Here is a 57,671-nt window from a genome sequence, read left to right as displayed (position 1 = left end):
GGCTTCTTCTTGCCTCGCACGAGATTGTAGGAACCCAGAACGTTGAGACCGGTCGTCCGCACCTTACCCGATCGTTTCCACGCGATCGCGGGCGCAGCGGCGGCACCAACAGCTCCACCGACTCCCCCGGAGCCACTGATACTTTCGATCTCCGCCCATCGGATCTTCACAGTCCGCAACAACAAGCGGGCGACCACACCATCCGAATCAGCGGAAACTCCGAGCATGAAAGACCGCACGAAGCCGGCCCAGAGCAGAATAGAACAGGGCAGGAATATTGCCATGTTAAGCGTATTGTACGACTTACCCACACGATCAAAAGCCGTGGCGGTCCCTAACGACGCGATAACTAGCAGCAACACAGCGAGGATGACATTCCAGAGCCATGACCGCCACGTCATCCTGCTGCTAACCTCCGTCTTTCATTAAGCCTGCTGGATGGCTCGGTGCGGCGGGTGAGGACGGCACCGGAGGCCGGCGGCCAGTCCCCGGCAGGTTTGTGGTCGATGAGCGCCTCAGCCACCCAGCGGCCTTTCGCCACTAGCGTCGGGTCCACCGCGGGCACCTTGAACATCTGGGTGGCGACATACCACATGTCCACCTTGCGACCGTGCTGCTCGCCGACGTAGGCGAGCAGACCCTCGCCGAGGTCGTCATCGGAGAGCTCGGTGAGCAGCACGAGCCGCTCACCGTCGGCGCGATCGTGCCAGGCCGCCCGTGCGGCCAGCAGGGTCGGGCACGGCACGATCCGCACGGCAGTACCGCCGATCGTCAGCACCGATTCGCCTGTCCAGGCTGGTGCAGCGCGCAGCGCGATGGCCGGCGCCTGGTAGCGGCGCAAGCACCGCAATTACTCGCCGCGGCTGTGCTCCGATGCGCGGCAATGCCCGACACGCACTCGTAGACCCCAGCGACGGCGGCCCAGCGGGTACATGAGGCCGCCGGACGGAGTCGGCCAGCGAACGTAGACCATCGTGCCACCCGGCGGCCTCACGATCTGATCACCGTCGTGATCAGCGGCAGCAGAGAACGCAATAGCCCTGCCACGATCCGTATCACCAAACTACGTTATTTCTTTACCGGTACTAAAGAAACGTCCCACATACGCGTTCGAGCCTAAGTCGCTTTTGCGGATCAGCGAAAATACCTCCGCCCCATTTCCTGGAGGCTCATCGAGCCGATAAGCCTGAGCAAGGTCAACGTAGGTACAGCCGACATCGTCGGCATACTCGGCCGCTTCCTTCTCGGCCAACGCAATAGCAGAAGTGAAGGATTCGGTCTCCCAAACAGTAATTCGCTCTTCGTAAGCCTCATTTGTCTTATAATGAAATATGCATCGCACGCCGAACCATTCCATGCTTATCTCCTGAAGAGTCGGGATGCCGTCAACTTGGGTCATAGGACTACGGCTCCGTCGCCCACACGCCGCCGCCGATGAGAAGCGTAGCGATGCCAGCCCCGCATACACCCGCAGTTGCGACCGTGCAGACGATCGCAACGCCCCCAACGATAAAAGCGGCCGCCCCAATGGCGATCTTGTCCTCATTGCTGAGGCCATCGAAGCTGGCGCCGTAGTGACTCTGCCTCTTCTGCCGGTTCCGGGTTCCAGCGAACTTCTCCGCCGTCTTCTGCTTGCGGAGCGCTGCCTTGACAACTTTCTCGTCATACGGTTGGCCATTGGCCTTTTTCTCGAGCTCCTCTTCCTCCCGCTTACTCAACTTCGGCCCATCGTTCAACATTACGCGATTGCCGAACGGGTCGGAGTCCAGGCTGGCACCGCCAGTGACACTGTTATTAATCGGGTAGTTGGAGCAAATATTCAAGGCCACGCACGTCGGAATGAAGACTCCGCTGTTGCCGGAAGTGGACGACTTGATGGAGCCGCCGCCTGCCGACTTCCCGCAGATGGGGCCGCGCACATAGGAGCAGCCCGGCTTCTTCCCCCCGCCGCCAACCTTGCCGCTGCCATTGCCACCGGAGCCGCCACCTTCGCCGGGTTGGACGTTCTTGCCCGTGCCGAGGATGGGGGTGCCGAACTGGTTGTCGAGGTCTGGGTCCTGGACGCGTAGGCCGCTGGGATCAGAGCTGGTGACGGGGTCGCTGTTGGCGTAGGCGTAGCCGTTCCATTGTTGCGGGTCGGCCAAGTCCTGGATGGGATCGACGGAGATGAACCGGCCCAGCAGCAGGTCGTACTGGCGGGCGCCGATGTTGACCAGTGCGGTGGGGTCGTTGTCGCCGCCGACGAAGCCTTTCTCGTTGACCCACGCCGTGTTGCTGCCGCGAGTGGCGCCGTAGGGGGTTTGCCGGCGGATGGTGACGTTTTGGGTGCTGGCGTTGATGGCGATCTGCTGGGTGCCTTGGTGGTCGGTGAACAGCCAGGTCAGGGCCGTGTCCGCCGAGGAGCCGGTCCGGGAGGCGCAGAGGGTGCCGGCGAGGGTGTAGTAGCGGGTACCGGTGATCGCCGTGCCCTGCTTACGGATCTCCTGGTTCGGTAGGTACAGGGTGGTGCCGGTCGCATCGCGGCGGATGATGCGGGTGCCGTCCGCGTCGTACACGTTCATCTCCAGCGCGGTGCTCCCGGCGGTGACCGTGGCCAGTTTGCCTTCGGCGTCCCAGCCCAAACTCTGGTTGTTGCTGGTGGTGTCGCAGTCGTTGCTGGTGCTGCCGGCGGTCGGACGGCAGAGCATGTTGCCGCTGCCGTCGTAGCGGTACTCGGTGTTCGCCGCGGCCTGGCCCGGCGTGGTGGTGGTCATCGAGGTGACCGTGTGACCAGCGGCTGGAACCTCGTAGCTGCGCAGGATGTCCCCGGCCGTGGTGTGGCTGGTCTCGGTCTTGCGGTTGCCGATGGCGTCGAACGTCCAGTCCTGCCAGTACGGTGCCGGACCGGCCAGTCCGGCCACGCTGGGGTCGGTCGTGCAGGCCACCCCGGCGTTCGGGGTCCACGCCGTGGTGAGCCGGCCGAGCAGGTCGGTGCGGAAGCATTGCTTGTCAGCACTGCCGACCGCGGGTTTGTCCTCGACGGAGGTGATGTTGCCGGCCTGGTCGTAGGTGTAGTTGCGGTCGGAGATGGTGCCGGCGGCGGTTTCGCGGTCGACGGTAGTGCGGGTGATCCGCCGGGTGCCTTCGTCGCGGTAGACCGCATCCTGGACGTAGGCACCGCCCTCGGGTTTGTAGACCGAACCGGATCGCTCCCCGTACGCGGTGTACGAGGTTGTTGCAATGGTGGGTTCCTGGGTCGAATCGGTCAGGCTGGTGTTGAGCTGTACCGGCATACCGGTAGCCGTGTCGTAGCCGGTAGTCAGCTGCTCGTTGACCAGGCCGCCACCGGCCGGGTACGAGATCGACGTCTGCTCTCCGGTGGCGGCGGCGTAGCCGTACCCGTAGCTGTAGCTGGCGTCCAGGCCGGTCTCCACCGGCGGGACCACATAGATGACGCCGACCGGTTGGTAGCGGTCGCTGAAGCTGCGGACCTGCCGTTTATACGCGTTGGCCGACCCGGCCGGTTCGTACCGGATGGATTGGGTCAGCTGGCCACGGAAACCGGTCTGACCAGTGAAGAGGCTGTCGTAACGCCACTCCGCCCGCACCGGGCCGGTCTCCGCGTCGTCGCGCACGGTGCGTTTACGGCCGATCGTGTCGTAGGTGTACCAGAGCACCTCGTTGCGGGCGTCGGTGGTGCTCTGCACGTCGTTGAAGTCGTTGTAGCTGGTCGACGAGGTACCGGTGTCGGGGTCGGTTTTCTGGATCACCCGGCCTTTGGCGTCGTAGACGGTGGTCCATGGGTTGTCGGCGGTGTCGGTGACTTTGACCTGCTGGTCTTTGCGGTTGAACGAGTAGGTCGTCTCGATATATGGGCCGTTGACCCCGGCGCTTGTGGTGTGTTCGCGCAGTGCCACGACGCGGCCTTGGGCGTCGGTCACCGTGGTTTTGGGTGTGCCGCCCTGCGGTGGGGTGACCTTGGTGAGGTCTCCCTCGTAGGCGGTGACGGTGCGCCAGTTCTCGACCAGGTTGTCTTTGTTGTTGCCGCTGAGGAAGATCGCGTCGGTGACCCGGCCGGCCCGGTCGTAGACGTTCCTGCTGATCGACGCCACTGACCAGTCCGGCTCGTCCCACAGGATCCCGGACGGCATGCCGTCCTCGGCGTGGGCGCCGTAGGTGGTGGCGACCCGGCCGAACGCGTCGTAGATCGTGTCGGTGACGACCCGGTGGGCGTCACCGCCGAGCGAGAGCGTCTGGGTCTGCCGCGGCCGCAGCAGGGCGTCCATGATCTGGTACGACGTGACATAGCCGGCGTCCGCGTTCAGCTTGCTCGACGTGACATACGGGTAAGCGTCCCGGTTCGAGGCGAACGTGTACTGGTACTGCGCCATCGGTTTGGTCGCGTTGACGGCCCGGGTCCAGCCCACATCCCACACGCGCAAAACCCGGCCGAGCGCGTCGTAGTCGACGTCCGCGGTGACCCTGGTGTTCGCGTCGATCGTCTTGGTGACCGACCCCCAGTACGGGCTGTGGTTGTCCGTGGTGGTCCAGCCAAGCGTGTTCTTCGTGCTCACCGCGGTGACTGGCCCGCCCACCGCCGGGGTGTACGTGGTCACGGTGACGTTGTTTCTGATGTCGGTGGTGGTCTTCTCCCGGCCGGTGGAGTCGTAGGTGGCCTGCGACACCGTCTGCCACACCGTGCCGGTCGCCGGCGTCCAGTCCTTGAGTTGCTCGGTCATGGTGACCGAGCCGAAGGTCGGCGGGGTGCTCAGGCTGGTCGCACCGTCGTAGTAGGTACGCACGTCACCGATCACGTCATCGACCGTCGACGGCGACGTGCCGCAGGTCAGCGCGGTGGTCAACACCCGGCTGGTCGTTGCCGTCAGGTTCTTGTCGGTGTTGCGGTTGTACGTGTAGGTCACGCACTGCTCATCACCGGTCTTGGCGACGTCACCGTCGTCCTGCGACCAGTTGACCGTCCCGTACGTCTGGTCAAAGCTCGTCCGTTGGCTGGTGGTGCGCCAGCCGCGGCTGCCGTCCACACCGAGGGCGGTTTGGGCGTAAGTCGTCTGGGTGTCCACGTACCGTGATTCGACCAGGTCACCGTTGATGGTCCGGCTGGCCGTGGCGGTCGACCGCCACGGCACGGTGATCGTCCGGGAGACCAGTTTGGTGTCGACACCGTTGAAAACCGCCTGCTGGCGGACCATCCCGGCGAACTGGTCCTCGTCATACACCGTCTCGGAACCGTACGAGGCGGGCGAGGTGACGGTGCGAGTGCCGCCGCCCGGTGCGGCCCGATCGCCGTGCATACCGCGCAGGAACGTGGTGACCGTCAGCGTACGGGTGTCCGCCTCGTCGCCGACCTGCGTGCGGATCTCGCGGTAACCGCGCCACTGATCCCAGGTCTTGCGGTCCGGCTTGCTCAACCCGTCGTCGTCGGCGTAATGCCACGCAGGCGCATCCACATACGTGTAGCGGGTATGTTTGGTCGGTGCCGGGTGCAGCATGTTGGTCTGCAGGTCGTCCTCGGCCACGTGCACGACGACATACTTGTGCCACCACTGGGTGACCAGCACGTCCCCGGCCGGGTTACTGGAGTCCGGCACCCTCACCGGGTAACACAGGTGAGTGTTGGATTCCGGGGCCAGGGTAGCGACCATCGCCGCGGTGCAGTCGGGTTCGGAGTAGTCGACCTTGATACGGGCGCCGGTCTCGGTGACGATGCTGGAGATTCGTAGCCAGTCGCTCGCGGTGCCGTTCTGGGTCAGCACCCGGTTCGGCTTCGATTCCGCTTCGAACGTCACCGGCGGCAGACTGATCTCCAGGCCGGCCAGGCCGGAATGGTCGATGCGCTCCAGCCACAGGCCGGTATGGGTCGAGTCCGCCGTCGCGGAGAACGTGTGGGTCAGCGTCCACGACTCGACGGGCTGCCAGCCGGGCGTGGTGGCGGCGGCGTTCCACACCCGGGTGGTGATCGTCTTGAGCCGTTTGGTGGTCCAGAACGTCGGCGTGTACTGGCCGGGGCAAGAGGTGGCCGACGCCTTGCACTCCTGATCCCAGGGGGTGTCCTTCCAGTTCGCGGTGGTCGGGGCGGCCTCGGTGCCGCAGTTGGTGAAGCACCGCATGTCCGGATCGAACACCACCTGCGCATACGGCTCGGTGCTGCGCTCGGCGACCTGGTGCGTGGCCACGGTCCGGTCGTAGGTGCCGTAGTCGATGCGGGTCAGATAGCTCGCCCGGTCGTAGCTGACGTCGTCGGTGTCGGTGGCGTTGCGGGCGTACTTGTTGGTCTCTTTGCCGTACCAGTACGAGGTGGTGTTGCCGCGCACGTCGACGACGTAGTCGAGGTTCCACCGCCAGGCCTGTACACAGTCCGAGGAGGTGAACGCGGTGGCGTGGCAGGGTTCGCCGGCGTGGTTGCCGAAGACCGGCACGGTCAGCGTCGAGTTCGTGGCGGACGTCTCGCCGGGCAGGTCATCCATCCCGAAGTAGTACTGGGTGCCGTCGGTCGTGGTGACTCGCCAGTACTCACCGACGCCGTCGATGGCCGCGTCACCGGAGTCACCATTGGTGGCACCGGTCAACTTCTCGATCTTCGAACCGTCCTCGGCGCGCAGGTGCCAGCCCTTACCTGCTTGGTAGATCAGTTCCCCGCTGTGGCCGCCGAAGTTCATCGTCGCGTTGTCCGACCGCCAGCACAGGTCGCCGCTGGAGGTGGTGCTGTTCGCGCCATTCTTGGAGTCCCCGGCGCAGGGCACGTAGCGGCGCTCGATGAACCCCGGTGTGTAGTCGAAGCCCTCACCGATCCAGGACGTCTGGTTGTTGGTCACCTCGGACCGGCCGTCGACCGCCGACGACGAGTAGGACAAGGCGACGTCCGGGGACGGGCCGGTCGCCGGTGGCACCCGGATCGGATAGTTCCACGTGAACGCACCCGAGTTGGCGCCGGCCGACCAGGTCGCGCTCGGCGACAGGCTGGTCGCACTGAAGTCGCCGTTCTTACCGGAAGCTGCGGCGGCCAAAGCCACGAGCGTGCCCGTACCGGCTTGCACCGCCGCCGCAGAGTCGACATTCACCGTCGCGGAGACGGTGCCGGCGGCCGGGTCGGAGCTCGTGGGTAGAGCCGTCGATCGGCAGGCCGGCGCGTCGGGGGTGGTGAGCGCGCATGGCGGCATCCGCCACAGCTTCAGCCGCGACGCCCAGTCGGCGCCGTACGCCTGCCGGAAGCCGCGGTAGTCCACCGACAGCCGGGCAACGCCGACGTTGGCACCCACCGGGGCGCTGACCCGCATCACCAGGCCGTCGCGCCACGCCGCCGGGACGGTAGCGTGGTCGAGGACCTGCACGTCCAGGCTCGACGGCCGGGCTGCGGTGGTGCCGGGCGCGTCGCCCACCCAGATCGGCAGGTCACCTACCTTCATCCGCCGTGCGGCGGGCCCGGCGGCCGTGCCGGTAGCGGCCGCGGGCAGGTCGACCCGCGCGGTCGTCGGTTTCGGCCAGACTGGCTGGGTCACCGGGGTGTCGCGGACCTTCTGCTGAGTCCAGGCCCGGCCGGTGACCGGGCCGCCGTCGTGATCGATTTTCTCAGTCGGTGCCGGTGCCGGCACCCGCGGCGCGGCCACGGCTGACCGGGCCGGGACCGCGACGCTCAGCGACACCAGCACGGTGGCCAGCACCGACCCCAACACCAGATTCCGATGCCGTGCGCGCATTGCCGGTCCCCTTCGAGTCGACACGCCAGTCACCGACGCCAGAGGATCTGGCCGGTCGGGTCGAGCAGAACAAGATCACCGTCGTCGTAGAGCACCAGCCGGTCAGCGGTCGTGCCCCACGTGTTCGTCGACCAGATCGGGGTGCCGTCGAGGCGGTAGATCACCAGGTTGCCGTCGGCCTGCATGACCACCGACGAGCCCGGGTTACCGACTGTGTTCGTCGCCCAGATCGCCGCATAATGGTCGGTCAGCACGAGGTTGCCGTCGTCCTGCATCCACAGCTGGAACCGCGCGTCGCTGGAACGCAGCGACTGCCCCTGATACAAGGTCTGGTTGTTGCCGAGCACGTTCGCGCCGGACACGTCCGCGGCCTGCACGTTGTACCTCGTCTCCACCGCGGCTGAACTCATCGCACCCTGGTAGGCCGCGACGTCGTCGATGCCGCCGAACCACTGGTCCATCAGCCCGTTGTGCCACAAGGTGTGCCCGACCAGCAGCGGCCCGATCGCGTTGAACGGGGCGAACGACAGCACCCGCGTGCCCTCAAGCTCTCCGTTGACATACAGCCGGAGTTCCTTGCGGGCCGCGTCGTAGACGCCGGTCAGCTGCGTCCACACACCTTCCTGCGCCGTCGAGGTCGAAGACACCCACGCGGACGGGGAGGCAGGATCGTCCTGCTGGTCGATCAGCATTTCCCACTTGACGGTGGTCGGGTTGTACTTGAGCCAGAACGCGCTCTCGTGCGCGCCACGCTGCGCCACAACGGTGCGGCCGCCGTCACCCTCAAGCCCCGGCTCGAGCATCACCCACGCCGAGACGGTGAACGACTGATCGGTGCGCAACACCGGCTGGTCCTGCCAGACGTTGAGTTCGTTGCCATCCGGATCCGTGGTGTAACCGGTCCTGTTCGCGCTGCGGCCGTACTCCTCGGAAGCCTCGGTGAAGCCCTCCTCCGGGAAGTACGTGTTGTCCAGCCACAGACCGGCCTGGCCGGCCATGTGCCCGGCGCCAATTGCGGAACCCCGCGTCAAAGCCAGCGACCGCCCCCACTTGGTGCGACTGTCAAGCGCCTCGCAAGAATCCCGGAAGTCGGTGGTCCAGCAGCCGGACGCCTGCACGTAATCCCAGTCACCGACCGGGATCGGGCTGGTGATACCCGGCTCATCGAACCCGCTGGACGCCGGCTCGGAGGCCAACTGTCCGGTGAAGTCCTGCGCCTGGAGTACCCGGTCGAAGACCTGCACGTCCGCGATCGACCCGTTGAAGAAACCACTGCCGGCACCCGAGCTGAACCCGCGGCCGACCGCGAACCTCCCGCCGGCCTGCCACGGAACCGCCGTGCGGTCGACCTGGGCGACCAGCACCCCGTCGACATACAGTCGCAGCTTCTTCTCGGCGGCGTCGAATGTCCCGGCCACCTGCGTCCAGCGGCCCACGTCAGCGGCGGTCGGCGACACCGCCGCGACGGTCACGCTCGACTGTTCTTTCGCGTTCTTCATCAGCACCGACCAGTACGGCGTGAGAGGGCTGCCGCTGCGACGCAGGCCGAGCTCGAACCCGGCCGCATCCGTGCCGTCCTGGGCGGCGAACGTCATGTCCGTGGCCGGCGACACTCCGAGCCGCACCCGCGCGGAAACACTGAACGAGCCGGTCGTGTCCACCACCGACGAGGTCGTGGTGGCTACCGACGAGGTGCCGTTGAACGTGGCGGTCTTGCCACCGACCAGGTGCACGTCGCTGTCGAAGGTCACGTTGGACGCGGTCAGCGGCGTATCGGCCGGGGCCGCCACCCGGTCGGCCAGCGCCGCCGTCTCGTCGATCCCGGGATAGGCCTCCAGACCCCACCGGGCGATCGCCGGCGACGGCCGGCCGACGTGGAACGGCACGGAGCCGTTGCCCTCGTTCAGGGTGGCGTCGATCGCCTTCACCAGCAGCACGTTCAACCCGAACTTTGGTGCGGTGATGTCCACCTCGGCGTACCTCGGGTTGGTGCCCGTAGCGGTGACCACCGTCGTCGCGGCGTCCCAGCCGTACTGAAACTTGATCACGTCGGTGTCGGTCGACTCGATCCGGATCCGGCCCTTCTGCCCCGGCCCCGGCGGCAACGTGACCACCGACGCGGTCACCGCCGGCACCGCGGTATCCACCGTGAACTGGCACCACGGCGACCAGGCACTTGATATCGAGTACGGCACCTTGTCCGTGCCCTTCGCCCGGAACGCGTACGTCTTGTTCCGTTCTGCCGTCACCGCAGCACTGATTGCCTGCGCCCCCGGAGTGATCGACGTCTTGTTCGGCGGAGCACCCTTCCTCGGCGACGCGTCCGTCACCGACCCGATCCCCGCCGCCGGCACCTCGAGCCACTCGAACGCCCCGGTCAGCGAGTCACCCCCGTCCACATCCGGGAAGAACGCGGAGAAGGTCGGGGTGAGCGTACCGACTGTCACGACACCGGAACCACAGACCACACCAGCCGCCTGCAGGTTCGTCGGCGTGCCAGGCGGGGTGTCGTAGTCGACGAACAGCTTCGCGTCGTTCGGATAGAACTTCTTCCACCGGCCCTGCGTCGACTCACCGGAGCCGTCCGCGGCCCGCGCGGTGAAACCGACCGTCAACGCGCTCCAGCCACCGTCGGCCGCGTCCTGCAGGAACTGGGTGACAGCGGCGCCGTCGAAGTTCATGTACATGTCGCCCTGATAGTTCCCGCACCCACCCGCCTCGTTCGCGTGACCGGTGTCGGTGTCCAGGAACCGCAACAGCTTCATCGCCGACCAACTGGCCTTCATCGTCGCGTTGATCGCCGACGACCAGTACATCGAGGTGACCGTGCTGTCACAGGCCCAGGAGTGATCGAGGTTCATCTCCACCCGCGCCGACTCAACATGCCTTTTACTCAGCGACACCCCGTTCGCCGTGGTGGAGAACTGGAAGAACGACCGGTAAAGGTCACCGGTGTCGGGGTTGAGGCCAACCCGGGCCCGGGAGTAGTCGGTGTTGTTCGAGTTGTCGTCTGTCGCGTATGCCCATTTGCCTTTGTAGACCGACCAGATCGGGTCGACATAGAGCGGATAGGTCGCCTCTTTCAGCAGCTTCGCGTCCGGGTGCAGCACCAGGTCCCCGCCCGCGAGCGCCACCGACACCGGCGCGATCCGGGCAGCGTCACCGGCGCCCTCCGGTGTCGACGCCACCGCCGCCTGCGGCGCGGCCGACGCCGCCTTCGACGCTGCCGCCGGCGTGGTCAACGAGTCCCACATCACCGCGGGCTCCGTCGACGCAAGGACCGAGCCAGGTCCCAATGCGGTCAGCACACCGCCACTGGAGGAAATCCGGGCGGTGCCACCGAGCCGGAACCGAACCTCCGCGACACCAGGCTGGGCCGCGGCCGCAGCCGACTTGATAACCAGCGTGTGAGTGAAACCGGTGCTGGTCGCCCGCACCACCAGATCGACGCCCGACAACACCTCAGCGTAGGTGGCTGCGCTATCGGTAACGGTCGGAACGGGCAGCGTCCCCGGCCACGACACGGTCACCGTCCGGCCACCACGGGTCAACGTGGCCAACGGCCCGGACCCCCCACCGGAGAACGCGACATCAGCAACCGAAACCGCCGGACGCAACAGCCCGTCCGCGCCACGACCCAAACTCAGATCGATGTCAGCCCACCCCGCGCCCTGGCGGGCCCGTTGCGGCATCACCGACCCCTCGAACCGCAAATGCCCGTCCGGCTGCGCCACCACCTGCGAAAACTCGGTCCGCGACGAATCCACCGTCACCGCCCGGTCGCAACTGACCGCCAGCGCAACGGCAGCCGACTCGCTACCGGCCACGTCCCCGCACGCCGCGGCGGAAACACCGGCCAGAACCGGCACGGTCAACTCGCCGATCACCAGGCCAGCCACCAGGAAGGCAGGAAGAAACCTGCGCCACATAACGCCCCCGTACGATGTAGCGACATGATCACAATAGGTCAGCGATCGATGTAAAGCGATACCGAACGCGAACCAAACTCGTGAACTTCAGCGGACACCGGACAGCATCCGCCCAGGGGTGGGGCGTGACCTGCGGGGTCAGGTCGGGCACGCCGCCGGCGGGTGACCCGCCGGGACGAGATGCCCGACCTCGGGCGCGACAGCGGCGGTCACGCGACATGCCCATCATGGCGTTAGCGGAGCAACGCCATGATGGGCACGTACCTCCCGGCGGGACGGCGATGCGGTGGGATCCGGGAAACGAGATTTGCGGCCGGAGGAAATCGCTCGGGTGGTCACCTCACGTCGTGAGCCGTCCAGCCGTCGGCGCCTTGGTATGCCTCGTCCGCGAAGGTCATCACGTCAGCGTCGGTAAGCGAGGTGTCGATGCCATGGGTGCGGCTACCAACAGTGATGGCTACATACTGCGATGATCCAGACGCCGCACGAACCGTAAGCCGTGCTCAAGGCGACTCCGCAGCCTTGAGGTTCACGCCTTCGCGCACTGCCAACTATGTGGGGCGGACGGGACTCGAACCCGTGACCGATCGATTATGAGTCGACTGCTCTAACCCGCTGAGCTACCGCCCCTTACCGGGCGCGATCCTAACCCGCCGCTCAACCTGCAATCCACCGATCTACGCCGGTACCCGCGCCCCCAGCCAAGCCAGCACCGCTCCCGCGGTTCGCCAGCCGCCGGCGAGGGCGCCCTGGATGGATGGGCTGTCGCGGTGATCTCCCGCTACGAACACGCCGTCGCCCAGGTTTACCGGCTTGCGGAGGTTGGCCTGCGGGCCGCGGGCGGACGGCAGCGCGTGCGGAATGCTCACCACGTCGAGCAGTTCCCACGGCTCCGCCGAGACGCCGTACATCCGTGACAATTCCACCCGGATCACGGTCTCGGAGGCGGCCGACGGCGCGGACACGCCGACCACCGAGGCGGCGATCAGCGACTTGCCGCTCGGGGCGTACTCCGGGGCGGCGTTGCTCACCACGACCGTATTCGCGATGATTTCCCGCCGGTCGCCGTCCAGCACCAGGGTCGGCTCGTCGAGCGGGGCGCGGTCGGCGCCGAAGTAGAACGTGGTCAGCCCGTGCATGTCCGGCTGCGGCAGCTGCGGGAGGAGCTCCGACGCGGTGAGCGGGTCGGTGGCGACCACGACGGCCTTGCAGTGGATCTCGCCGCCCTCGGTGACGACGATGCCGGGGCCGAGCGACAGCGTCCGGGCGCCGATCAGCAGCTGCGGGTAGGGCAGCGGCCCGGCGATCGCCGCCGGCAGTGCCGCCATTCCGGCCGCCGGCACGCCGATCCGCCCGCGGGTGAACGACCGCAGCACCATGGAGAAGACGTGGCTCGACGTGTCCAGCGACCGGTCCGCGAAGATCCCGGACAGGAACGGCCGCAGGACCTCCTCGATCATCCGGTGCGACAGGCCGGCCTTGCGCAGCATCTCCTGCGTCGTCGTCTCGCGAGCTTCCAGCAGCCGCTGCGGCGACAGGGTCGCGCATTTCGTGGCGAGCGCCGCGAACTTCAGCCGGTCACTCAACGTGCCCACGCCGGAGGTCAGGCTGGCCGGCGCGGCGAGCGGCTCGGCCAGCGGATTGACCAGCCGGTGCAGGTCAGCCCCGCGGCGAACCAGCACGCCGGAGGTGAAGAACCGCAGATCAAGTGCATCAATATCAATAAGGGCCGGAATTCGCGGGTACGCCGTATTGAGCACCTGAAAACCCCGGTCCAGATGCCACCCGTCGACGATGTCAGTGGTGACCCGCCCACCGATCCGGTCGGAGCCCTCGACGAGCAGCCACTCCACGCCGGCCCGGTCCAGCCGCCGCGCAGCAGCCAGACCGGCAAGTCCGCCGCCGACAACGACGACGTCCACCTCTAAGCGCTGCGACACGGGCACCTCACAAGGGGACGAAACAGGCAAGCCTCAGACTAACGGCGCCGCCCCCCAAACACAGGCGATTCGATCACCCCCAAGACCCGAGCAAGGCAAGGCAGGCGAAGGCCGTACGTGCGGGGTGTGGGTGTAGCGATGCAAAGCAAGCCGTGCAGAAGCAATGCGAAGCGAGCCGTACGGGCGACGAGCGCAACCAGGCACTTTCCAGCGCGACCACTAGATCGCGGGGTTTCCGGGGGCTCGGCCCCCGGAGCAGAAATGCGAGATCCCCCCGGTCCGCGCAGTCTGCGGACAGGAGGGACCTAGGGAACTCGCTCCCCGAATAGGACTCGAACCTATAACCTGCCGGTTAACAGCCGGCTGCTCTGCCAATTGAGCTATCGGGGATCGTGCCGCACCGACCGTCGTGCTCGGTGCCGGAGAACAGAGTACATGACCGGAGGGGTGGGGCGCGAAGGGGTTACCCGGGCGGGTCGTCCGGGCGAAACTCGAGGTGCAGGAGTACAGAACCGGCAGGATGGGTATGCACTCGGCAGCGACGCAATCGCGTCACAACGGAAGGAGCCGCCACCATGCGCGGAAAGCTGTTGTTCCTCACCGGTCTTGCGGCGGGCTTCGTCCTCGGCAGCCGGGCCGGCCGGGAGAAGTACGAGGAGATCCGGGAAAGCGCCAAGAAGGTGTGGGAGAGCCCGTCGGTGCAGGAGGCCGCCGGTGTCGCCCAGGCGCAGGCCACGAAGCTCTACAGCGAGGGCAAGGACAAGCTGCAGTCCTCGAAGCTCGGCGAGAAGCTCCACGTCGCCGGCGACGACGCGGACTCGTTGACCTCCTCGAACAGCAAGGCCACCGGAACCGTCTGATCGACACGTTCCGTCGACGGCCGCTCCCGCTGGGGGTGGCCGTCGTGTCATTCCGGGATGTTCGCGGCCCGGAACGCGTCGTGCACGTGCCGGGGCAGCCGTCCCCGCGGGCCGACCAGGTGCCCGTTGGCCCGGGCCCACGCCCGGACGGTCGCGGCGGTGACCGCTTTGCCGGCCGGGCCGGTCGGCTGGACGTGGGCGGCGAGCTTCTCGAACGTCTTGGGCGTGACGATCCGGGTGCCGGCTCGCTGAGCCGCCAGCCCTTTGGCCGACCGGGGCCGGGCGTGCCCGCTGACCAGCACCGCGGTCTGCCCGGTGACGCGGTTGACGACGCGCAGCCCGGCGAGCCGGGCGGCCAGTTCGAGCCGGGAGCGGCGGTACGGCTCACCGCCGGTGAACGCGACCGGTTGGCCGGCGCGCAGCGGTTCGCCGTACGCCCAATCGTGCGGGAGTGGCCGGAAGCCGCAGCTGAACGCGGAGATCAGCTCCCCGCCTGCCTCGGCCAGAATGGCCTGTGCTCCGCCGGACGGCACGCCCAGCGCCTCGGCGGCCGCGATGAACTCGTGGCGTACCGCGTCGGTGACGGCGCCGCCGGCGACCGCGGCCCGGGCGAGGGCCGGCACGAGCCCGCGGTGCAGGTCGTCGAGATCGTCCCGCCCGAGCCCGACCGCCCGCCCGTGCTCCGCCAGCGCATGCACTGCCAGCCCGTGGGCTGCCAGCCCCTCCACTGCCAGCCCGTCCGCTGCCAGCCCGTCCGCTGCCAGCCCGTCCGCTGCCAGCCCGTGCGCTGCCGGCCCGGCGGTGGCGAGGCTGCCGCTCTCGAGCACGTGCGCGACCAGTTCGAGGTAGTTGCCGGCGGCTTCCGGCGCACCGGCCGGCAGGGTGTCCTCGAGCGGCAGGTCGTCGAGCAGTGCCGCCAGAACCCCGGATGCCGCTGGTCCCGCCGCCATCCGCGGCCGCGCCGCCGCGTCGCCGCCGTCCGGTGCCGCCCCACCGGCCAGCGCTCCAGCGGCCCACGCTCCTCCGGTTGACGCTCCACCGGCTGTAGCCGAGTCCGCCGCCGCTTCCGCTGCCAGGAACGCTCGTAGGAGCCTTGCGGTGGCTCGGGCGTCGCCCAGGGCGCCGGCCGATTCGGTGTATTCGACTCCTGCCGCCGCGCAGCAGTCCCGTAATCGCCGCCGGGCGAGTTCCGGCAGGTGGATGCGGCTGGCTTCGCTGGTGCAGAGGACCGGCATCTCCGCATATTCGCCGCCGAATTCCGCCACCACGAACCGAAGCCCCAGAGCGGCCTGATGGCCGGCGAACGTGCGCCCCCTCAACTGCCCGGCGATGTCGCCGAAATGCGGGCCGGCCGCTGCCCATTCGCGTTCGACCCGGCCGTTTCGGTCGGTGCCGACGACCGCTATCTCGGTTATCCGGTCGTTCTGAACGGACAGCCCGGTCGTTCTGATCCCCAGCACCGCGAATCCGAGTTCCACACCCAGCCCTCCTGCGACAGGAGGCTGATCGTGGCGGAGTGGCGGGCATCCGGGCATCGCCCACTCATCCGGTAGAGATCGCCGCAAGGGGGTGGTGGGGTTGGCCGTTCGTCCCGTTCCACCGATGGCGTCCCGATCGGACCGGTCGGCGAAAGGGGCCCGGCCGAGTCGGTGAACGGCAGTTTCCCGATACCGGGGACTCCCCCGAACAGGCAGGAAATATCGCAGAAATACCCGACCCGGTGGTGTGCGATTCTGTCGCGAAATTCGCCGCGGCCGGGGGTGCGATGGTGAGGGACGTGGTGCTTGTCTGCGGGCCGGATCCGCACGATCCGGCCGGCCTCTATCACCTCGGGCGTGAGCTCGAGAGCGACGGGCGGGCGCGGTTCTTCGAGGGCCGTGCGCCCGACGGTCTGCGGGTCGCGTTGCGGGTCGGGCTGCCCGGCAACGGCCGGGCAACGCGGGAGTTCCGCGGCCCACCGCCGTGGCCGCCGGGCCGGGAACCCGCCGGGCGCCTGGTGCAGGTGCAGGTCTTCGAGTGGGCCGACGAGCTTGCCCGCGTCGTGCACGGCACGGACGCGGGCATCGAGGGGGTCCGCCGGCCGGCGGCGGCGTTGCGGGCGTCGCCTCCGGCCGCGGACCCCGAACTCGACCCGGCCTTCCACGAGACGACAACCGCAGCCGCAGCCGCCGCCACCCGCCCGCCGGCCCTGCGCGACTCAGCCCTATCGCGCCGACCTTGCGCGACTCAGCCCTGACAACGCCGACCCTGCACGACTCGATCCTGGCCGCGTCAGCCCTGACCGACTCGGCCCTGACCGACTCGGCCCTGACAACGCAGGCCCTGCGCGACTCGGCCTAACCGGGTCAGCCCTGACCGACTCGGCCCTGACCGACTCGGCTGCGCAACTCGGCCCTGACCGGGTCAGCCCTGACCGACTCGATCCTGACCGGGTCAGCCCTGATCGGCTCGACGCTGATCGACTCGGCCCGGGTCGGCACGGTCCGGCCGGCCCTGGCGACGCAGGTCATCGATTAGGCGGTCGTGCCGCTGACGGTCCCCTGCTGCTGGGTGGTGCCGGTGCCGCCCTGGGTCGTCCCGGTTCCGTTCTGGGTGGTGCCGGTGCCATCCTGGGTTGTCCCGGTGCCGCCCTGGGTGGTGCCGGTGCCATCCTGGGTTGTCCCGGTGCCGCCCTGGGTGGTGCCGTTCTGGGTGGTGCCCTGCTGGCCGCCGAAACCGCCGCCACCCATCTGGCCGCCTGGGCCGCCGCCGTTGCCGCCGCCCGGGAACTGCCCCTGCTGGGTGCCGGAACTGCCGCCGGATTCGACGGCCATGCCGATGCCGAAGCCGGCGCCGCCGGCCAGCGCCGCAGTCAGGGCCACGGCCGTCGCGACCTTCTTCCCGGTCCACCGGCCGGCGCTGGTCTGCGCCGGACCGGTGGTGGCCGGGACGGAGGCCCATCCCTCGGTGGGTGGCACCCATTCCTGGTTGCTGGTCTCGGGTGTCACCTGGTCAGTGCTCATCGTTCGTGGTCCCTTCGACGGAAGAGCGGAAGATCGGGCTCATGTGTCGAAGGTGCGTGACCTCCCTGTCGACCGGCTGTGACCGGCGTACGGGTTTGCTCGGGGGCCCGGACCCCGGGACCCGAGCCTCAGGACCCGGGCCTCAGCGCCCTGGGTCTCAGCTCCCGGACCTAAGGACCCGAACCCCGGGACCCGGACCTCAGCGCCCGGACCTCAGCGCCCGGACCCCGGGACCCCGGGCCTCAAGACCCGGAGCCCCGGGACCTACTCGGCTCGGACGTTGTCGATTGCGACGTTGCCGCCGGTGTTGAGGTAGACCCACACGGCGCGGATGTCGGCCTTGTCGAGGGTGGTTCCGGAGGGGCAGCTGATCTCGTCGAACGAGCGACTGATCGTGCGGCTGTCCCCCGGGTTGAGCCAGGTCCACTGCCCGCCCTGGCACCAGGTGAACGCGTCGCCGACCTGGACCGCGATCTCGCCGACGCTGCCGGCCGTCTCGACCCGCATGTCGAACTTCAGGCCGGACGTGCCGGTCAGGTCGAGCGGCGCGTCGAGGGCGCGGCCGAACCAGTTGCCGTTGACCGGGGTGTGCACGAGCAGGCCGGCCGCCCCGTCGGTGTGGAAGGCGGTGGTCGGTTCGACGCTGCCGCCGCCGTCGGCGTTGGCGATGCCGAAGCCGTCGGTGCCGGCCTCGAACGAGAACAGGGTGCGTTCCACCGGCTGCACCGGTCCGGCTTCGCCGCAGGTCAGGACGGGCGCGGCCCAATCGGCATTGCCCGTGCCGGTGGTGCTGAGCAGCAGCCAGGCGGCCCCGGTCAGGTCGGCGGTCAGGCTCTGCGGGGCGGCGCCGGCGGTCACGCTCGCGGTCGCCACCGCCACGCCGTCGGCGTAGATCGCGAAGTCGGCGGCGCCGTCCGGCGAGGTGTCGTCGACGCCCACGTCGGTGGTCAGCGTGCTGCACTCCCCGCCCAGGTAGTAGCGGATCGACGACGGCGCGCTGGCGCCCAGCCCGCGGGTGTAGACGTGGCCGCCGATGGTGATCAGGTTGCCGTCGCCCGGCGCCGCGCCGCCGTTGCTCTGGTCGAGCTCGATCGGCCCGGAAGCGTTGGTGAAGTCCGCGGCCCGCACGGTGCTCAGATAGCGGGTGCCGCCGGGCGGCGGCGTCACCACCGACGCCATGAGAGTGCTTGCGGTGCTGCTCCGGCGGCGGCCGCTCCAGGTGTACGACGTGGAGAGCGTCAACGGATAACTTCCGGCGGTGACCGTCGCGGGCGCGGTGACCGTCCACGTGGTGACCAGCGATTTGTCGGTCGCCAGGGAGCGGGCGCGGGCGCTGGTGGCAGCGGTGACGATCCAGCCGGCCGGCGCGCCGACACTGACGCTGACGTCGCCGAGCGGGCCCACTCCCCGGTTCGTGACGGTGGTGGTCAGGGGGATCCCGGCGGCCGGCGTGACGGTGCCGATCGCGCCGCCGACGGTCACCGAGGGGGCGATCGGCCCCGGGTCCCGGATCGGGCGGACCTTGTAGACGACGGTTCCGTGGGCGGGCACCGCCGCCTCGACATGCGACCGGGCCTGGGTGACCGCCCCGGTCCAGACGTCCTGGAGCCGCCAGGGGTGGGTGCCGCCCAGCGTGGTGCCGACGGTGGCGAGAGCGTCGGTCGAGTTGTACAGCGCGATCGCGTGCTCCCCGCTCGCCAGCGGCTTGTCCAGGACCATCAGGCCGTTCGCGTCGGACACCACTTTGCCTGCCTGGCCAAGGCGGTCCTGGTCGATCTCGATGACCGACCGGTTGGTGAGGATGGCGAGCGTCTCGGGCGACGCCGAGCGCAGATCGGTCCCGATGATCAGCGGCGCGGCCATCATCGCCCACATGCTCATGTGTGTGCGATTCTCGGCCGGGGTCAGCCCGCCGTTGCCGATCTCCAGCATGTCCGGGTCGTTCCAGTGCCCCGGCCCGGCGTACGGATACAGCGGCGCATTGGCCGCGATGATCCCGCGCAGCGACGGCCAGTTGTCGCTGATGTCGCCGGTGGTGCGCCACAGGTGCCCGACGTCGGCGCCCCATGTCCACGGCTGGGTCGTGCCCCATTCGCAGATGGAGAACACGATTGGCCGTCCGGTGGCCGCGATCGCGTCGCGCATCGCGCTGTAACGGCGTACGTAATCGGCTTGTGTTCCGTCTGATTGGTTGTAGCAGTTGTCGTATTTCAGGTAGTCGACGCCCCAGTCGGCGAAGGTCTGCGCGTCCAGTGTCTCGTGGCCGAGGCTGCCCGGATAGCCGGCGCAGGTGTTGGTGCCGGCATCGCCGTAGATGCCGAGCTTGAGCCCTTTGCCATGGACGTAGGCGGCGGTCCCGGCGATGCCGGACGGGAACTTGGCCGGGTCGGGGACGAGCCGCCCGGTTGCCGGGTCGCGGTCTTTCAGCGCCCAGCAGTCGTCGATGTTGACGTAGGTGTAGCCGGCGTCGGAGAGCCCTTCGGAGACGAACAGGTCGGCGGTCTGTTCGATCAGCTCTTCGCTGACGTCGCAGCCGAAGGCGTTCCAGTCGTTGAAGCCCATCGGTGGGGTGAGCGCGAGTCCATCGTCGAGCGCCAATGCCGGGGCGGCCGGCGCGACGGCGACCGCCGCCCCGATCAGGATTGCGGCCAGGATGCGGTGCATGTGAACTCCTCGGTGGATGGGAGTCGATTGCAACGTTTGTAAGTCGACCGGAGGTTACGCCAAGCTATTCATTAGAATCAATGCGTGAGTGACGGTATGCGCGCGGTCGCCCGGCTGGCCGGTGTCTCGGTGTCCACGGTGGCCAACGTGCTCAGCCGCCCGTCGATCGTGGCCCCGGCGACTCTGCGGCGCGTTCAGCAGGCCATCGAACAGGTCGGTTACGTGCCCAACGGCCCGGCCCGCCAGCTGCGCGGCCTGCCCAGCCCGATCGTCGGCAGCGTCACCCTCGATCTGGCCAATCCGTTCCACGCCGAGGTCAACCGCGGCGTCGAGGACTGCCTCGCCGAAGCCGGCTGCCTGGTCCTGGCCTGCAGCACCGACCTGCGCCCGGACACCGAGACCCGGCTGCTGCACCTGCTCCAGCAGCAGAACGTGCGCGGCATCATCATCTCGCCGGCCGGCGACACCGTCCCGCTGCTCGAGGTGAGCCGCCGCGGCACGCCGGTGGTGCTGCTCGACCACCCCAAGGAGCGGCTCGACCTGTGCGCGGTCGCCGTCGACGACGTCCTCGGCGGCCGGCTCGCCGGGGAGCACCTGCGCGCGCTGGGCCACCGGCGGATCGCCTACCTCAGCGCCACCGTCGATCCGGGCCCGGTGGCCCGGCGCCGGGAAGGCTTGCGGCAGGCCGCGGAAACCCTGCTGGACGTACGGATGGACGTGCACCCGCCGTCCCTCGGCGAGGCGGCGGCCGCGGCGGCCGAGCGGGTCATGGCCGTGGGAGCGACCGCGGTGGTGTGCCTCAACGACACGGCGGCGCTGGGACTTCTCGACGGGCTCGCGGCCCTCGGCGTACGCGTGCCGGAAGATCTTTCGGTGGTGGGTTATGACGATCTGCCGTTCGCGCGCCGTCTCGCGCCGGCGCTGACCACCGTGAGCCAGCCGAAATATCAGCTGGGATGGGCCGCGGCCGAGCTGCTGCTGGACGAGGGGCGCCCCGGTCACGCCCATCGCGAGGTGCGGTTCCAGCCGGCGCTGGTGGTGCGGTCGTCCACCGCCTGCATTGACGGACGTCACATCGACAGGTAGCTTTTCGGCACTACAACGGTGTCTTCACGACACCCCCGAGGGCGAGCACGTTGCCGATACGGCGGCGGGTTGGGGTGCGCACGTTCCCCTTCCCCGATACCCCGTGTCTGAGGCAGGTCATGAAGAAACATCTCATCGCCCTCGGTACCGTGCTGCTCGCGGTGGCCGCCACCATCGTCGCCGCCGTCAGTCCCGCATGGGCCGCCACCGGCTTGCACGTCTCCGGGACGAACATCGTCGAGTCCAACGGCAACGTCTTCGTGATGCGTGGCATCAACCACGCGCACACCTGGTACACCAGCCAGACCAGCTCGTTCGCCAACATCAAGGCGACCGGCGCGAACACCGTCCGGGTCGTGCTCAGCGGCGGCCGCTGGACGGCCAACTCGGCCAGCGACGTCGCCAACGTGATCGCGCTCTGCAAGGCGAACAAGCTCATCTGCGTCCTCGAGGACCACGACACCACCGGGTACGGCGAGGACAGCGCGGCCTACACCCTCGACCAGGCGGTGAACTACTGGATCGGCCTGAAGAGCGTGCTGGTCGGCCAGGAGGACTACGTCGTCATCAACATCGGCAACGAGCCGATCGGCAACACCAACCCGAGCCAGTGGACCGCCGCGACGGTCGCCGCGGTGCAGAAGATGCGCACCAACGGCTTCCAGCACCTGCTGATGGTCGACGCCCCCAACTGGGGCCAGGACTGGCAGTACACGATGCGGGACAACGCGCAGACGGTGCTGGACGCCGACACCCAGAAGAACACCATTCTTTCGATCCATATGTACGCCGTGTTCAACACCGCCGCGTCGATCGTCTCCTACCTGGACACGTTCAAGAACAACGGCTGGCCGCTGCTGGTCGGCGAGTTCGGCTGGCAGTTCTCGTCCAGCGAGGTCGACGACCAGACCGTGATGAGTGAGGCGGTGAAACGGGGTCTCGGCTACATCGGCTGGTCCTGGTCCGGCAACACCGACCCGATCCTGGACATGACGACCAGCTTCGATCCGGCCCAGCTGACCACCTGGGGCCAGCGGATCGTCAACGGCGCCAACGGCCTGAAGGCGAACAGCAAGCAGGCCACCATCTTCGGCACCACCACCACGCCGACCACGCCGGCGACCCCGACGTCGTCGCCCACCACGTCGCCGAGCCCCACGGTCTCCCCGACCACGTCCCCGACACCCCCGGCAACCGGGGCGTGCTCGGCGTCGTACGCGGTGACCGGCTCGTGGGGTGGCGGTTTCCAGGGCGAGGTCAAGGTGACCGCCGGCAGCGCGGCCCTCAACGCGTGGACGGTCAACTGGACGTACGCCAACGGCCAGTCCGTGACGCAGGCCTGGAATGCCTCGGTGACCAGCAGCGGCGCCGCCGTGACGGCAAAGAACGTCAGCTACAACGGCAAACTGAGCGCCGGCGCGTCGACGACGTTCGGCTTCCTCGGCTCGTGGACCGGCACCAACAGCGTCCCGGCGCTGACCTGCTCCGCAAGCTGACCGAACCGTCCCCCGGGCGGGCGTGGCCTCACCAGGCCGCACCGCCCGGGGGACGGGACAGCCGCTGGATCAGGACCTGTTCGGTGAGGGCCACCAGGACGGCCTTGACCGACTCCCGGTGCCGTGCGTCGCACCGGACCATCGGCAGGCCGGCCGGCACGCCGAGTGCCTCGCGCACCTCGGCGAGCTCGAAGCGGCGTGCGCCGTCGAACGCGTTGACGCCGATGATGAACGGGATGTCGTGGTCCTCGAAGTAGTCGATCGCCGGGAAGCAGTCCTCGATGCGGCGGGTGTCGACCAGCACGATGGCGCCCAAGGCCCCGTCGACGAGGTCGTCCCAGAGAAACGCGAACCGGTCCTGGCCGGGCGTGCCGAACAGGTAGAGCAGCAGGGCGTCGTCCAGCGTGATCCGGCCGAAGTCGAGCGCGACCGTGGTCGTGGTCTTGCCGGACACCGCCGAGACGTCGTCGACGCCGATCGAGATCTCCGTCATCTCGGCCTCCGTCACCAGCGGCTCGATCTCGGAGATGGCGCCGACGAAGGTCGTCTTGCCGACGCCGAAGCCGCCGCTGATGACGATTTTGACCGCGACCGGAGAAGCGGTCATCGTGCTAGAGCGCCCGGACAAGATCTCTGATCCTCTCGATCATGGTGGTCGGCAGATCGCCCGGCCGGTCTTCCACGAGCACGTGGCCCTCGGTGATGAGATCGGCGACGATGACGCGGACCACGCCCAGCGGCGCGCCCATCGTCGCCGACAGATCCGCGATCGACATCGGCGCCTGACACAGCTCGACGATGCGCCGGGCCTCGAACCGCAGCGGCGCCGACAGCGCGGCCGGGGCGGCGTGCAGTTGCGTCTCGATCCGCAGCCCGTCGCGCATCGGCTGGGTCCGGCCGCCGGTGAGCATGAACGGGCGTACCACCGGATCCTCGTCCGCATGGTGCGACCCGGCGCCCGGCCGGCGTCTCGATCCGGAGCTCATCGCGGCAAGCACTGCCTCGACTCGGCTATCAGGGCGGGCGTCAGCAGCTCCCCGAACCGCTCGGCGAGCACCGAGATCTCGTAGCCCACCGACCCCACGTCGCTGTCGCCGTCGGCCACCACGCCGAGGCAGCTGCCGTCCCTGATCACCGAGATGATCAGGAATCCGCGACGCATCTCGATCATGACCAGTTTGAGCCCGTCGAAGGCGTACCGGCGGGACGCGCTGCGCGCCAGGCTGGCCATGCTCGACACGATCGCGGCCAGTTGGTCGGCCTCGGCTCGCTCGAGCCCGTCGGAGCCGGCGATCAGAAGCCCGTCCGACGACACCGCCACCGCGTCCCGGACACCATGGGTCTGATGCACGAAGTTGCCCAGCAACCAGTTGAACTGATGCCGGTCAGCCGGCGCTTCCACGCTCATGAAATTCCTCCTATGCCGCTGTCTTCGGACAGGTGCGCCGGCCGGCCACGGGTGGCTCCCGCGGTGGCGTGACCGCGCTCGATGCCCTCGCGCAGCGCGGTCAGCCGGGTGCCCACCGCGGCCGGGGCGTCGAGGACCGGCTCCGAGGGCTCGGGCCGCCGGGCGGCCGGCGCCGGGACCGGCCGGGGGCGATGCTCACGCGGGATGCGTTTGCGCAGACCATTGGGCGTACGTTCGTCGTCCCCGCCCAGTTGCCCGGCCGGCCTTTCCGCCGCTTGCTCGGCCACGACGACGAAGTCGACGTCCAGGGAGCGCGGCCGGGAGCGTGGGGCGGGAATGGCGCCCGGGATCGGCGCCGGCGCCACGGCCGGCCGGGGGTACCCGAAGTCCGGGTCGGGGCGCAGTTCGTGGCGCGGGTCGCGGCGCGGCTCGGCCGGCTCGGTTTCCGGGGCGGCCACCACCGCCTCGATGTCGCCCAGAATCGTGGCCGGCAGCCGGACCCGGGCGGTCACCCCGACCACCGGCGACGGCGTCAGCTGGACCTCGGCGCCCATCTCGGCGGCGAGCCGGCCGATCACGTAGTGACCCAGGAACCGGGCCGGGGCGGTCAGGAAGTCACCGTCGCCGCGAAGCCGGCTGTTCGAGCGCTGCATCTCCTCGTCGGTCAGGCCGATGCCCTGGTCGCAGATCGCGATCAGATAGCCGTCACCGAGCCGCCGCCCGTGGATCTCGACCTCCAGATCGGGTGGGGAGAAGGTCAGCCCGTTCTCGATCAGCTCCGCGAGCATGTGGGCCAGGTCGCTGGCCACCGAGCCCTTGACCAGCGCGTCGTCCATCCGGCGCAGGACCACCCGCCGGTACTCCTCGACCTCCGACACCGCGGCGCGGATGACATCGGTCAGTTGCAGATGGCCGGACCACTGCCGGTGGCTGGCCGCGCCCACCAGGACCAGCAGGCTCTCCGCGTTGCGGCGCATCCGGGTCGCGAGATGGTCCAGCTCGAACAGGTTCGCCAGGCCCGCCGGGCTCGGTTCCTCCTGCTCCAGCCGGGTGATGAAGCTGAGCTGGCGGCGCAGCAGATTCTGGTTGCGCCGGCCGAGGTTGGCCAGCGACTCCGCACCGGTCCGCCGGAGCTGGGCCTGCTCGGTCGCCAGCCGGTACGCGGTCTCCTGCACCTTGTCGAACGCGTCGGCGACCCGGTGCACCTCCGCGCTCGCGCCCCGCACCGCCCGCACCGGTTCCGGTGGCCCGGTGTCGTCACCGGACACCGCCCGGCGCACCGCCTCCGGCAGGTGGTCGCCGGCCAGGCGGTCAGCTTCATCGGCCAGAGCCGCGAGCGGTTTCGCGAGCGACCTCGCCCCGGTCACGGCCAGATAGACGGTGCCGGCCAAGCAGAGCACGACGATCAAACTCAGCACGGCCAGCCGTACGGCTGCGCGCTCCCGCAGGGTCTTCGCCTCGGACCGGGTGCTCGCGCCGATCCGGCTCGCGAGCGCGGTCATGTCGTGCAGCACCGTCCCGGCCGCGGACCACCACGACGAGGCGCTCACCGGGATCCGCCGGTCGTCGGACGCGCGCTGCGCCGTCGCCTCGAGGTTCCGGGCCCGGGTGGCGTCCTCGGTGCCGAGCAGACTCGTCATGGCGGCCGCCGTTGCCGGGTCGGCGAACTCGTCGAACTCGGCCCGGTCGTGGTCGCGCTCGGCGAGGACGGCGACGAACTCCGCGTACTCGGCGGAGTCGAATTCGCCGGCGGTGAACACCTCGTTCAGCAGGATCCGCTCCTGCGCGGTGGCCTCGATCATCCCGTTCAGGTACTCGAGCGATTCCAGGCCGCGCCGCAGCGATTCGTCGGCCACCAGCTCCAGGTTCCGGTATATCCCACTGAGCTGCTCGATCAGTCCCGTGTAGACCTCGAACGTGTCCTGCGGCCCGGCCGTCGCCGCGGCGGCGTTGTCGCGCACCCCGGCGAGGCTGTCCAGTTTGCCGACCGTCTCGGTCGCCGCGCGCTCCAGTTTGTCGCCGCCGGCCAGCTCGGATCGCATCGCTGCGCGCCGGGTGTCCACCCGCTCCCGGGCCGGGCCGATCTGCGGCCGCAGAGCCGTGTCGCCGCCGAGCACGGCAACGGTCAGTGCCCGCTCGTCCTGCAGATCCTGCACGAGGCTCTGCACGCTGATGATGAGGCCGGCCCGGCTCTCGCTCGCCGCTGCCACGCCGTACCGGGAAACCTCCCCGGCCGCGACGACGCCGAGCAGCACCAGCATGGCGGCCAGCGGTGGCACCACCGTGCGCATGATGCGACCGCGGATCGTGTGCCCGCCTCCGGCCGATTCCGAACCGGTCCTGCGGCTCATGCTGCCTTCCCTCCGGCAAATTCGGCGCATCATTCCGCCACGGGTTTCTGCTCGAGTGCCCGATGGCGCACGCAAAAGGGGCCTACCCGCGAGTGGCGAAAATGACGAATGACGATCTTTCCGGGCCACTCCGTCGAGGCGAGCGCGGATTTTTGCAATCGCCACAGAATTGACGCCAGCCGAAGTCCGGTCAATTACCCGATCGAGCGACTGGCGCGCCTGCCCGGCGCACGGAACCACTGTCCGGCCTGCCCAGGGCCGATCACCCCGGCGACCGCCCGGCCACGGATCGACCCGGCCGAGGTCCGACGAACAGCCAGTCCTTGCGCGCGGCCGGCCCAGCGGCGGCTATCAATGATCCTGTTCGTACGCCGAAGCGTTCGGGAGGACGACATGGCCGAAAGATCGGACGGCGCGTTGAATTCCGGGGTGCCGCACACGGCGCGGATCTGGAACTACTGGCTGGGGCGGCACGGACAACTTCGCGGCCGCCCGGGCGGTCGGCGATCAGGACCAGGCCCCGTTCCACACCCCCCGGAAACGCCGAAGCGTTCCCGGCCCAAGGTGCGGGCTGGGAACGCTTTCGCGGGGCTGATCTTGGCGGTGATGCCGGCGACCTGGGCGCCGGTCGTGGATTCGATGCCGGTCAGGTTCACGGTGGCGCCGATCGGGAGGTTGGCCAGGGTGACCTTGGCGCCGTTGACCTGGATCGTGGCGTTCGGGTTGACGTTGAGCTTGACCGCGGCGCCCTTGGAGTTGACCGTGACGGTGCCCTTGGCGGCGTCCAGCGCGGACACCGTGCCCGACAGGTTCAGCTGCCAGCGCGACACGGCGGTCAGCGACTTGGCGGAATAAGTGCCGCTCGTGACGTTGCCGAGCACCACGAGGTGGGCGCGGACCGGCAGAGCGGACAGCGCCACCGCCTTGCCGTCCAGCGTGATCTTGGCGTCGGTGGCGACCGGGTAGGTCTTGGGCGTGGCCTGCTCGCCGGCGAGCAGCGGCGTCACCGAGATGGTCCGGTCCTCGAGGTCGACCCCGGCGACCGAGCCGGCCGCGATGAACGGGCGGACGCTGGTCGCGTCGACGCGGGTGGCCACCGAGACGCCGCCGGTCGTGCCGCCGGACAGCTTGACCTGAGCGCCGATCGGCAGGCTCAGCAGCTTGGCGGTGTTGCCGTCGAGCGTGACCGCCGCCTTCGGGTCGACCGTCACGGCGGTGGTGCCGTTGTCGCCGGCGAGGCTCAGCTTCAGCCCGTTCAGCGCGGCGAGCGTGCCCTGCGCCGAGAACGATGCGGTCGTGCCGGACGTGCTACCGCCCGACGCGCCGGCCGACGGCTTGGGCGAGGTGACGGAGGCGGTGGCAGCCATGGCCGGGGCAGCGCCGGTGATGGCGATGCCGGCAACAGCAGCGACGACGATGGCGCGGTGACGGATCTTCACGTGGTGGGGGCTCCTCGGTTGGCGTGTGACCGCGGCAATCGGTAGTCACGCGATTTCAAGGAGTAGTTGTCAGGTGTGCCTCGGTTGCCGCTCGGGTCACGGCCACCTGGGCGGCGGTCAGGTGGCGCTGACCGGCACACCGTGGTCGGCGAAGATGGCGGCCGCTGCGGCCAGTTGTTCGGCCGTGGGTGGCAGCACGCCCTCCAGCGGATAACGCAGGCCCAGTTCCTCGTACTTCGAGACGCCCAGCCGGTGGTAGCCGAGCACGTCGACCCGGTCGATGTTGCCCCAGGCGGCGGCCAGCCGGGCCACGCCCTCGATGTTCTCCCGGGCGTCGGTCAGGCCCGGCACCAGGACGAAGCGCAGCCGGATCAGGTTGCCGCGGGCCGCCAGCCGGTCGCCGAACGCGAGCGTCGGCGCCAGCGGCATCCGGGTCACCTTCCGGTACAGCTCCGGGATCGACGACTTCACGTCGAGCAGCACCAGGTCGGTGTCGTCGAGCAACTCGTCGGTGGCGCGGGCGCCCAGGAAGCCGGAGGTGTCCAGCGCCGTGTGCATGCCGTATTCCTTGCAGCGCCGCAGGTAGCCCTCGACGAAGCGGGGCTGCAGCAGCGGCTCGCCGCCGGAGACGGTCACGCCGCCGCCGGCGGCCTGGATGAACGCCCGGAACGTCAGCATCTTGGCGACCAGCTCCTCGACCGCCATCAGCTGACCGTTACGCCGCTGCCACGTGTCCGGGTTGTGGCAGTACTGGCAGCGCAACGGGCAGCCGGCGAGGAACGTCACGAACCTGGTGCCCGGCCCGTCGGCGGCGGTGACGACGTCCCACGAGTGCACCGAGCCGGTCGGGACCAGGGTGCCGGGCGCCGGGAGCGGGCGGGCGACCATGGTTACAGCGACCCGTGGAACGTACGGGAAATGACGTCCTTCTGCTGTTCGGTGGTCAGCCGGACGAAGTTGACCGCGTAACCGGAGACCCGGATGGTCAGCTGCGGGTAGTTCTCCGGGTGCGCCATCGCATCCTCCAGAGTGGCCCGGTTGAGCACGTTGACGTTCATGTGGAAGCCGTTGACGCTGTTGTAGCCGTCCAGCACGCCGACCAGGTTGGTGACCTGCTCCGGCTTGGTGTTGCCCAGGCCGGCCGGGGTGACCGTGGTGGTCAGCGAGATCCCGTCGAGGCTGTGCTCGTAGGGCAGCTTCGCCACCGACAGCGCCGCGGCGACCATGCCGTGCCTGTCGCGGCCGTTCATCGGGTTGGCGCCCGGGGCGAACGGCTCGCCGGCCCGGCGGCCGTCGGGAGTGTTGCCGGTGGCCTTGCCGTAGACGACGTTGGACGTGATGGTCAGCACCGACTGGGTGTGCGTCGCGTCGCGGTAGGCCGGGTGTTTGCGGATCTTGGACATGAAGATCTCGACCAGCTCGGCGGCGATCTTGTCGGCCCGGTCGTCGTTGTTGCCGTAGGTCGGGAAGTCGCCCTCGATCACGTAGTCAGTGACCAGGCCGTCGGCGTTACGCACGACGCGTACCGCCGCGTGTTTGATCGCCGACAGCGAGTCGGCGGCGACCGACAGGCCGGCGATGCCGCACGCCATGGTGCGCAGGATGTCGGTGTCGTGCAGAGCCATCTCGATGCGCTCGTAGGCGTACTTGTCGTGCATGTAGTGGATGATGTTGAGCGCGTCGACGTAGGTCTCGGCCAGCCAGTCCATCATGGTGTCGAAGCGCTGGGCGACCTCGTCGTACCTCAGCACGTCGCTGTGCAGGGGCGGCAGCTCGGGGCCGACCTGCGCGCCGGAGACCTCGTCCCGGCCGCCGTTGATCGCGTAGAGCAGCGTCTTGGCGAGGTTGACCCGGGCGCCGAAGAACTGCATCTGCTTGCCGACCTCCATCGCCGACACGCAGCAGGCGATCGCGGTGTCGTCGCCGAAGCGGGGCCGCATGAGCTCGTCCGACTCGTACTGGATGGCGCTGGTGTCGATCGATACCTGCGAGCAGAACCGCTTGAAACCGTCGGGCAGCGCCGGCGACCAGAACACGGTCAGGTTGGGCTCGGGCGCCGGGCCGAGGTTGTAGAGGGTCTGCAGGTAACGGAAGCTGGTCTTCGTCACGAGCGGCCGGCCGTCGCTGCCGATGCCGCCGATCGACTCGGTCACCCAGGTCGGGTCGCCGGAGAACAGGTTGTCGTACTCCGGGGTGCGCAGGAAGCGCACGATCCGCAGCTTGATCACGAAGTCGTCGACGAGCTCCTGCGCCTGCTCCTCGGTCAGCGCCCCGCCGGCGATGTCCCGCTGCAGGTAGATGTCGATGAAGGTGGACGTGCGGCCGAGCGACATGGCCGCGCCGTTCTGCTCCTTCACGGCGGCGAGGTAGGCGAAGTACAGCCACTGGATGGCCTCGCGCCCGGTGGTGGCCGGCTTCGAGATGTCGTAACCGTAGGAGGCGGCCATCTCCTTGAGCTCGGACAGCGCCCGGATCTGCTCGGACAGCTCCTCGCGGCGGCGGATCACGTCCTCGGTGAACGGGCCGGCGCTCGCGGTCTTGTCGGCCTTCTTGACCGCGATCAGGTGGTCGACGCCGTAGAGCGCGACCCGGCGGTAGTCGCCGATGATCCGGCCCCGCCCGTACGCGTCGGGGAGACCGGTGATGAGGTGGGCCTTCCGCGCGGCCAGGATGTTCTGGTCGTACACGTCGAAGACACCGGAGTTGTGGGTCTTGCGGTACTTGGTGAAGATGTCGGCGATGTTCTGCGGGACCTCGTAGCCGTACGTCTTCAGGCTGCCCTCGACCATCCGCCAGCCGCCGTTGGGCATGATCGCGCGGCGAAGCGGAGCGTCGGTCTGCAGGCCGACGATGAGCTCGGTGTCCTTGTCGATGTAACCCGGCCGGTGCGAGGTGATCGTCGACGGGGTGTTCGCGTCGATGTCGTAGACCCCGCGCTCACGCTCCTGCGGGAACATCGCGCTCAACGTCGCCCAGACGGCCGTGGTGCGCCCGGTTGCTCCGGCGAGGAAGCCGGCGTCGCCCTCGTAGGGGGTGTAGTTGGCCTGGATGAAGTCACGGACCGCAACCCCGTGACGCCAGGCACCGTCGGAGAATCCGCGCCATGGGTCGAGCTGGGTGGGTCGTACGTTGTTCTCGCTCATCGAGGTTGCTCCCCTTTTACCGGTCTGCCGGAGCCCGCCGGGCTCCTCTCCCACCGTCGCACCGGAGCGCTCCGGAAGTCCGGGCCAAAGGTCCCTATCTCCGGTGCCGGGCGGCCTGAAATCGTTCCGGAGCAGCACTTAGCGGCCCTGGCGAGGTGGGGTCCAAAGTCCTGGAGACCGATGCCGGCTGTCCCTGAGAAGCGCCTCGTGCGCCGATCAGGATGAGGTCGCAGGCTGACGAACCCGATGAGGTGAGGATGCGATGGAGACGCCCGACGACACGCTGGGCCCCATGATCGACACGCTGGTGACAAGGGCGCTAGAGGCGCTCGACGACTACAGCGTGTTCGACCAGGAACGAATCGACCGGATCGTCAAGAAGTCCTCCGTCGCGGCTCTCGACCGGCACGCGGCCCTGGCGCAACTCGCTATCGACGAGACCGGCCGCGGCGTCTTCGAGGACAAGGCGGTCAAGAACATCTTCGCCTGCGAGCACGTCACGCACAGCATGGCGAAGCTGCGCACGGTCGGCGTGATCAGCGAGGACGAGATCAGCGGCATCATCGAGATCGCCGACCCGGTGGGCGTGGTCGCCGGCATCACCCCGGTCACCAACCCCACCTCCACCACCATCTTCAAGGCGCTGCTCGCGCTCAAGACGCGCAACCCGATCGTCTTCGCGTTCCACCCGGCCGCGCAGCGGTGCAGCGTCGAGGCGGCGCGGATCGTCCGGGACGCGGCGGTCGCGGCCGGCGCCCCGGAAAATTGCATCCAGTGGGTCGACCGGCCGTCGGTCGCCGCGACGAACGCGCTCATGCACCACCCGGGCGTCTCGACGATCCTCGCCACCGGCGGGAACGGCATGGTCCGGGCGGCCTACTCGACCGGCAAACCCGCGCTCGGCGTCGGCGCCGGCAATGTTCCGGCGTACATCGAGAAGACCGCCAAACTCAAGCGCGCGGTCAACGACATCGTGCTGTCGAAGTCTTTCGACAACGGCATGATCTGCGCCTCCGAGCAGGCCGCGATCATCGACGCCCCGATCTACGACGCGGCCCTTGACGAGTTCCGCGGCCTGCACGCGCACGTCTGCTCGCCGGCCGAGAAGAAGCAGCTCGAGGAGCTCGTCTTCGGTGTCGTGGCGCACGGCGAGAACTGCGCCGAGGCCAAGCTGAACGCGTCGGTCGTCGGTCGCCCGGCCGCCTGGATCGCCGAGCAGGCCGGCTTCACCGTGCCCGCGAAGACCTCGGTCCTGCTGGCCGAGGTGGGTGAGGTCGGCCCGGCCGAGCCGCTGACCCGGGAGAAGCTGTGCCCGGTGCTGGCCGTGCTGAAGGCCGCGGACCGCGCCGAGGGGCTGCGCTACGCCGCGGAGATGGTGGAGTTCCACGGGCTCGGCCACAGCGCCGTCATCCACACCGAGGACGCGGACCTCGCCCGGCAGTTCGGCGAGCGGGTCAAGGCGGTCCGGGTGATCTGGAACTCGCCGGCGTCGCAGGGCGGCATCGGCGACATGTACAACGCGTTCCTCCCCTCGCTCACGCTGGGCTGCGGCAGCTACGGGCACAACTCCGTGTCGAACAACGTCTCGGCGGTGAACCTCATCAACATCAAGCGCATCGGCCGGCGGACGAACAACCTGCAGTGGTTCAAGGTCCCGTCGAAGATCTACTTCGAGCCGCACGCCACCCGCTACCTGGCCGACATGCCCGACGTGCAGCGCGTCACCGTGGTGACCGACGAGTCGATGGTGCGCCTCGGCTTCGTCGACCGGCTCAACCGGGTGCTGCAGCGCCGGCCCAACCAGGTGGCCCTGCAGATCATCGACGACGTGGAGCCCGAGCCTCGGATGACGACCGTGGACCGGGGCGCCTCGCTCATGCGCTCGTTCAAACCGGACACGATCATCGCGCTCGGCGGCGGCTCGGCGATGGACGCGGCCAAGGTCATGTGGCTGAAGTACGAACATCCCGAGATCGACTTCGACGACATGCGGGAGAAGTTCTTCGACATCCGCAAGCGGGCGTTCGCGTTCCCGCCGCTCGGCGAGCGCGCGAAGCTCGTCTGCATCCCGACCACGTCGGGCACCGGCGCCGAGGTGACCCCGTTCGCGGTGATCACCGACCACCGCACCGGCAAGAAGTACCCGCTCGCCGACTACGCGCTGACCCCCACGGTCGCGATCATCGACCCGGTGCTGACCGCCAGCCTGCCGCGGGTCATCGCCGCCGACAGCGGCTTCGACGCGCTCACCCACGCGATCGAGGCGTACGTGTCGGTCTACGCCAACGACTTCACCGACGGTCTGGCCCTGCACGCGATCCGGCTGATCTTCGCCAACCTGGCGGCGTCGGTGATCGACGCCGACCCGGACGCCCGGGAGCGGATGCACAACGCCGGCACGATCGCCGGCATGGCGTTCGGCAGCGCGTTCCTCGGCATCGTGCACGCGATGTCGCACACGCTCGGCGGCACGTTCCACATCGCCCACGGCCGCACCAACGCGGTGCTGCTCCCGCACGTGATCCGCTACAACGGCACGGTTCCGTCGAAGCTGTCCGGCTGGCCGAAGTACGAGAGCTACCGGGCGCCGGAGCGGTTCGCCGACATCGCCCGGATGCTCGGCCTCGACGACCCCGGCCCGGAATCACTGGCCCAGGCGGTCGAGCAGCTGCGGGACGCGGTCGGCATCGAGCCGTCGTTCGCCAAGCTCGGCCTCGACGAGCAGGCCTTCCTCGCGGCGCTGCCGCAGCAGGCCCTCAACGCGTACGAGGACCAGTGCGCCCCGGCGAACCCGCGGATGCCGATGCTCGACGACATGCAGGAGTTGATGACGGCGGCTTACTACGGCTTGTGAAAGATCTGCAAGGACTTGCAATCCCCTGAGGAGTTCGTAGGCTGTCGATGCCTACTTCCACTGAGGACGGCCATCTGCCTTACCGCAGGTGGCCGCTCCTTTGCGCACCCCACAGGAGCACTGTGCGATCGATCAGCAAGTTCTTGCTGGCCATGCTCGTCGGACTGGCCGGAGTCCTGGCCGCTGTCACCCCAGCGGCCGCGGCCGGCACCCCGCAGTCGCTGGGCGGCCTCGACATCGGCGCCTACTGCCGCTCGATCGGGTTCACCGGCGCGACCCTGACCGGCTCCACCGCCTACGACTGGCACTGCGTCGCCGCCGACGGCGGGCTCGGCGACCTCACCTTCGAGGCGGCCTGCCGCTGGGCCTACTCCACCGGCGAGGCCGTCGACCGGATCGGCGACTTCCGCGACCCGGCCTCGGTGTCCTGCTGGCGGGTCACCTCCACGGTGGTCCAGCCGGACTTCACCAACTACTGCACCACGACCGGGCACAGCGCGGCGGCGTTGCTGGGCGACACCGCGTACGACTGGCGCTGTGTCTCCTACACCCGCGCCGGCCCGACCTACTACGACGTCGACGTCCTGGCCGTGTGCACCTACACGGTGGGCACCGCCGCCACGGTCGAGCGCTTCAACAACTATTACGACCCGAGCACCTGGCAGTGCCGGGTCTGACGTCTTGAAAAACCGCCGGCCCACTCCTCCGAACAGAGGGGCGGGCCGGCGGGTTACGCCCGGGGGTCAGGCGCGGGCGGCGTACTTCACGCTCGTCGCCGTGCTGGTGCCGCTGGCCGTGGTCACCGTGACCACGTACCCGCCGGCCGCCGTCGCCGGCACCGTCACCTTGATCTTCGTGTCGGAGAGAACCGTGAAGTCGAGGTCGGTGTCACCCATCCGGGCGCTGGTGGCGCCGGTGAAGTTGGCGCCGTTGATCGTCACGGTGGCGCCCTTGGTGGCCGAGCCGAAGGCCGGGCTGAGCGAGCTGACCACCGGGGCCGGCTGCACGTAGGTCAGATCGACCGGGGCCGAGCTGCCGCCACCCGCGGTGATCACCACGGACACGGTGCCGGCCGCGTGAGCCGGAGCGGTGATCTTCACCTGCGTGTCGGAGACCCGGGTCGCCGACACCTTCTTGCCGTCGATGATGGCGCTGACCGCCCCGACGAACGACGTGCCGGTGACGGTGATCGGCGTGCTCGCCTTGCTGCTCACCGAGGTCGCGCTCAGCGACGTCACGGCCGGAGCGTCCGGGGCGACGTAGGTCAGCGCGGTCGTGGCGGTCCCGCCGGCCGTGGTGACGGTGACGCCGGCCGAGCCGGCGGCGCGGGCCGGCGCGGTGAAGGTCAGCGACGTCGCGGTGACGTTCTTCGGGCTGACCGCCACGGTGCCGACCTTGACCGACGCGCCGGTCAGGTTCGTGCCGGTGAGCGTGACCAGGGTGCCGCCGAGGGTGGTCGCGGTCGCCGGGGCCAGCGCGGTCGTGGTCGGGGCCGGGGCCGCGTAGGTGAACTTGCCGGCCGTCCCGGCGGTGCTGGTGCCGGCGCCGTTGGTGACGGTCACGTCGACGGTGCTGCCGATCTTCTGCCCGGCCGGCACGACCGCGGCGATCCCGGCGGCGCCGGAGTCGGTGGTGACGTTGGTGAAGTCGGCCGAGACCGTCCCGAAGCTGACCGAGGTGGCGGTGGACAGGTTGGAGCCGGTGATCGTCACGGTCGTCCCGGCGGCCGCCTTCGCCAGCGACAGCCCGGAGATCTTCGGCTTGCTGACCGAGGCCTGGCCCTTGTCGCTGACTCCGGCGACGGTGTAGGCCGCCATCACCTTGGTGTTCACGAACGACCAGGCCAGCTTGGCGTCACCGGAGCTGCCCCAGCGGGTCCCCCACGAGTTGCGGATGATCAGCCCGGTCGCGTCGTAGCCGTACGCGGTGATCTGGTGGTAGCCCTGGATCGCCCCGGTCGTGCTGGTGTAACCCGACATCGAGTTGATGCTGTAGAACGCGTTGTACACCGGGATCGAGATCGACACCGGCACCCCGTCGGCCAGCGACTGCTGGATCGCGGTCTGCGCCGTGGTCCCGCCCTGGGTGCCGGAGAACAGCGTGGTCCAGCCGGTCAGCTTGTAGTTGGCCGCGTTCGCGACCTGGCCGGCGGTGGGCACCACGCTGTAGTTGGTGGTGCCCTGGTAGTAGTCCGCCTGCGTGTCGATGCCCTCGGTCTGCTCGTTACGCAGCGCAGCCGACACCGACAGCCCGGTGTCCGGTCCCGGCGTCCCCTGAACCGTCCGCATGTACAGGTAGAGGGGCGCGTACGGCGCACCCGCGTTCGCGATGCTCTTCGCGTAGTAGCCGCTCAGGCTGTAGCCCACCGACCACGCCACGCACGAGCCGACCTGCCCCTGGTCGCCGACGGCCGGCGCGCCCGCGCGCAGGTCGACGCTCGCCGGCAGGGTGCCCTGCGCCCGGATCTTGAGCTTGGCGGCAACCTTCTCCTTCGGCGGCACCAGGCCGGTCGGGTAGACGGTGCGGGTCTTGCCGGCGGCAGCAGCGGCCGGGACGGCCTGCAGGCCTACCGCGCCGGTAGCGGCAACGGCCACAGCGAGAAATCCGCTGCTGAGGTGACGGGCCTTGCGACGCATGCGAGCTCCTTCCGAGGCCGCTTGCGGGGTTTGCAGGCACGGCCGTGGTCGTTTCGTGGCTTGATCATCGGCAGCCACGAACGACCGGAAAGAAAGACCGAAGGAGCACTACGGTTGCCGTACGGGTGTCAGCCCCCAGCCTCAGCCGAAGCTCTCCCGGAAGGCCGCGTCGAGCGACCGCCCGGCGGCCGGCTCGATGAACAGCTCGGCCGTCAGCAGGTCGGCGAAGTGCGCCGGGTTGATGCCGGACTCCTTGCGGAACAGGTCCGCCAGCACCCCACCGCCACGCAGGCCCCCGCGCAGCACCCCCGCCGGCAGCCGCCGAACCGGCCGCGGCCGGCCCACCACCGCGGCCACCCGAGCCAGGAACGCAGCCCAGGAAAGATTCTCGTCAGCGACCGGGATGTCCGCCCCGCTCGCCCCTTCAAGCGCCTCGGCCGCAACCGTGGCCACCCCGAGCGCCGACACCACCGCGGTGCCACCGGCGGGCGCCACCAGAGGCGCCCGCGACCGGGCCCACCGCTCGAGCCCACCGGCCCAGTTCGGCACCCGGTCCCCGGCCCGCCCGACCACGAACGGCAACTCGATCACCGCAACCGGAAGACCCGCCCCCGCCGCCGCCCGCCCTTCCCGCGCCTGCTCCACCCGGCACCGCACGTACGTGTGCCGCTCCGCCAGCCGCCACTGCGGCCGAACCCGATCGAAGTAGGTGTAGTACGACCCCATGACAACGCCACGCCCGAGCCCTTCCAGCCTCGCCGCGCTGAACAGCCTCACCACCGGATCGACCATGTCCCGCCGAAAGGCCGGGTAGATCGGCTTAGGAAGCGGCCGCTGCTCATCAGTGCGCGTGGCCAGCACAACCCCGTCCTGCCCAGCAAGCACCACCCGCATCTCGTCGACCGAGGCGCGCGTGACGTCGAGCAGCCGGTCGACACCCGCCTGAGCGCTACGCGCCGCGGTGGTCACCTCATGCCCGCGGGCCCGCAGCACATCCGCCGTGTGCGCCCCGATCAGTCCACTGCCGCCCATCACAAGAATCCGCACGCCGCATCGTCCACTGCGGACACCGCGGTCTGTCAAGCACGGTGCCGGCAGCCCACGCCGCCGGCACCCGCACTCAACTACACCGTCGCCGGTGTCTCCGCCGCGGTTCGGCGCCGCAGGGCGTCCACCGACCACGGACCCGCGCCCACCACCGCGATGGCCAGGAAGGACCATGCGTACAGCGCCGCCTCGGCGCCGCCGTTCTGGGTGGGCAGCAGTGCGTGCGGCTGGTGGACGGTGAAATAGGCGTACGCCATGGAACCGGAGGCGAGGATGGCCGCCGGCCGGGCGAAAAGCCCCGCTAATAAGGGTTAGGTGGACGTAACAAGGCGTCATGCTCTGCCGGGATATTTCCGAGATGTTGCCCTCGCTGGTGACGGCCCGCATCTCAGAAACTACTCAGAGCATGTGGCATTCACCACACAGACAATCGACAGACTCCGATATGTTCGCCGGTGACTGAACGACCAGCAGCGGGCCGCGACCCGGTCCGCCGAGGGAAGGAAGTTTCCCGTGCGACGACTGCTCGTGGCGATGGCCGCCACAGCATTGACCCTGGCCGGGGCGGCGACACCAGCGCAAGCCGCACCCACCCCGGGCGGATCGGGGCTGGGTGACACCTACTACCCCGACTACGGCAACAGCGGCTACGACGTCGGCCACTACGACATCCGGCTGCGCTACACCCCGGCCACCGACAAGCTCACCGGCACCACCACGATCCTGGCCACCGCCGAGCAGGACCTGAGCCGGTTCAATCTGGACTTCGTGCTCGACGTCTCGTCGATCTACGTGAACAACCGCCCGGCCACGTTCGCCCGCGAGGGCGACCACGAGCTGGTCGTCACCCCGGCGCGGACGATCGCCGCCGGCGGCGCCATGACGGTCGTGGTGCAATACTCCGGCGTCCCGTCGACCAAGGTCGCGGAGGGCTTCACCGCCTGGTTCCGCACCCCCGACGGCGCCCTCGCCGTCGGCGAGCCGGAGATCGCCTGGTGGTGGTACCCGAGCAACGACCACCCGTCGGACAAGGCCACGTTCGACGTGTCGGTGTCGGTGCCGACCGGCGTCGAGGCGATCAGCAACGGCACGATGCCGCGCCCGCCGGTCCCGGAGACGCTCGGCTACACCCGGTGGAGCTGGCGCTCGCTGAAGCCGCAGGCCACCTACCTGACGTTCCTGACCGTCGGCCAGTACGACATCACCCAGGACACCACCGCCGACGGCACGCCCGTCTACAACGCCTACTCGCAGCTGCTCAGCCCCGAGTGGCGGGACGGCGCGCAGGCCAGTGTGGAGCGCACCGCCGAGATCACCGACTGGGAGAGCACCCTGTTCGGCCCGTGGCCGTTCGAGGCCCGCGGCGGCATCGTGGCGCCGCCCGGCACGCTCGGTTTCGCCCTGGAAAATCAGACCAGGCCGAACTACGCCGGCTCGTTCTTCCGCCGCGGCGCGAACACGTCGGTGATCGTGCACGAGAACGCCCACCAGTGGTTCGGCGACTCGGTGTCGGTCGCCGAGTGGAAGAACATCTGGCTGAACGAGGGCTTCGCCAGCTACGCCGAGTGGCTGTGGTCGGAGAAGAACGACGAGGGCTCCGCCCAGGACATCTTCGACTACCTGTACGCGACGTCCCCCGACGACGCCGCCATCTGGACCACCGCGCCGGCCGACCCGGGCACCGCCCAGCTGTTCGGCGACGCGGTCTACGACCGGGGCGCGATGACCCTGCACCAGCTGCGGGTAGCGGTGGGCGACGAGACGTTCCGGCAGATCCTGCGCACCTGGACCACCGACCACCGCTTCGGCAACGGCACGACGGAGGAATTCACCGCGCTGGCCGAGAAGCTCTCCGGCCAGGACCTGGACGCCCTGTTCCAGGCGTGGCTCTACACCCCCGCGAAGCCGGCCCTGCCCTCAGCGGCCAAAACCCTCACCAAACCGACGATGCCCAAGTCCTGGACCGAGATCAGCCAAACCCACGCCCTGCTGCACGAGCACTGAGATCAAGGGTGGCGGGCGAAAGCCCGCCACCCCCAGGGCCGAACCACCGCAGAAGTACGCCGTCGGAGTCCACGACCGCACCGCGGCAGAACCCAGCGACTCATGCCGAGCGCCACCCCAGCGGCGATCAAGGCGATCAAGCAGCAATAACCGCCTCCTGGCGATCCCGTCGGCTGGCGCGCCACTCCACGGCTTCCGGGTCCTCGTGGTACTCGAGCAGATGCTGGCCCGCCACCTGCGCCAGAATCCCCCGCACCTCGGCCGGCGAGGCGTAGAAGAACTCCCGCTGCTGATTCACCAGGTTGACCTTGCGTTCGGCCAGCGCCTGATGCAGGCGCGACTCGAGCCCCACCGCGTCCGCACTGAAGATCAGCGCGTGGGTGTCGAAGCGGAACGGCACGCTGGCGTCACCCAGCTCCCGGATCCGGTCGTTCGGCTCCAGCCGCCGCGTCATGCCGATCTTCACCATCTCCGGCCCGAAGGCGCCGATGTTGCTGATCACGTAGACGTACCCGGCCCGGATGTTCGCCTCGCGTTCCTCGACGCCGTGGATGGCGTCGGCGATCTCCCCCAGCTTGCCGGCGAGTTCCGCGGCCGCCACGGTGTCACCCTGGACCCGCAGGCGTTCCAGCACCGTCCGATAGTGGGCCTGCTCCTTGAGCAGGCGGCCCTTCTCCCGCTCGAAGTCGCGCTGCGCCCGCTCCTCCTCCCGCTGCCGTTCGCGCTGGGCGCGGATCAGCTCCTTCTCCTCCTCGACCTTGCCGAGGTAGTCCGCGGTCAGCCTGATCTCGGCGAGCCGGGCCCGGTGGTAGTCGGCCGAGATGCTGATCTGCATGGTCGTGCCGAGCTTGGCGATGGTGTCCCGCACCTTGGTCAGCCGATCGGTGACGGCGGCGAGCCGGTGCGGGCGAACGGTCCGCACGCAGTTGTCCGCCTCGGCGTTGTAGGCGCGCAGCATCAGTTTCGAGAAGTCCCGGACCATCGCCGTGCCCTCCCGCGCGGAGTCGTTCACGAGCCAGTTCGTCGTGGCGGTCACGGCGCCCCCGGCCCGCGTCATCTGCCTGACCGTCTCCTTGATCTGATCGAGCCGGCTCTTGTAGGCGACCGCGTCCTCGAGCGGATGCAGATACTGGTAGAGGCCGGCCTGCTGCAGGATCGCGGTCTCCCGCACCTCCACGAGCTGCTGCCGCAGGGCCGTCACCTCGGCGCACAGGGCGTCGCGCTGCTGCACCATCCGCACCGATTCCGCCCGCAGAACCGCCGGGTCGATGCCGATCAGGCGCCGCAGTTCGGCATGCGACGCTTCGACCTTCCCGCCGAGCCGCGCCGTCTCCGCGCGCAACGCCTCGTTCTCCGATCGCGTGCCCGCCACCACGATCTGCAGCGATTCGACCTCGGCCTCGAGCTCCTTACGACGACCACCGAACACGCTGACCGAGTTCTTCGGCCCCGGATTGGCCAGCGCCGGATTGGCCAGCGCCGGATTGGCCAGCGCCGGACGGGTCGGCGCCAGACTGTTCTGCGCCGGAATGCCCGGCGGCGCAATGTTCAGCGCCGGAACAGTCGGCACCGGAACGATCGGCACCGGGATATTCGGCACCGGGATATTCGGCACCGGGATATTCGGCACCGGGATATTCGGCACCGGGATATTCGGCACCGGGATATTCGGCACCGGACCATTCAGCGCCGGACCATTCAGCGCCGGACCATTCAGCGCCGGACCATTCAGCGCCGGACCATTCAGCGCCGGACCATTCAGCGGCCGCGGCTGCCAGAACTGCCAGCCGGCCGGAGCGGCTGGCCACGACGGCTCCGGCCGCCACCCGGCGGGCGGCACCCATCCCTCCGGCGGCTGCGGCCAGCCGGGCGGCACAACGAAGACGTGGTCGGTCACGGCAAGCACCACCCGGCGCGAACGAAGAACATCGTCCCGAAGCTAGGCGCAAACCCCGTCCGTTCTGGACCTCCGTAGCGGCAGCACCGCTTGGCCGGGCGGTGGAAGAAATCCGCCGGATCGCGGACCGCCGTCGTGGAAGAGCCCACATGTCGATTGACATACCTCGATGACTTGCAGTGGGGTGAAGCAGACATCCTTCGATGACGCAGGAGGCTTCATGCCCGCACGGGGCCGATGGGCCGCGGCGCTCTCCGCGGTTCTTCTCACCGTCACGCTCATGCCACCCGAGGCGAACGCCGCGACAGTGGCAACCGCCGCAACGCAGGCAACCGCCGCAACGCAGGCAACCGCCGCAACGCCGGCGAACGCCGCGACAGCGGCCGACCCGGGCGTGGCGGTCACGCTGGGCGACGCCGAGCATGCACTCGTCCGCTTCCGCCTTCCCGACGAGGCCGCGTTGCAACGGCTCGTCAGCGAGGGCGCCGACATCGCCGCCCGGCCACGCACCTCGGCCGACGGCGCCGTCCTCGCCGATCTGGTGGTCGACGCCGCGCAGCTACGCGCGCTGACCAGCGCCGGCGCGCAACCGGTCCAGGTCATCGAGCGGGACGGCGACGGCACCCGGCGGGTCGCCGCGAGCAAGACGACGTTCGCGGCCGCCGCCGACACGCTGCAGTTCCTGCAGGCCTACTGGTGGACCACCGGCGGGCAGACCTTCCTGCAGACGCAGGTCGCCACGACCGCCACCGCCGATCCGGACGTCGAGATCACCGTCACCTGGACGACCGCCGACGGCGCGACCGGCTCCTACCAGCTGGTGCGGTTCGAGGACTCCGGCGAATACCAGTACCACTACGCGCTGCCACAGCCGCTGCCGGCCAAGCCGACGCAGGTGGTGGCGACGTCGAGCCTGGGCGGCAGGAGCCGCACCGTGACGCCGGCGGCCTGGCCGAACGCCACTCCCCCGGCGCTGCCGGCCGGATATCAGAAGGACTTCGTCGACGCCTACCTGACGCCGACCGACATCGCGGCGCGGATCAAGCGGCTCAAGCGGCAATATCCGGCTCTGCTCGACGTCATCAACCTCCCGAACAAGACCCAGGGCTATCGGCGTACGGCGGTGGCCTACCTCGGCGACCCGAACTCCGCCGCCGTGGTGGTCGAGTCGATCGCGTTCGGCGACCAGGGGTGGAACGGCGTCCAGGTGAAGACGGTCGACCCCGGCCGGGCGAACGGGACGCTTTTCGCGACGTACCGCGACCGGGTCTTGACCTTGAAGCTGGCCACCGATTCCGGTGGCAAGGTGATCAGCTCGACCGACGACGTGGCCGCTTTTATCACCGCGAAATATCCGCAGCGGTTCCGCGCCGTCGTCGAGGACGGTTCGGCCGGGCTGCCGATGCCGGTGGCCGGGCCGGTCGCGCTGGACGACGGCTTGAAGGGCACCGAGGTGTCGACGAAACCGTGGACGGTTCAGGCGTTGCGCATCGGCAAGGTGCGCGACGGTTCGAAGACCGGCGTTCTCGCGTTCAGCCAGGAACACGCGCGTGAATGGGCGACGCCGTTGGTGACGCTCGAGTTCGCCGAGCGGCTGCTGGCCAATTACGCCACCGACGCGGCCACCCGGCAGCTCGTCGATTCGGTCGACATCTTCGTGATTCCGACGGTGAACCCGGACGGCGCCAACTACACGTTCAACGATTACAACTTCCAACGCAAAAACCTGGTCAATCACTGTACGGGCGCCAGCCGCGACCCCCGTTACCGCAATTCCTGGGGCGTCGACGTGAACCGCAACTACGCCGTCGGATCCTATTTCGACGGTTACGTGGGCGGCAGCGCGAACTGTCTGTCCGGCACCTACTCGGGCACCGCCGAACTGTCCGAGCCGGAGAGCAGCAACGTGATCGCACTGGCCGGCGCGCACCCGAACATCAAGTTCGCGCTCAACGTGCACAGCTACGGCGGCTATTTCATGTGGCCGCCGGGCGCCTATCGCGCCGACGGCCGGGTCACGTTGCCGCGCCCGTCGATCGACGAGTCGAAGTTCTTCCTGGACAGCGCGCGCCGCATCGTCGGGGCGATCGCGGCCGAGCGGGGGACGGTCACGTGGCCGTCGTACACCGGCCCGGTTGCCGATGTGCTCTATTCGGCGGCCGGAAACTCGGCCGACCAGCTCTACTACGACCTGGGCATCGACGCCTGGGACTTCGAGATCGGCAACGACCTCTGGAATTCCGCCACGCAGGAGTGGGAGGGCGTCGGTTTCCAGCCGCCGTACGACGAGGCCCACGCGGAGTCGCAGGAGTACGCGGGCGGCCTGATGGAACTCGTTCGGATCGCCAGCGAGCAGTGAACGATGGGGGCGGGCACTGCCCGCCCCCACCAGCCCCAGGACGACTCAGCCTCAGGACGACTCAGCCCCAGGACGACTCAGCCTCAGGACGACTCAGCCTCAGGACGACTCAGCCTCAGGACGACTCAGCCTCAGGACGACGACGAGAACGCCGCGTCGAAGGCGGCGCCCGGTGCGTCGAACGCCAGCCGCCGCACGAACTGCAGCGCCTCGGGCGCGCCGACGAGCCGGTCCATCCCGGCGTCCTCCCACTCGATCGAGATCGGACCGTCGTAGCCGATCGCGTTCAGCGCCCGGAAACAGTCCTCCCACGGCACGTCGCCGTGCCCGGTCGACACGAAGTCCCAGCCGCGGCGCAGGTCGGCCCAGGGCAGATGCGAGCTCAGCCGCCCGCGCCGCCCGTCCCCGGTGCGAACCTTGGCGTCCTTGCAGTCGACGTGATAGATCAGGTCTTTGAACTCGAGGATGAAGTTGACCGGGTCGAGGTCCTGCCACACGAAGTGCGACGGATCCCAGTTCAGCCCGAAGGCGGGCCGGTGCCCGATCGCGTCGAGCGCCCGCCGCGTGGTCCAGTAGTCGTAGGCGATCTCGCTCGGGTGCACCTCGTGCGCGAACCGGACGCCGACCTCGTCGAACACGTCGAGGATCGGGTTCCACCGGTCGGCGAAGTCCTGGTAACCGCGATCGATCATGGCCTGCGACGCGGGCGGGAACATCGCCACGGTGTGCCAGATGGACGACCCGGTGAAGCCGACGACGGTCTTGACCCCGAGCCGGGCGGCCGCGCGGGCGGTGTCCTTCATCCGTTCCGCGGCCCGGGACCGGACGCCCTCGGGTTCGCCGTCACCCCAGATCGACGGGGGCAGGATGTCCTGGTGGCGCTCGTCGATCGGGTGGTCGCAGACCGCCTGACCCACGAGGTGGTTGGAGATCGCGTACACCTTCAGGTGGTGCTTCTCCAGAAGGGCGCGCTTGCGGTCGATGTAGTCGGGCTCGGCGAGGGCCCGGTCCACCTCGAAGTGATCACCCCAGCAGGCGATCTCGAGTCCGTCGTAGCCCCACTCGGCGGCCAGCCGGCACACCTCGTCGAACGGCAGGTCGGCCCACTGGCCGGTGAAGAGCGTGATGGGTCGGGCCATGTGTCTCTACTCCCCCTGATCTGGTCAGCCCCTGCCGCGGTAAGCAGAGTGCAGCCGTCATCGGCGGGCGGCGAGGGATGACCGACCAGTGCGGGACCACCGTGGCGGGCGTCGCGACCGCCCGGGTTTGCGCCTCCCGAGCGGCCCGCCGGCAGAGCGGAACCTGCGACGACTCTATCGCGCTGAGCTGCCCACGGACCTGTCCCAGCACGGTCCAGATCGCAGCACGGTCAATCCCAGCACGGCCAATTCCAGCACGGGTCAATCCCAGCACGGGTCAATCCCAGCACGGGCCAATCCCAGCACGGGTCAATCCCAGCACGGGTCGATCCCAGCGGCGAGCCCCACACCGGGCGGCGTTAACGCACGGGGCAGGGCTCGACCTCGGGCGCGAGGCCGAGGGCGGCCAGTTCGGCGAGGAGGTAGGCGACGTCGGCCGCGACCTGCTCCGGCGTCGGGTCGGGGGTGCGCGACAGCAGGGTCAGATATTCGGTGAGGGGCCCGGCGGCGCCGAAGACCTGACGCAGGGCGGTGCGCCATGGCTCGGTCGTGCCGCCGGGCACGGCGGTGAGGCGGACCTCGATGACCGACAGGCCGGCGTCGGTGATCGCCTCGATGCCGGCGGCCGGGTCGGCCCAGGTGCGGGCGATGTGGCCGAGGTCGAGGCAGACGCCGAGGCGTTCCTTGTCGATGCGGCTGAGCGCCGCCACGGTCTGCTCCGGAGTGTCGAGCACGAACCCGGCGCCGGGCTGGAAACCGACCCGGACGGCGCGCCCGTTCTGCCAGGCCAGGTCGGCCAGGCCGGCCGAGAGCCGGCGCAGGATGCCGGCGCCGGCCTTGTCGGACGCCTCGGCCCAGCCCGTGCGGGGGCCGAGGCCCATGGTGCTGACCGCGCCGCGGACCGCGTCGGCGTCGAGCAGGTCGAGCAGGATGCGGGCGAGGTCCAGCGTGTACTCCCGGCGAGCCGGTTCGGTCCACGTTGGCTCTGGCTCGGTGGTGGGCTGATCGCCGCCGCCCTCGGCGAAGGGCGCCCCGCTCAACGTGACGACCTCGAGACGACGGGCGTCGAGCTCGGCACGAAGCCGGGTGCGGGCGCGGCTCTCTACGGCGAGGGCGGCGGCGAGTGCGGGAGGAAGCCAGAGGTTCACACCGAGCCGGTCGGCGCCGAGCCGGGCACGGACGGCACCGTAGGTGTCGAGCCGATCGACGAGTCCCGGTAGATTGCTCTCGGGTCGCGGGGCGATCTCACAACTGAGGTGCACGATCCGGCCGGAAGGATGTCTCAGCCGCATCAGAACCCTCCCCGCCCGATCGCACCGGTGCAGATGCACGTGCATCCGCAAGTGCGTTGGCGTCCAGTATGGACCATGCCGCCGCCGATCCTCGACGCGTGCGGGGCGGTCCGTCGGGTTGCCATGACGCCTCCATCCGTGGGGTCCCTCTACCCCCCGATACGAGCGTCATGTGTCCACAGGATCAGCGGCGTACGTACCGTGCGACGCGGTGACCGGCACCAACATGATCGTGGGAACGGCAGAAGATCGGCGGTCGCCGATGCCTGCGGCTATGGTGACCTGCCGGTAGAAGGGTGCGCAAGCAAGCCGCAACACCGCGGGAGAGCGTTATCTATGTGCGTCATATGCACGTTCGGACACGCACGCGACGATCACTCGTGCGAACGAAAGATCTTCGCCGCACCGTCGCGGGCCGGCCCGGCGCGGGGCGCAACCGCACCGTTCCCTCACCGGCTCCGCGACGGACGTCCACGGCGGCCCCGAGCCGGATCTCAGACGGCCTCAACTTCGGTCCACTGTGCTGACGCCGCCGAACGCGACACCGCGTCCAGCACCAACTGCACCTGCAGCGCGTCGGCGAACGACGGCGCCGGGTCCTTGCCGACGCCGATCGCCTCGATCAGGTCGCGCATCTCGTGGGTGAACGAGTGCTCGTAACCGATCAGGTGCCCGGGCGGCCACCACGCCGCCATGTACGGGTGCTCCGGCTCGGTCACCAGGATGCGACTGAAGCCCTGGTCGGCGCCGGGCAGCGCGGCGTCGTAGAACTCGAGCTCGTTCATCCGCTCGAAGTCGAAGACCAGCGAGCCGAGCGAGCCGTTCAGCTCGACCCGCAGCCCGTTCTTGCGGCCGGTCGCGAAACGGGTCGCCTCGTAGGTGGCGATCGCCCCGCCGTCGAGCCGGGCCAGGAACAGCGCCGCGTCGTCCACCGTGACGTCGCCCCGCTCGGGCCCCGACGACGACAGCCCGGACGACGCCGACAGCCCGGACGACGACGCCGACAGCCCGGCCGAGGCGCCCGGCAACGGCCGGGACTTCACGAACGTCTCGGTCATGGCCGTCACCGACCGGATCGACCGCCCGGTCACGAACTGGGTCAGGTCGATGATGTGGGCGCCGATGTCGCCGAGCGCGCCCGACCCGGCCACCTCCTTGCGCAGGCGCCAGACCAGCGGGAACTCCGGGTCGACGATCCAGTCCTGCAGATAGACGGCGCGCACGTGCCGGATGTCGCCGATCCGGCCGGCCTCGACCAGGCGGCGCATGAGGGCCACGGCGGGCACCCGGCGGTAGTTGAAGCCGCACATGCTGCGTACGCCCCGGGTCTGCGCAGCCGTCGCCGCCGCCGCCATCTCCCGGGCCTCGGCCACCGTGTTGGCCAGGGGTTTCTCGCACATCACGTGCTTGCCGGCGGCGAGCGCGGCCAGGGCGATCTCGGCATGCGTGTCGCCGGGCGTGCAGATGTCGACGAGATCGACGTCGTCGTCCTCGATCACAGCCCGCCAGTCGGTGGTGTGCGATTCCCACCCGAACTTGGCGGCCGCGGCCGCCACCCCGTCCGGGGAGCGGCCGCACACCACCCGCATCCGTGCCGACAGCGGCAGGTCGAAGAATCGGTTCACGGTGCGCCACGCCTGCGAATGCGCGGCGCCCATGAACGCGTAGCCGACCATGCCGACCCGCAGCTGTTCCGACATGAATCCCCCTACTTCCCGGCCGGCGACTTTCCCGGCGATGCTGAAGATCGACTCAGAACCCCAGCTTGGCGTACTTCGCGGCGTTGTCCTTGGTGATCGTCTCGGAAGCGAGAGTGATCTCCTTGGGTACCTGCAGCTCGACCAGGTCACCCAGGCCCTTGCCCTGGCCGATCAACCGGGCCAGCGAGATCGCCGACGAGGCCATCGACGGGCTGTAGGTGACGGTCGCCTTCAGCACGCTGTTGTCGGCGACGATCGCGTCGATGGCAACCTTGGAGCCGGCGCCGCCGACCATGAAGAACTCGCTGCGGCCGGCCTGCTTGATCGCGGCGAGCACCCCGATGCCCTGGTCGTCGTCGTGGTTCCAGAGCGCGTCCATCTTGGGCAGCGCCTGCAGGAGCGAGGTCGCGGACGCCTGACCCGAGTCGGCGGTGAACTCGGCCGGCCTGCGGTTGGCGACCTTGAACCCGTACGTCGCCAATGCGGTGTTGAATCCCTGCGTGCGTTCCTGGGTCAGCTCGAGCGAGTCGATGCCGGGGATCTCCCCGATGATCGGGTTGCTGACGCCCTTGGCCTTGAGCTGCTCGCCGATGTAGGTGCCGGCGGCCAGCCCCATGCCGAAGTTGTCGCCCTTGATCTGCAGCCGGAAGGCGGCCTGCGAGGGGAACGCGCGGTCGAGGTTGACCACCGGAATGCCGGCCCGCATCGCCTCCAGGCCGGCCGCGTTGAGCTCCTTGCCGTCGTACGGGAGCATCACGATCACGGTGGGCTTCTGCGAGATCAGCGTGGCCAGGGCGGCCCGTTGCGCGGCCGCGTCGGCGCCGGCTTCGACGCTCTTGAGCTCCACATCGGAGTACGCGGCCGCCTGCGCCTTGGCGTTGTTGGTGATGGCGGCGATCCAGCCGTGGTCGGCGGCCGGCGCCGAGAATCCGATGACGACCTTCTGGCCGGTCGCGGCGTTCGCGTCCCCGCTTTCATTGGTCTTCACCTGGGTGTTGTTACCGGGGTCGTTGCTGGTGCAGGCGGTCAGCAGGGCGCCGGCGCCGACGGCCGCGCCACCGAACAAAACGTGCCTGCGGGACAAAGCGGACATGATTCCTCCCAAGGGGTACCCGGAAGAGAGCAGGCCGGGCGAGAGATCAGCGCTTGAGTAGTTGCGTGAGAGAGCGGTATCGGAACTGCTGGATCAACACCGCGGCGACGATGATGCCGCCCTTGACCATGTTCTGGACCTCGGTGGAGAGGTTGTTGATCGCGAAGAGGTTGGTGATGGTGGAGAAGACCAGCACCCCGAACAGGGCGCCGACGATGGTGCCGCGGCCACCGCTGAGCAGCGTGCCGCCGATGATCGCCGCAGCGATCGCGTCGAGTTCGTACAGGTTCGCCATGGCGGCCTGAGCACTGGTCGCCTGGGACGTGAGCATGATCGCGCCGATGCCGCAGCAGAGCCCGCTCAAGGCGTACAGCATCACGGTGTGTCGTTTGACGTTGATGCCGGCCAGCCGGGCCGCCTCCGGATTGCCGCCGACCGCGACCGTGCGCCGGCCGAACGTGGTGCGGTTGAGCAGCACCCAGCCGGCCGCCACCACCACGGCCAGCATCCACACCAGCAGCGGGATGCCGATCACCTTCGTGGTGGCGATGCCGTTGATCGTGTCGTTCGCCGAGACCTGGGTCTGTTTGCCGGAGATCTGCGCGGCCAGGCCACGAGCCGACACCAGCATGGCGAGGGTGGCGATGAAGGGGACGAGCCGCCCGTACGAGATGAGCACCCCGTTGACGACGCCGACCGCGAGGCCGACCACCAGGGCCGTGAAGATCATGCCGGCGGCGCCGTAGCCCTGCGTGGCAAGCGTCGTGCTCCACACGCCGGCGAGGGCGATGATCGCGCCGACCGACAGATCGATGCCACCCCCGATGATCACGAAGGTCATGCCGACCGTGACCACCCCGATCGCGGACGCCTGCTGGAGGATCACCAGCACGTTGTTGTGCACCCAGATCGGGTCGGAGTAAAGCTCCGGCCTGGTGACGATCCCGATGACCACCAGGATGACCAGCACCCCGACCAGACCCAGGTTGCGGATCGCGCCGTCGTCCATCTGGCGCCGGGTCTTGGCCGGCACTGCCTCGGCGATCACTTCGGCTCCCCTTCCACCAGCGAGTTGACCATTTGCGACTCAGCCATCAATGAATCCGCCGTCAGCGATCCCGCCATGACGAGGTCGAGGACGGTGTCCTCGTCGAGTTCGTCGGCCGGCGCCTCGTGGACGAGCCGGCCCTCGCGCATCACCAGGACCCGATCGGCGAGGCCGAGCACCTCGGGCACCTCGCTGGAGACCAGCAGCACGGCCACGCCGTCGTCGGCCAGCCCGCGGATCACCTGGTACAACTCGGCGCGCGCGCCGACATCGACGCCGCGGGTGGGCTCGTCGAGCAGCAGCAGTCGGGTGCCGCCCAGCAACCAGCGCCCCACCACGACCTTCTGCTGGTTGCCGCCGGAGAGCGTGCGCACCGGCCGGTCGACGTCGCGGGGCCGCAGATCGAGCAGATCGGCGGTGCGCAGCGCGGCGGCCCGCTCGTCGCGGGCGTCGGTGAAACCGGCGTGCGCGAACCCGGCGAACGAGGCCAGCGTCATGTTCTTGTAGACCGGCTCGTCGAGCAGCAGCGCCTGGCTCTTGCGCTCCTCCGGGGCCATGCCGATGCCGCGGGCCACGGCCGACCCGACACCGGTGATCCGGCGACCGGCCATGGTGACCGTCCCCGCGTCGGGGCGGCGGGCGCCGAAGATGGTCTCGAGCAGCTCGGAGCGGCCGGAGCCGACCAGGCCGGCGATTCCCACGATCTCGCCTTCCGCGACCGCGAGCGACGCGTCGGCGAACTCGCCGTGCCGGGTGAGCCCGTCCACGACCAGGATCGGCTCGCCGGCTCTCGATTCCCCCGCTATCGGCGTCCGCTCCGGGAAGACGTACTCGATGCTGCGGCCGGTCATCTTGCCGACCAGCTCCCGGGTTCCGGTGGTGCGGGCCGGCAGGTCGGCCGCGGTGGTGCGGCCGTCCTTGAGGACCGTGACCCGGTCGCCGATCTCGCGGATCTCGGCCAGCCGGTGCGAGATGTAGATGACGGCGATGCCCTGCGCGGTCAGCTCCCGGATGATCCGGAACAGGTTGGCGACCTCGTCATGGGCGAGCACGGCGCTGGGCTCGTCCATGACGATCAGCCGGGCGTCGTGCGAGAGCGCACGCGCCATGCTGACGATCTGCTTCCCCGCTGCCGGAAGGTGTTTGACCAGGCGGCGCGGCGGAATCTCCGGGTGACCGAGCCGAGCCAGGATGTCGCGGGTGCGCGCCGCGATGGCCCGCCGCCGGGTGAACCCGAACCGGCTCTGCTCGTGCCCGAGGAACGCATTTTCGGCCACCGACAGGTCGTCGACCAGGTCCAGCTCCTGATAAATGGTGGCGATCCCGGCCCGCATCGCGGCCTGCGGCGTGGCCGGCGCGAACGGCGCCCCCAGCCAGCTGATCTCACCGCCGTCCGCGTGGTGCACCCCGGCGAGCACCTTGATCAGGGTCGACTTGCCGGCCCCGTTCTGCCCGAGCAGGCAGTGCACCTCGCCCGCGCGCACCTGCAGCTGAACACCATCCAGCGCCCGCACCCCCGGGAACGTCTTGACGACGTCGGTGAGCCGCAGAACAACCTCACCGACCTCATCGACCTCCCTGACCTCGCCGACCTCGCCGACATCTCTGACCTCGCCGGCATCGCCGGCCGGGGCGGTCATGACGCCTGCTCGAAAGCCATGTCGCTGGCGAGCACCGCGGCCCCGGTCACCCCGGCGCGACTGCCCAGTTCGGACAGCACGACCGGAAGGTTCCCGGTGGCCAGCGGCAGCGACCGCCGATAGACGACACTCCTGATCTCGGCCAGTAGTACGTGCCCGAGCTGGGCCATACCACCCCCGATCACGATCATCGAAGGATTGGCGAACGACACCAGCGTGGCCAGGACCCCACCGACCCGCCGCCCGCCTTCGCGGATCAGCCGGATGCAGGTGACGTCCCCCTCGGCCGCCCCCTCCGCCACATCCTTGGCGGTGAGCTCCCCGCCGTCGGCCAGCCGCCCGGCGAGACGCTCGGCCAGCGCCGGCGACTCCCCCGCCCGCGCCGCCGCAAGAGCGTCCCGGGACAGCGCCGCCCCACTGAACAGCGCCTCCAGACATCCGGCGTTGCCGCACGAGCAGACCGGCCCGTTGGCATCGACCTGAATGTGCCCGATATCCCCCGCACACCCGTCGACCCCGCGAAAAACCGTCCCCGCGAGATGAATCCCGCAGCCGATTCCCGTGCCGATCTTGACGAACAGAAAATCGTCCACCGAATGCGCGACCCCACCGTGCCGCTCGCCGATAGCCATGATGTTGACGTCGTTGTCCACCACGGCCGGGCAGCTGTGCTCCCGCGCGAGCAGTTCCCGCACCGGATAGCGGTCCCACCCCGGCATGATCGGCGGCGAGACCGGCACCCCGTCGCGAAAACTGACCGGCCCCGGCACCCCGATCCCGACCGCATCGAGCCGCTCGTAGGCGCCGTCGGTGCGAGCTTTGGCGAGCAGTTCATTGACCCGCTGCAATATCACTTTGGGCCCGGACCGGATATCGGCGGCTTCCCGATAAACCGCAACCGGCTCCAGCCGCCCATTGACGACCTCGATGTCGATCGAACTGGCCCCGAGATCCACCGCCGCGAACCGCAACCGCGGATGAATCTCCACCAGCGTCGACCGCCGCCCACCACGCGAGGCCGCCATCCCCGCCTCAGCGATGAGCCCCGCCGCAACGAGCCGCTCGACCTCAGCAAGCAGCCGCGGCCGAGTCAACTCGAGCCGGTCCCCCAACTCAGCCCGCGAAACCGCCCCTTCATCCCGAAGAAGCCGCAAAATCCGCAGGTGGGGAGCATCAACCAGAAACACGGACACCTCCGAGCGGAACCTTCACACACGCGGTGTTGCGCCCGTCACACTAGGCGCGTTCCGCCCCACCAGTCCAGACCTTCTAGCGTTTCAGTCCCAACTTTCGTCACCAACAGCAAAAGTCGGCACCGCGCCCCCAAGTTGATCAGCCATTTCCCACCCCACCCCAAGCAGCTATACGGAGTTGGCACCGCCCCCAACCGCACAGCGCCGCCCCCGCCCCAGGGCAGACCACCCTGCAACACCGACCCGTCCCCCGCCCCCGGCCCGGCGACCCCCAACCCCACAGCCAGCCTCACGACGGGGGCCGGCCCACCTTGTGGCCAAGACACGGCCCGCCCCACCACCAAAGGCCCGGCCGGCGACGGGGCGAGGCACGCTGTCCCCTCACCCAGCCGCCCCTCACCCCAGCCGCCCCTCACCCCAGCCGCCCCTCACCCCAGCCGCCCCTCACCCCAGCCGCCCCTCACCCCAGCCGCCCCTCACCCCAGCCGCCCCACTTCCGGCGGGAGCGCTTCGCGGGTGAGCTGGGTGCCTGAAGGGTCCGCCGTTCCCGACCGTGCGGGTGGTCTTGGGGGTAGGGCGTTAGGAAGGGGCTCTGCGTGGGCATTGCGGTACTGGTCGTATCCGCACGTGGCGGGGATGTTGAACACGTGCGGCGGGCGGCCGGAAAGACCGCCTTTGCCCGGAGGGGACCCTGCAATGAAGCTCTTCCACAGGGCCGACTCGGCCGAGAACGAACAATCCGAGCGCGCCACCAACGACGACCGGGCCACCGACCGCGCCCCCGCCACAGCGGGCGATGACCGGACCGCCGGCGAGCCGGCCACCAGCGAGCGAGACGACAGCAAACGAGCCACCAGCGAGCGGGACGACAGCAAACGAGCCACCAGCGAGCGGGACGACAGCAAACGAGCCACCAGCGAACGGGACGACAGCAAACGAGCCACCAGCGGGCGGGACGGCAAGGCTTACGCCACCGGGGCCGAGGATTTCGATCTCGAGGCCGCGCGGACAACCAAGACCGGACCGGAACGGGACTACTCAGGGTCGGCCACGCCGCCTGAGGCCGGGCCCCACGCGCCCACCGGACTTGGGGCCAAGGGATTGTTCGCCGCGATCAAGCGCACGTTCAAGCAGTTCTCCGAGGACAACATCTCGGACTGGGCGGCGGCGCTCACCTACTACGGCGTCCTGTCGATCTTCCCGGGCGCGCTGGTGCTGGTGTCGATCGTCGGCCTGCTCGGCCCGAACGGCCAGGACACGGTCAAGGACACGGTCAGCCAGCTGACCGGCAGCCAGGAAGTCACGAAACTGGTCAACACCGTCCTCGACCAGGTGGGCGACTCGGGAGCGTCGAGCTTCACCGCGATCCTCGGTATCGTGTTGGCGTTCTGGTCGGCTTCCGGCTACACCGCCGCCTTCATGCGTGCCTCCAACGCCGTCTACGACGTTCCCGAGGGACGGCCGATCTGGAAGACCCTGCCGATCCGGGTGTCGGTCACTGCCGTCATCGGCATCATGCTCATCGCGTCGGCCTTCATCGTGATCTTCACCGGCGACGTGGCCCGGATCGTCGGCGAGAAGCTCGGTTTCGGCGGCGTCGCTGTCACCACCTGGAACATCGCCAAGTGGCCGGTGTTGATCGTGCTGATCAGCCTGATGTTCGCGATCCTCTACTGGGCGTCGCCGAACGCGAAGACCGGCGGCTTCCGCTGGGTCAGCCCGGGCGGGATCTTCGCGGTGGTGCTGTGGCTGATCGCATCGGGTGGCTTCGCGATCTACCTGGGCAACTTCGCCAACTACGACAAGACCTACGGGACGCTCGGCGGTGTCATCGCCTTCCTCGTCTGGCTGTGGATCTCGAACATCGCCATCCTGCTCGGCGCCGAGCTCGACGCCGAACTGGAACGCGGCCGGGCCATCGCGGCCGGCCACGACCCCACCGACGAGCCGTTCCTGGAGCTGCGCGACGACCGCAAGATCAAGAAAGGCAGCGAACGCGGCCTCAGCACGGATTAACCGTCGCACGAACAGCGGTGGCCGCTCACGGAAACGACAGAGAGCGGCCACCGCTCGCTTGCCGGCACGACATCACGGTTTGCACGACATCACGGTTTGCACGACATCGCGCTCATTTGCACAGCATTGCGTTCATTCGGCGGCCTGCGACGATCAGGCCCACGGCGAGCAGCGCCAGCAGGTAGAGGACGTCCCAAGCCTGGGTCCACCCCACCGGGCCGAGGCTCAGCGCGCGGACCAGGTCGACCGAACGGTAGAGCGGCGTCGCCTCGATCACCCAGCGGACCGCGGCCGGGTAGGCGGTTGCCGGGACGAACGTGCCGGAGAACAGGAACAGGGCGAACTGGCCGGAAACGATCAGGTCGAAATCCTGCCAGCTGCGGATGACCGTCGAGACGGCCATGCCGAGCGCCCCGAACGAGAACCCGATCAGGATCGTCGCCGGCAGCATGGCGGCTGCCCGGGCGGCGCTGGTCAGGTCCATCGCCACCATGATCACCAGGAACGCGGCCGAGTAGAGCATCCCGCGCACCATCGCCCAGGCCAGCTCGCCCAGGGCGATCTCGATCGGACGCACCGGCGTCGCGAGGATCCCCTCGTACAGCCGCATGAACTTCATCTTTCCGAAGAAGTTGAAGGTCGTCTCGGACAGCGCACCGGTCATCGCCGACGCCGCGAGCATGGCCGGGGCGACGAACTCGGCGTAACCCACGAACCGGCCGCCGGCGAGCTCGATGTCGCCGATCAGGCTGCCCACGCCGACGCCGATCGAGAACAGGTACAGCACCGGCTCGAGGAAGCCGGACACCATCACGATCCAATACGTCGAGCGCAGGCAGTTGATGTTGCGCTCGGTCACCGACGCGGCCCGGCGCCCGGTCCCCTCGAAGGCGACGAGTTTCGGCAGAACAGCAGTCAACATTTCAAACCGCCAACCATCTCAGACCGCCAGCCGGCGTCGGAAGCAACGGTGCGCGAGCGTCCACCCGGCCGCGCACCAGATCAGCAGGTAGACCACGTGCACCAGGCCCAGCCAGCCGGGCGCCAGGCCCAGCATCGCGTCCCGGCTCAGCTCGACCCCGTGCCACAGCGGCAGCGCGTACGCCACCCAGCGCAGCACCACCGGCAGCGAGTCCACCGGGAAGAACACCCCGGAGAACAGCGACATCGGCAGCACCGCGAACCGCATCAGGATCGCCAGGTAGCTGTCGCTGGTGATGCTCGCGCTGTAGGCCACCGCCGGGGCCGCCACCGCCAGCCCCACGAGCAGCGACACGACCAGGGTCGCCGGCGCCCACCACGAGTGCACCGCGCCGAACAGGGCCGCCACCACCAGGAACGCGGCCGCGCTGGACAGGATGCGGAACAGCATGAACGCCAGGTGACCGCCGAGGATGTCGGCCACCCGCAGCGGCGCCGCGGCCTGCGCGAAGTAGACCTTCAGCCATTCGAAGTAGCTCAGCACCGGCCAGGTCGCCTCGCCGATCGCCGCCTGCACGGCGGTCGACGCGATCAGGCCGGGCACGATCCAGTCCAGGTACGGCACCCCGTCGACGCCGCCGGACACGAACGAGCCGACGCCCACACCGAAGCCGAGCATCGTGAGCAGCGGCATGACCAGAGTGGACAGCGCGCTTGACCGCCACGTGCGGCGGTAGTTGACCAGGTGGTACTCCAGAACGTACGCCCCGGCGACCATCAGTCCACCAGCGTCCGGCCGGTGAGGTGCAGGAACACGTCCTCCAGGCTGCTGCGCCGCACCAGCACACTGGCCGGCGCCAGCGACCGCCGCTGCACCTCGGCCGCGGCCTCGTCGCCGTCGGCCACGTAGAGCAGGATCCGGTCGGGCAGCACCTCGAGCCGCTCGCCCAGGCCGGCGAGCTTCTCCGCGTAAGCCTCCTGAGACTCGGCGGCGAACCGCAGCTCCACCACCTCGCGCGTGGAATATTGCTCGATCAGCGCCCGCGGGGAGCCCTCGGCCACGATGCGGCCGCCGTCCATCACCACGAGCCGGTCGCACAGCTGCTCGGCCTCGTCCATGTAGTGCGTGGTCAGCACCAGCGTCACGCCCTGCTGCTTGAGCCGGAACAACCGCTCCCACACCAGATGCCGCGCCTGCGGGTCGAGGCCGGTGGTCGGCTCGTCGAGCAGCACGATCTCCGGCTCGTTGACCAGGGCCCGGGCGATCGTCAGCCGCCGTTTCATGCCGCCGGACAGCGGCTCGACCTTGCTGTCGGCGCGCTCGTCGAGCTGCACGAACTCCAGCAGCTCGGCGGCCCGCTGCCGGGCCACCTTGCGGGGAATGCCGAAGAACCGCGCGTACGTCGTGAGGTTCTCCCGCACCGTCAGCTCGATGTCCAGATTGTCCAGCTGGGGACACACGCCGAGCTTCGCCCTGATCTTCGGGCCGTCGCGTCGCGGATCCAGCCCCAGAATGCGCAGCACGCCGTCGGTGGGTGGCGACACACACCCGATCATGCGCATGGTCGAGCTCTTGCCGGCGCCGTTGGGACCGAGAAACCCGAACGCCTCGCCCCGCCGCACATCGACGTCGATGCCGTCGACCGCCGTGAACGGTGCCGCCTTGGGATTGGCGAACCTTTTCACCAGGCCGCGCGCATGAATCATTGAGTCCACGGCAGCGACCCTAGCGGGAGTTTCGCGGCTAGTTTGATCTTGGTTGTGTTTTCGCTGGTGGTGGGTGGGTTCGGACGCTGGTGGTGTATTACCCACCGGGGGTT

Annotated in this window: 39 protein-coding genes, 2 tRNA genes and 1 pseudogene (1 of these 42 running past the window's edge); 10 read left to right on the top strand and 32 right to left on the bottom strand. The window is 69.1% G+C overall.

What is annotated here, in order from left to right:
- The 8 genes from AB0E90_RS26505 to AB0E90_RS26470 form a co-directional block, all read right to left on the bottom strand.
- On the bottom strand, positions 1–284 hold the 5' portion of the coding sequence (locus AB0E90_RS26505) for a hypothetical protein (protein WP_360411041.1). It extends 79 nt beyond the left edge of the window; 284 of the gene's 363 nt are visible here — the first part of the coding sequence; the start codon lies at positions 282–284; the stop codon falls past the left edge of the window.
- Between the two features lie 113 nt (positions 285–397).
- Entirely contained in the window at positions 398–841 is a 444-nt protein-coding gene (locus AB0E90_RS26500) for a hypothetical protein (RefSeq protein WP_360411038.1), read from the bottom strand.
- Between the two features lie 222 nt (positions 842–1,063).
- Entirely contained in the window at positions 1,064–1,357 is a 294-nt protein-coding gene (locus AB0E90_RS26495; protein ID WP_360411035.1) for a hypothetical protein, read from the bottom strand.
- Between the two features lie 46 nt (positions 1,358–1,403).
- Positions 1,404–7,694, bottom strand: a complete 6,291-nt coding sequence (locus AB0E90_RS26490) for an RHS repeat-associated core domain-containing protein (protein WP_360411032.1) — start codon at positions 7,692–7,694, stop codon at positions 1,404–1,406.
- Between the two features lie 29 nt (positions 7,695–7,723).
- A complete protein-coding gene (locus AB0E90_RS26485) occupies positions 7,724–11,623 on the bottom strand; it encodes a LamG-like jellyroll fold domain-containing protein (protein WP_360411029.1) in 3,900 nt (1,299 codons plus the stop codon).
- Between the two features lie 556 nt (positions 11,624–12,179).
- Positions 12,180–12,253, bottom strand: a tRNA-Ile gene (locus AB0E90_RS26480).
- 47 nt (positions 12,254–12,300) lie between these two features.
- On the bottom strand, positions 12,301–13,563 hold the full coding sequence (locus AB0E90_RS26475; RefSeq protein ID WP_360411026.1) for an FAD-dependent oxidoreductase: 1,263 nt from the start codon (positions 13,561–13,563) through the stop codon (positions 12,301–12,303).
- Between the two features lie 317 nt (positions 13,564–13,880).
- A tRNA-Asn gene (locus AB0E90_RS26470) sits at positions 13,881–13,953 on the bottom strand.
- Between the two features lie 185 nt (positions 13,954–14,138).
- Here AB0E90_RS26470 and AB0E90_RS26465 point away from each other — a divergent pair.
- Complete coding sequence (locus AB0E90_RS26465) at positions 14,139–14,423, top strand: hypothetical protein (protein WP_360411023.1); 285 nt, start codon at positions 14,139–14,141, stop codon at positions 14,421–14,423.
- Between the two features lie 47 nt (positions 14,424–14,470).
- Here AB0E90_RS26465 and AB0E90_RS26460 read toward each other — a convergent pair whose 3' ends face one another.
- The gene (locus tag AB0E90_RS26460; RefSeq protein ID WP_360411020.1) at positions 14,471–15,901 is read right to left on the bottom strand and encodes a hypothetical protein; all 1,431 of its coding nucleotides are present in this window, start codon (positions 15,899–15,901) and stop codon (positions 14,471–14,473) included.
- 299 nt (positions 15,902–16,200) lie between these two features.
- Between AB0E90_RS26460 and AB0E90_RS26455 the strand changes: the two genes are divergently transcribed.
- Together AB0E90_RS26455 and AB0E90_RS26450 are read left to right on the top strand one after the other, a co-directional pair.
- Entirely contained in the window at positions 16,201–16,659 is a 459-nt protein-coding gene (locus AB0E90_RS26455; protein ID WP_360411017.1) for a hypothetical protein, read from the top strand.
- Entirely contained in the window at positions 16,641–16,763 is a 123-nt protein-coding gene (locus AB0E90_RS26450) for a hypothetical protein (protein ID WP_360411014.1), read from the top strand. The genes AB0E90_RS26455 and AB0E90_RS26450 overlap by 19 nt, the downstream gene beginning before the upstream one ends.
- Before the next feature lie 173 nt (positions 16,764–16,936).
- On the opposite strand, the gene AB0E90_RS26445 is transcribed toward AB0E90_RS26450, so the two are convergent.
- Together AB0E90_RS26445 and AB0E90_RS26440 are read right to left on the bottom strand one after the other, a co-directional pair.
- The gene (locus AB0E90_RS26445) at positions 16,937–17,425 is read right to left on the bottom strand and encodes a hypothetical protein (RefSeq protein WP_360411011.1); all 489 of its coding nucleotides are present in this window, start codon (positions 17,423–17,425) and stop codon (positions 16,937–16,939) included.
- A 264-nt stretch (positions 17,426–17,689) separates the two neighbouring features.
- Positions 17,690–20,089 carry an NPCBM/NEW2 domain-containing protein gene (locus tag AB0E90_RS26440; RefSeq protein ID WP_360411008.1) on the bottom strand — a complete coding sequence of 800 codons (2,400 nt, stop codon included), beginning with the start codon at positions 20,087–20,089 and terminating at the stop codon, positions 17,690–17,692.
- An 84-nt stretch (positions 20,090–20,173) separates the two neighbouring features.
- Here AB0E90_RS26440 and AB0E90_RS26435 point away from each other — a divergent pair, with 84 nt between their 5' ends.
- Both AB0E90_RS26435 and AB0E90_RS26430 read left to right on the top strand, forming a co-directional pair.
- Entirely contained in the window at positions 20,174–21,175 is a 1,002-nt protein-coding gene (locus AB0E90_RS26435; RefSeq protein WP_360411005.1) for a LacI family DNA-binding transcriptional regulator, read from the top strand.
- Positions 21,176–21,294: 119 nt separating this feature from the next.
- Positions 21,295–22,671: a cellulase family glycosylhydrolase gene (locus AB0E90_RS26430; RefSeq protein ID WP_360411002.1), complete on the top strand. Its 1,377-nt coding sequence runs from the start codon at positions 21,295–21,297 to the stop codon at positions 22,669–22,671.
- 28 nt (positions 22,672–22,699) lie between these two features.
- Here AB0E90_RS26430 and AB0E90_RS26425 read toward each other — a convergent pair whose 3' ends face one another.
- From AB0E90_RS26425 to pflB, 7 genes are all read right to left on the bottom strand, one after another.
- Positions 22,700–23,278 (bottom strand): ATP/GTP-binding protein, encoded by a 579-nt coding sequence (locus AB0E90_RS26425; RefSeq protein WP_360410999.1) that lies wholly within the window; start codon positions 23,276–23,278, stop codon positions 22,700–22,702.
- 4 nt (positions 23,279–23,282) lie between these two features.
- Positions 23,283–23,657, bottom strand: coding sequence for a DUF742 domain-containing protein (locus AB0E90_RS26420; protein WP_360410996.1), 375 nt, complete (start codon positions 23,655–23,657; stop codon positions 23,283–23,285).
- Positions 23,654–24,079, bottom strand: coding sequence for a roadblock/LC7 domain-containing protein (locus AB0E90_RS26415; RefSeq protein ID WP_360410993.1), 426 nt, complete (start codon positions 24,077–24,079; stop codon positions 23,654–23,656). Before AB0E90_RS26415 ends, AB0E90_RS26420 begins: the two co-directional genes overlap by 4 nt.
- Entirely contained in the window at positions 24,076–26,430 is a 2,355-nt protein-coding gene (locus AB0E90_RS26410; RefSeq protein ID WP_360410990.1) for a nitrate- and nitrite sensing domain-containing protein, read from the bottom strand. Before AB0E90_RS26410 ends, AB0E90_RS26415 begins: the two co-directional genes overlap by 4 nt.
- A 455-nt stretch (positions 26,431–26,885) precedes the next feature.
- Positions 26,886–27,869 (bottom strand): hypothetical protein, encoded by a 984-nt coding sequence (locus AB0E90_RS26405; RefSeq protein ID WP_360410987.1) that lies wholly within the window; start codon positions 27,867–27,869, stop codon positions 26,886–26,888.
- Positions 27,870–27,986: 117 nt separating this feature from the next.
- Positions 27,987–28,757, bottom strand: a complete 771-nt coding sequence (gene pflA, locus AB0E90_RS26400) for a pyruvate formate-lyase-activating protein (RefSeq protein WP_360410984.1) — start codon at positions 28,755–28,757, stop codon at positions 27,987–27,989.
- A 2-nt stretch (positions 28,758–28,759) separates the two neighbouring features.
- Positions 28,760–31,012 (bottom strand): formate C-acetyltransferase, encoded by a 2,253-nt coding sequence (gene pflB / locus AB0E90_RS26395; protein WP_360410981.1) that lies wholly within the window; start codon positions 31,010–31,012, stop codon positions 28,760–28,762.
- Between the two features lie 262 nt (positions 31,013–31,274).
- Between pflB and adhE the strand changes: the two genes are divergently transcribed.
- Together adhE and AB0E90_RS26385 are read left to right on the top strand one after the other, a co-directional pair.
- The gene (adhE, locus tag AB0E90_RS26390; RefSeq protein WP_360410978.1) at positions 31,275–33,866 is read left to right on the top strand and encodes a bifunctional acetaldehyde-CoA/alcohol dehydrogenase; all 2,592 of its coding nucleotides are present in this window, start codon (positions 31,275–31,277) and stop codon (positions 33,864–33,866) included.
- A gap of 122 nt (positions 33,867–33,988) precedes the next feature.
- Entirely contained in the window at positions 33,989–34,543 is a 555-nt protein-coding gene (locus AB0E90_RS26385; RefSeq protein ID WP_360410975.1) for a hypothetical protein, read from the top strand.
- 66 nt (positions 34,544–34,609) lie between these two features.
- Here AB0E90_RS26385 and AB0E90_RS26380 read toward each other — a convergent pair whose 3' ends face one another.
- The 3 genes and pseudogenes from AB0E90_RS26380 to AB0E90_RS26370 form a co-directional block, all read right to left on the bottom strand.
- Positions 34,610–36,502 (bottom strand): IPT/TIG domain-containing protein, encoded by a 1,893-nt coding sequence (locus AB0E90_RS26380; RefSeq protein WP_360410972.1) that lies wholly within the window; start codon positions 36,500–36,502, stop codon positions 34,610–34,612.
- 141 nt (positions 36,503–36,643) lie between these two features.
- Positions 36,644–37,549: an NAD-dependent epimerase/dehydratase family protein gene (locus tag AB0E90_RS26375; protein ID WP_360410969.1), complete on the bottom strand. Its 906-nt coding sequence runs from the start codon at positions 37,547–37,549 to the stop codon at positions 36,644–36,646.
- 77 nt (positions 37,550–37,626) lie between these two features.
- Positions 37,627–37,857 (bottom strand): annotated as a pseudogene (locus AB0E90_RS26370) (DoxX family protein); the annotation flags it as partial.
- A 205-nt stretch (positions 37,858–38,062) separates the two neighbouring features.
- Between AB0E90_RS26370 and AB0E90_RS26365 the strand changes: the two are divergent.
- The gene (locus tag AB0E90_RS26365) at positions 38,063–39,553 is read left to right on the top strand and encodes a M1 family metallopeptidase (protein WP_360410966.1); all 1,491 of its coding nucleotides are present in this window, start codon (positions 38,063–38,065) and stop codon (positions 39,551–39,553) included.
- Positions 39,554–39,689: 136 nt separating this feature from the next.
- Here AB0E90_RS26365 and AB0E90_RS26360 read toward each other — a convergent pair whose 3' ends face one another.
- A complete protein-coding gene (locus tag AB0E90_RS26360) occupies positions 39,690–41,450 on the bottom strand; it encodes a DUF4041 domain-containing protein (protein WP_360410963.1) in 1,761 nt (586 codons plus the stop codon).
- 220 nt (positions 41,451–41,670) lie between these two features.
- Here AB0E90_RS26360 and AB0E90_RS26355 point away from each other — a divergent pair, with 220 nt between their 5' ends.
- Positions 41,671–43,809 (top strand): M14 family zinc carboxypeptidase, encoded by a 2,139-nt coding sequence (locus tag AB0E90_RS26355; RefSeq protein ID WP_360410960.1) that lies wholly within the window; start codon positions 41,671–41,673, stop codon positions 43,807–43,809.
- A gap of 131 nt (positions 43,810–43,940) precedes the next feature.
- On the opposite strand, the gene AB0E90_RS26350 is transcribed toward AB0E90_RS26355, so the two are convergent.
- The 7 genes from AB0E90_RS26350 to AB0E90_RS26320 all read right to left on the bottom strand — a co-directional run bounded on the left by AB0E90_RS26350 (position 43,941) and on the right by AB0E90_RS26320 (position 52,908).
- Entirely contained in the window at positions 43,941–44,948 is a 1,008-nt protein-coding gene (locus AB0E90_RS26350; protein ID WP_360410957.1) for a sugar phosphate isomerase/epimerase family protein, read from the bottom strand.
- 359 nt (positions 44,949–45,307) lie between these two features.
- Positions 45,308–46,240: a TIM barrel protein gene (locus AB0E90_RS26345; RefSeq protein ID WP_360410954.1), complete on the bottom strand. Its 933-nt coding sequence runs from the start codon at positions 46,238–46,240 to the stop codon at positions 45,308–45,310.
- A 494-nt stretch (positions 46,241–46,734) separates the two neighbouring features.
- A complete protein-coding gene (locus AB0E90_RS26340; protein ID WP_360410951.1) occupies positions 46,735–47,940 on the bottom strand; it encodes a Gfo/Idh/MocA family oxidoreductase in 1,206 nt (401 codons plus the stop codon).
- Positions 47,941–47,992: 52 nt separating this feature from the next.
- On the bottom strand, positions 47,993–49,033 hold the full coding sequence (locus tag AB0E90_RS26335) for a substrate-binding domain-containing protein (protein ID WP_360410948.1): 1,041 nt from the start codon (positions 49,031–49,033) through the stop codon (positions 47,993–47,995).
- Between the two features lie 46 nt (positions 49,034–49,079).
- A complete protein-coding gene (locus AB0E90_RS26330; RefSeq protein ID WP_360411690.1) occupies positions 49,080–50,042 on the bottom strand; it encodes an ABC transporter permease in 963 nt (320 codons plus the stop codon).
- A 35-nt stretch (positions 50,043–50,077) separates the two neighbouring features.
- Complete coding sequence (locus tag AB0E90_RS26325) at positions 50,078–51,721, bottom strand: sugar ABC transporter ATP-binding protein (protein ID WP_360410945.1); 1,644 nt, start codon at positions 51,719–51,721, stop codon at positions 50,078–50,080.
- Positions 51,718–52,908, bottom strand: a complete 1,191-nt coding sequence (locus tag AB0E90_RS26320; protein WP_360411687.1) for an ROK family transcriptional regulator — start codon at positions 52,906–52,908, stop codon at positions 51,718–51,720. Before AB0E90_RS26320 ends, AB0E90_RS26325 begins: the two co-directional genes overlap by 4 nt.
- Before the next feature lie 702 nt (positions 52,909–53,610).
- On the opposite strand from AB0E90_RS26320, the gene AB0E90_RS26315 reads away from it, so the two are divergent.
- Positions 53,611–54,930, top strand: coding sequence for a YhjD/YihY/BrkB family envelope integrity protein (locus AB0E90_RS26315; RefSeq protein WP_360410942.1), 1,320 nt, complete (start codon positions 53,611–53,613; stop codon positions 54,928–54,930).
- A 112-nt stretch (positions 54,931–55,042) separates the two neighbouring features.
- Here the strand turns inward: AB0E90_RS26315 and AB0E90_RS26310 are convergent, their stop codons facing one another.
- From AB0E90_RS26310 to AB0E90_RS26300, 3 genes are read right to left on the bottom strand one after another with little or no spacing between them, the layout of a single operon-like run.
- Positions 55,043–55,852 carry an ABC transporter permease gene (locus tag AB0E90_RS26310; protein ID WP_360410939.1) on the bottom strand — a complete coding sequence of 270 codons (810 nt, stop codon included), beginning with the start codon at positions 55,850–55,852 and terminating at the stop codon, positions 55,043–55,045.
- An 18-nt stretch (positions 55,853–55,870) separates the two neighbouring features.
- A complete protein-coding gene (locus AB0E90_RS26305; protein ID WP_360410936.1) occupies positions 55,871–56,629 on the bottom strand; it encodes an ABC transporter permease in 759 nt (252 codons plus the stop codon).
- A complete protein-coding gene (locus tag AB0E90_RS26300) occupies positions 56,629–57,558 on the bottom strand; it encodes an ABC transporter ATP-binding protein (protein WP_360411684.1) in 930 nt (309 codons plus the stop codon). Before AB0E90_RS26300 ends, AB0E90_RS26305 begins: the two co-directional genes overlap by 1 nt.
- Positions 57,559–57,671 lie beyond the last annotated feature (113 nt).

The organism is Actinoplanes sp. NPDC026619 (assembly GCF_040638295.1).
Lineage (GTDB): Bacteria > Actinomycetota > Actinomycetes > Mycobacteriales > Micromonosporaceae > Actinoplanes.
Note: the sequence above shows the minus strand (reverse complement) of the source record. Positions and strands in the feature narration are given on the sequence as shown.

Coding starts and splice junctions, on each gene's coding strand:
- AB0E90_RS26495 (WP_360411035.1), bottom strand. CDS start 1,357: ATGGAATGGTTCGGCGTGCGATGCATATTTCATTATAAGACAAATGAG.
- AB0E90_RS26490 (WP_360411032.1), bottom strand. CDS start 7,694: ATGCGCGCACGGCATCGGAATCTGGTGTTGGGGTCGGTGCTGGCCACC.
- AB0E90_RS26485 (WP_360411029.1), bottom strand. CDS start 11,623: ATGTGGCGCAGGTTTCTTCCTGCCTTCCTGGTGGCTGGCCTGGTGATC.
- AB0E90_RS26465 (WP_360411023.1), top strand. CDS start 14,139: ATGCGCGGAAAGCTGTTGTTCCTCACCGGTCTTGCGGCGGGCTTCGTC.
- AB0E90_RS26445 (WP_360411011.1), bottom strand. CDS start 17,425: ATGAGCACTGACCAGGTGACACCCGAGACCAGCAACCAGGAATGGGTG.
- AB0E90_RS26440 (WP_360411008.1), bottom strand. CDS start 20,089: ATGCACCGCATCCTGGCCGCAATCCTGATCGGGGCGGCGGTCGCCGTC.
- AB0E90_RS26430 (WP_360411002.1), top strand. CDS start 21,295: ATGAAGAAACATCTCATCGCCCTCGGTACCGTGCTGCTCGCGGTGGCC.
- AB0E90_RS26425 (WP_360410999.1), bottom strand. CDS start 23,278: ATGACCGCTTCTCCGGTCGCGGTCAAAATCGTCATCAGCGGCGGCTTC.
- AB0E90_RS26420 (WP_360410996.1), bottom strand. CDS start 23,657: ATGAGCTCCGGATCGAGACGCCGGCCGGGCGCCGGGTCGCACCATGCG.
- AB0E90_RS26415 (WP_360410993.1), bottom strand. CDS start 24,079: ATGAGCGTGGAAGCGCCGGCTGACCGGCATCAGTTCAACTGGTTGCTG.
- AB0E90_RS26410 (WP_360410990.1), bottom strand. CDS start 26,430: ATGAGCCGCAGGACCGGTTCGGAATCGGCCGGAGGCGGGCACACGATC.
- pflA (WP_360410984.1), bottom strand. CDS start 28,757: ATGGTCGCCCGCCCGCTCCCGGCGCCCGGCACCCTGGTCCCGACCGGC.
- pflB (WP_360410981.1), bottom strand. CDS start 31,012: ATGAGCGAGAACAACGTACGACCCACCCAGCTCGACCCATGGCGCGGA.
- adhE (WP_360410978.1), top strand. CDS start 31,275: ATGGAGACGCCCGACGACACGCTGGGCCCCATGATCGACACGCTGGTG.
- AB0E90_RS26380 (WP_360410972.1), bottom strand. CDS start 36,502: ATGCGTCGCAAGGCCCGTCACCTCAGCAGCGGATTTCTCGCTGTGGCC.
- AB0E90_RS26355 (WP_360410960.1), top strand. CDS start 41,671: ATGCCCGCACGGGGCCGATGGGCCGCGGCGCTCTCCGCGGTTCTTCTC.
- AB0E90_RS26350 (WP_360410957.1), bottom strand. CDS start 44,948: ATGGCCCGACCCATCACGCTCTTCACCGGCCAGTGGGCCGACCTGCCG.
- AB0E90_RS26345 (WP_360410954.1), bottom strand. CDS start 46,240: ATGCGGCTGAGACATCCTTCCGGCCGGATCGTGCACCTCAGTTGTGAG.
- AB0E90_RS26340 (WP_360410951.1), bottom strand. CDS start 47,940: ATGTCGGAACAGCTGCGGGTCGGCATGGTCGGCTACGCGTTCATGGGC.
- AB0E90_RS26335 (WP_360410948.1), bottom strand. CDS start 49,033: ATGTCCGCTTTGTCCCGCAGGCACGTTTTGTTCGGTGGCGCGGCCGTC.
- AB0E90_RS26330 (WP_360411690.1), bottom strand. CDS start 50,042: ATGGACGACGGCGCGATCCGCAACCTGGGTCTGGTCGGGGTGCTGGTC.
- AB0E90_RS26325 (WP_360410945.1), bottom strand. CDS start 51,721: ATGACCGCCCCGGCCGGCGATGCCGGCGAGGTCAGAGATGTCGGCGAG.
- AB0E90_RS26315 (WP_360410942.1), top strand. CDS start 53,611: ATGAAGCTCTTCCACAGGGCCGACTCGGCCGAGAACGAACAATCCGAG.
- AB0E90_RS26310 (WP_360410939.1), bottom strand. CDS start 55,852: ATGTTGACTGCTGTTCTGCCGAAACTCGTCGCCTTCGAGGGGACCGGG.
- AB0E90_RS26305 (WP_360410936.1), bottom strand. CDS start 56,629: ATGGTCGCCGGGGCGTACGTTCTGGAGTACCACCTGGTCAACTACCGC.
- AB0E90_RS26300 (WP_360411684.1), bottom strand. CDS start 57,558: ATGATTCATGCGCGCGGCCTGGTGAAAAGGTTCGCCAATCCCAAGGCG.